The organism is Ruegeria sp. SAZD013, assembly GCF_059612525.1.
In genome coordinates this window covers 735,900-792,659 of the sequence record NZ_JBXWQT010000020.1, presented here as the reverse complement: position 1 = coordinate 792,659, position 56,760 = coordinate 735,900, and the positions used below count along the sequence as shown (strand labels likewise).

Genomic DNA, 56,760 nt, shown 5'->3' with positions numbered 1-56,760 from the left:
CGGGAATACGGCCGCCACAATCCTCGCAATACCCGTACTCCCCCTCGTCCAGCCGCATAAGCGCGGCCTGAAGGCGGCGGGTTTCAACATTGCGATTCACCTGTTGCGCCTTTGCCATCGCCTGGTTTTGCAGCGCATCCATGCGGCTGAGCCGACCAACGGCCTGCTGATCCAGCTCAACAACGGCCTGAGCCTGCTGGCCTGATGCGGACAATTGATCCAGTTCGGCCAGACGCTCGCGAATTCGTGTTTCAAAATATGTGCGCTCGGACTCATTCATTTTCGTTGTATCGCGGATCACGGGTTTGCGTTTGGCCTTTTTGCCACTAAATGGCATTCTAGGCGCAGCAAAGGATCAAAAGCTATGTTTGAAAAACGCAGCCCTGTGACACCGGTCGATCCGGTCTGGAACCGTATCACATCCGAGGCCCAAGCAGCCGTCGAGACGGAGCCGCTTATGGGCGGGCTTGTACACGCCTGTATTCTGCATCACCGCAACCTTGAGCGTGCGCTGTCCTATCGGATCGCGGCCAAGCTGTGTTCGAACGAAATGTCGATGATGGTTCTGCGTGAGATCGTGGACGAGGCCTATGCAAACGATCCCGGATTGCTGGAAGCCGCCCGCGCCGATCTGATGGCGGTTTATGAGCGTGATCCGGCCTGCCATCGGTTGTTGCAGCCGATCCTGTATTTCAAGGGTTATCAGGCCATGCAGGCCTATCGCGTGGCGCATTGGCTGTGGCGCAAGGGGCGTTTTGATCTGGCCTATTTCTTCCAGATGCGATCGTCGGAGATATTCGGCATCGATATTCACCCGGCCGCGAGGATCGGCAAGGGGATCATGATCGACCACGCCCATTCCATCGTCATCGGTGAAACCGCCGTGGTCGGAGACAACGTTTCGATGCTGCATTCGGTGACGCTGGGCGGAACCGGCAAGGAGGAGGAAGACCGCCATCCCAAAATCGGAGATGGTGTTCTGATCGGGGCCGGGGCAAAGGTTCTGGGTAACATCAAGGTCGGCCATTGCAGCCGTATCGCCGCCGGTTCGGTGGTGTTGCAGGACGTTCCGCCGTGCAAGACCGTTGCCGGTATCCCGGCCAAGATCGTGGGCGAGGCCGGATGCGATCAGCCGTCGATCTCGATGGATCACATGCTGGGCAAAGATCAGTAGGTTGATTTGAAATAACAAAAAAGGCCGCCTCGATATTCGAGGCGGCCTTTTTTTTCGCGAGGTCGGTATGGCTTACGCCAGCATGACCATCGGGTTTTCCAGATTGTCGACAATGGCCTTGAGCAGCTCGGCCCCCAGCGCGCCGTCGATGACCCGGTGATCAACGGACATGGTGACAGACATCACCGTTGCCACGGTCAGCTCGCCATCATCCCCGACAACCGGTTTCTTGACGCCGGTGCCGACGGCCAGAATACCGGCATGGGGAGGGTTCACGATGGCGTCGAAATTGTCGATGCCGAACATGCCCAGGTTCGAGATGGCAAAGGTGCCGCCCTGATATTCATGCGGAGCCAGCTTGCGTTCGCGTGCGCGGGCGGCAAGGTCTTTCATCTCGGTCGAAAGGGCTGACAGGGATTTCATGTCAGCATCTTGCAGGACCGGCGTGAACAACCCGCCTTCGATTGCGACGGCAACTGCCACGTCTGACGGTTTCAGTTGCAGCACCCGGTCACCTGCCCAGACGGCATTACAAGCCGGAACCTGCTGCAACGCGTTGGCGACAGCCTTGATGATGAAGTCATTGACGCTTAGCTTGACGCCGCGGCCTTCCAACTGCTTGTTCAACTGACCACGGAATTTTAGCAGCGCATCGAGCTTGATATCGCGGCGCAGGTAGAAATGCGGGATGGTCTGTTTGGCCTCGCCCAGACGTGCGGCAATGGTTTTGCGCATACCGTCGAGCTTGATTTCCTCGTACGGGCGGCCTTCGTACATCCGCGCGACCATATCCGCCGATGGACCAGACGGAGCTGCTGGGGCAGCTGCGGGCGCGGCGGCGGCGGGAGCAGTGGCAGGAGCTGCTGCCGGAGCGGTGGCAGTTGCGCCTTCAACATCAACCTTGACGATGCGACCATGCGGGCCGGAACCGGCAATCTGCGTCAGGTCGAGACCTTTTTGCGCAGCAATCCGGCGGGCCAGAGGCGAGGCAAAAATCCGACCACCATCAGCCTTGGCCGGAGCGGCCGGGGCAGGGGCGGCCGCCTCGGGTGCCGCTGGCGCGGCAGCCTCGTTGCCCGCGACGGCTGCGGGGGCAGCCGCCGTGGCTGCAGCCGGGGCCGTGCCAATGTCATCGGCGCTTTCGCCATCTTCCAGCAGAACCGCGATGGCGGTGTTGACCTTGACCCCTTCGGTCCCCTCGGGGATCAGGATCTTGCCGATGGTGCCTTCGTCAACGGCCTCGAACTCCATCGTGGCCTTGTCGGTTTCGATCTCGGCCAGCAGGTCACCGGAGGAGACGGTGTCGCCTTCCTTGACCAGCCATTTGGCGAGCGTGCCTTCCTCCATCGTCGGGGACAGGGCGGGCATCAGAATTTCTGTAGGCATCTGTCTGTCGCTCCTTACCGGTAGGTCACTTGTTTGACGGCGGCGATCACCTCATCGGTGGTGATCAGGGCCAGCTTTTCGAGATTGGCGGCATAGGGCATCGGAACGTCCTTGCCGGTGCAGTTGATGACCGGTGCGTCGAGGTAATCAAACGCCTCCTGCATCACGACCGAACTGATGTAGCTGCCGACGGACCCCTGCGGCCAGCCTTCTTCCACTGTCACCAGACGGTTGGTCTTCATCACCGAGTTGATGATGGCGCCAGTGTCCATCGGGCGGATGGTGCGCAGGTCGATCACTTCGGCGCTGATGCCGTCTTCGGCCAGCTTGTCGGCAGCTTCCAGCGCGTATTGCATGCCGATGCCAAAGCTGACGATGGTCACGTCCGAGCCCTCGCGCCAGATGCGGGCCTTGCCCAGCGGAATGGTCAGGTCATCCACCTGCGGCACTTCGAAAGAGCGGCCGTAGAGGATTTCGTTTTCCAGGAACACAACCGGGTTGGGATCGCGGATGGCCGATTTCAGCAGACCTTTGGCATCAGCGGCTGAATAGGGCATGACGACCTTCAGACCGGGGATCTGCATGTACCACGCGGCATAGTCCTGGCTGTGCTGTGCGGCCACGCGGGCCGCGGCCCCGTTGGGCCCCCGGAACACGATGGGGCAACCCATCTGACCACCGGACATATAGAGCGTTTTGGCCGCAGAGTTGATGATCTGGTCAATCGCCTGCATGGCGAAGTTGAAGGTCATGAATTCGACAATCGGTTTCAGACCGCCAAAGGCCGAACCCACCGCGATACCGGCAAACCCGTGTTCGGTGATCGGGGTGTCGATCACGCGTTTGGAGCCAAATTCATCCAGCAGACCTTGCGAGATTTTATAGGCCCCCTGATATTCAGCGACTTCCTCGCCCATCAGATAGACGTTTTCATTGCCGCGCATTTCCTCGGCCATTGCATCACGCAAGGCTTCGCGCACGGTTTCGGATTTCATTTCAGCATCCGCGGGCCAGTCGGGTGACAGGTCCACCGCTGGAGCCGCGGGGGCTGCTGCGGCAGGAGCCGGGGCCGGGGCTGCTGCGGGGGTGGCCTCGGGCGCCGCTGCCGCTGCGGGGGCTGCTGCGGGCAGGGCAGAGGCGTCTTCGCCTTCTTCGACCAGCACCGCGATGGGGGTGTTCACCTTGACCCCTTCGGTGCCCTCGGCGATCAGGATCTTGCCGACGATGCCTTCATCGACGGCTTCGAACTCCATCGTTGCCTTGTCGGTTTCAATCTCGGCCATGATGTCGCCCGAGGATACGGTGTCGCCTTCCTTGACCAGCCATTTGGCCAGCGTGCCCTCTTCCATCGTGGGGGAAAGGGCGGGCATGAGAATTTCGGTTGCCATGTCTTATTCGTCCTCTCAGGCGTAAATGTCAGTCCAGAGCTCTTCGACCGAAGGCTCGGGGCTTTCTTTCGAGAATTCGGCGGCCTGATTGACGATCTCCTTGATTTCTTTGTCGATCGCTTTCAGGTCATCCTCGGTCGCGTGCTTGCCGGTCAGCAGCAACTCGCGCACATGTTCGATCGGGTCGCTTTGTTCGCGGACCTTCTGAACCTCTTCGCGGGTCCGGTACTTGGCCGGGTCGGACATCGAGTGGCCGCGATAGCGGTAGGTCTTGATTTCCAGGATATAGGGGCCTTTGCCCGCGCGGCAGTGCGCGACAGCCTTTTCGCCTGCTTCCTTGACCGCCAGCACATCCATGCCGTTGACGATCTCGCCCGGAATGCCGAACGCTTCGCCGCGATGGAAGATGTCCTTGGTCGAGGTCGAACGGGACTGAGCGGTGCCCATGGCGTATTGGTTGTTCTCGATCACGAAAATCACCGGCAAGCCCCAGATGGCCGCCATGTTGAAGGTCTCATACACCTGACCCTGGTTCGCGGCACCGTCCCCGAAATAGGTGAAGGTAACGCGGCCGTTTTCCTTGTACTTGTCAGCAAAAGCCAGCCCCGCGCCCAGCGGAACCTGCGCGCCGACGATACCATGCCCGCCGTAGAAATGCTTTTCTTTCGAGAACATGTGCATCGAGCCGCCCTTGCCCTTGGACAGGCCACCGATGCGCCCGGTCAGTTCGGCCATCACGCCGCCCGGATCCATGCCACAGGCCAGCATGTGACCGTGGTCGCGATACGAGGTGATGCGCTTGTCGCCTTCCTCTGCAGCGGCCTCAAGCCCGACAACAACGGCCTCTTGTCCGATATAAAGGTGGCAGAACCCGCCGATCAGGCCCATGCCATAAAGCTGACCGGCCTTTTCCTCGAATCGGCGGATCAGCAGCATCTCGCGGTAGTATGTCTGGAGTTCTTCCGCAGAAACATTTGGTTTCTTTGTGGTTTTTCGCGCAGCCATCGTGGCGATCTCCCCCTTTCGGACAGATAGTTTAGCGTTAAACTATCTCATAAAGCATTTGAGGCTTTCTGGCGAGGGGAAATGTGACGCAGCGTTCGGCACGGCGCATCCTGGCCGAAACGCCGGGCCTGAGTTGCCTTTTCTGAAAAGGGTCGTTGATCAGCGGATCACAATTTCGTCCGACCGGATCATGCCCAGAACCGAGCGCGCCTGCTGATCCAGCAGGTCCAGATCCAGATAGGTGTCGGACAGACGCCGTGTCAGGTTTTCCATCTCGGCGATTTCGACATTCAGTTTTTCCAGACTGCGTGACAGAGCGTCCCGTTCCGCCGCAATTTCGACCCGCCGAAACAGGCCGTAATCCCCCTGAACGGCGGCGAAGGTGAAATACACACCCAGCATGAAAGCCACCGAGAAGAAGAGAACTGCACCCAAACCGGGCCGATGGGAACGGGACACTCTGTTTACCGCCGTATGAAAACTTGCCTCAATAACGGGCTCTTTCCGAGCCTCTGATCGCACTATGTCACAGGCGATTCGGGTTGTGAATCCCCTGATTCGGTTTTTTCATCAGTATTTCGTTTGCGTCCCGGTTAAAGCTCAGCGCCAGGACTGAAGCTGCTGATTTCTTGCAAGCGTCTGCTCTTTCATACAGGTCCAGTAGAACATGGGCGCAGCGCTGCCGCCGCCGGACAGTTCCTTGTCGCAAGTGGCGTCCCGTGTCTTTAGCCACGCACGTTGTTCCGCCAGAAGGGCATCGCCGTTGCCATGTGCATCAGCGACCGGCTTAATTTGTTTCCACAACCGGTTGAGGTCGCGGTCAACGGCCTCCCATTGCTCCTTGGCACAGAAATTTGCGTCAAGCTGTGTCTGGCCACCGCAGCTGGATTGTGCCGTTGCAGGCCACGGCATCGCGAGAAGGACGAGCAGGTATAATGACCTCATGGTATTATCCCCCATTCAAATAGGGGATAATACCATGAACCCTGACAAGCGGCCAAATGCGATCAGTGCTGCCTATTGTTCCAGCGCAGCGACACCGGGCAGGGTTTTGCCTTCCATCCATTCAAGGAATGCACCACCTGCGGTCGAGATATAGGTGAAATCCTTGGCCGCACCCGACGCGTTCAGCGCCGCAACCGTGTCACCGCCACCCGCGACCGAAATCAGCTGACCCGAACGGCTGAGGGCTGCGGCTTTCAGGGCCGCGGCATTGGTGGCCGCGTCGAACGGCTCCAGCTCGAACGCGCCCAGCGGGCCGTTCCAGATCAGGGTTTGGCTTTTGTCGAAAATCGCGGTAATCGCTGCGACGCTTTCAGGGCCCGCGTCCAGGATCATGCCATCCGCAGGGCATTGATCGGCGGGCAGAACCTTGTGGGGTGCGTTGGCCTCGAATTTTTCAGCCACCATAACATCACGCGGCAAGACGATCTGGCAGCCCGAGCTTTCGGCCTTGGCCAGAATTTCGGCGGCGGTGTCCTTCATTGCGGTTTCAGCCAGAGATTTGCCAACGCTGATGCCTTGGGCGACAAGGAATGTGTTCGCCATACCACCACCGATCACCAGATAATCGACCTTGTCGATCAGGTTACCCAGCAGTTCCAGCTTGGTCGAGACCTTGGCGCCGCCAACAACCGCCGTTACCGGGCGCTTGGGTGCTCCCAGCGCGCTTTGCAGCGCCTGCAACTCGGCCTGCATCAGACGGCCCGCACAGGCCGGCAGCAGACGGGCGATAGCCTCGGTCGAGCTGTGGGCGCGGTGCGCGGCTGAAAACGCATCGTTGCAATAGACATCGCCCAGCTTGGCCATCCCAGCGGCCAGATCGGCGTCATTCTTGGTTTCGGCTGCGTGAAAGCGCGTGTTTTCGAGCAACAGGACCTGGCCGGGTTGCAAGGCACTGGCGGCCAGTTCCGCCTCGGCCCCGACGCAATCGGCAGCAAACAGAACCTTTGCGCCAAAAGCGCTTTCCAAAGTCGGGACCAGTTGTTTCAGTGACAGGCTTTCACGCCGTTCGCCACCGGGACGGCCAAAATGGGCCAGAAGGATCGGTTTGCCGCCAGCGGCCAGAATATCGCGTACCGAAGGGACGATCCTTTGGATACGGGTGGCGTCGGTCACAACACCGTCAACCACGGGCACGTTGATATCCACACGCACCAGCACGCGTTTGCCGTTCAGGTCCATATCGTCCAGTGTTTTCCAGCCCATTGTGCGATCCTTGTCATTGGCAACCGATTTAGGCGGTTCTTTTCCTGCATTTTGCCCTCAGGTCAATGCGTCACTTGGCATTCGCACGCGTGCGTCATAGGTATTTGCGCAAGATAAACGACAGGAGGGCCTCATGGCCGAGATCAAAGACCCCGAAAACACAATCATCATCGAGCTGAAAGGCGGCAATGTCGTCATCGAGCTGCTGCCAGATGTAGCGCCTCTGCACAGTGCGCGGATGAAGGAACTGGCCCGTGGCGGTGAATATGACAACGTGGCGTTTCACCGTGTGATCGACGGTTTCATGGCGCAAACCGGCGACGTGCAGCATGGCGATATGGAAGACGGGTTCAACCTGCGCATGGCGGGCACCGGCGGTTCGTCGCTGCCGAATGTTCCGGCAGAATTTTCCAAGCTGCCCCATGATCGCGGCACGCTGGGCGCGGCGCGCTCTCAGAACCCGGATTCGGCCAACTCGCAGTTCTTCATCAACTTCAAGGACAATCACTTCCTGAATGGTCAGTACACGGTCTATGGCCGGGTTATCGACGGGATGGAGCATGTGGACGCCATCGTACGCGGCGAGCCGCCTGCGAGCCCGGACCGCATGATCAGCGTCAAGGTGGCCGCAGATGCATAAACTGGCTGCGGCTTTTGCCTTGCTGGCAAGCCCGGCGCTGGCCAGCGGTTTGCAGATTGAGGTCGAAGGGGAAGGGGCCAATGGCACAATCTCGATCGACCTGTTCGAAGATGTGGCACCCCAGCATGTGGAACAGATCACCGCTCTGGCTGCTGACGGTCAGTACGATGGCGTCGTGTTTCACCGCGTGATCGATGGCTTCATGGCGCAGACCGGCGACGTGCAATACGGCAACTCGGGCGCGGACGGCTTCGACATGCGTTATGCCGGGCGCGGCGGGTCTGATCGCGCGGACCTGCCGGCCGAGTTCTCGGACGTGAGTTTTGACAGGGGTGTGGTCGGCATGGCCCGGTCCAGCGATCCGGATTCGGCCAACTCGCAGTTCTTCATCATGTTCGCCCCCGGCCCATTTCTGGACGGCCAGTATACCGTGGTTGGTCAGGTGACCGACGGTATGGATGTGGTCGACGCGATCAAGCGGGGCGAAGGTCAGAATGGTGCGATCATCGGTGCACCGGATATGATGAAAAAAGTCACCGTTACCGAATAAGATGATTTAGCCCGGCTCAAGCGCCGGGCTTTTTCTTTGGCCTATTGGTCGATGAAATCACGGATGGCACGGGTATAGTCAACGGGATCCTGAAAAGATGCGAAGTGACTGACATCTTCCAGAACAAGCAATTTGGCTTCGGGGATCGCGTCAGCAATTGCTTGTGAATGCGCCATCAGAATGGCCTCGTCATGTGCGCTTTGAACCACGAGTGTCGGGACGGTGATCGATGACAGCGCCCCGAGCCCACCGGGTTTTTCGGTGCCCCACATGGCGGCAACCCCACCAAGAAATGCCTCGAACCCGTCAGGAGTGGGGGACATGGCCGCATAATCTTGGGCCATCATGCCCACGTAAGTGCCAAACACCTCGTTGGTTTCCACCGAAGGATCGATCCCGTCCAGCGTGACATTGCCTGCATGGGCAAAGTGACTGGCCAGCCGATCCGGGTTGGTGGTCGAGATTGAATACCCGATAATTGCCCCATCGGACCAGCCGACCAGATGCACCTGATCGACCCCCAGATGATCCAGAAGCGCCAGATAATCCTGCGACAACAACGCGTAAGAATAAGGGCTGCCATCGTTTGTGGATCGTCCATGCCCGCGCGTATCCGCCACAATCACCCTGTGGTCCTGCGACAGGTCGGCAACCTGCGCAGCCCAGACATCGGCATGGGCAAGCCCGCCGTGGATCATCAGAACCGGGGTGCCGCCCGCATCGCCATACGTGGCGTAATACATGTCGATGCCGTTGATCTCTGCCGTGCCCGCTTCGGTGGCGGCGGGCATCTGGGGGGCTTGCGGGATGCTCAGCCATTTGTCTTCGGCCCAGCCTGCCGTCGCAGCGCAGCTTAGGAAAAGTGCTATGGAAAATGTCTTCATGGTATCCTCCCGTTGAATTAAAGGCTGTGACCAAGCCAGGTTGGGCGGAAGGATACCGTGTTTTTCAGAAAACGGGATAACTACCTTTCCCGCGCGGATCAGTCATCCGAGGACATTGCTTTCCATATCAAAGCGCCGATTGCGCCGCCAATCAGGGGGGCCACCCAGAACAGCCAGAGCTGAGCCAGAGCCGGGCCGTCGGCAAACAGGGCAACGCCGGTTGAGCGCGCCGGGTTGACGGAGGTATTCGTCACCGGGATTGAGATCAGGTGGATCAGGGTCAGCGCCAGACCGATGGCAATCGGAGCGAACCCGGCGGGTGCCTTTTCAGACGTCGCGCCCAGAATGATCAGAATGAAGAAAGCCGTCATCACGACTTCGATGATCAAAGCCGACATCAACGAATATCCCTGCGGCGAGGCCTCACCATACCCGTTTGACGCGAACCCTCCGACACCTGCGAAATCGGGTGCCCCGCTGACAATCAGGTACAGAACCACTGCGGCAGCGATTGCGCCAACGACCTGTGCGACCCAGTAGGGCAGAAGGTCTTTGGCCGGAAACCGTCCGCCAATCATCAGCCCCAAACTGACGGCCGGGTTGAAATGCCCGCCCGAGATTGGGCCAACTGTGTAAGCCATCGTCAAAACGGTAAGGCCAAAGGCAAAGGAAACACCAAGCCAACCGATGCCCACATCAGCTACGCCTGCCGCCAGAACGGCACTGCCGCAGCCCCCCAGAACCAACCAGAACGTGCCGAAGAACTCGGCAAGTAGTTTCGATGACATAGAAAATCCTCCGCCCAATAATGAGGTTAACCGTAATTCAAGAATTAGCTTATGTTAAATTGTTGCGAACGGGGAATTTTTTTTCGAAGCTTCCTCAATCGGGTCAGAACGGACCGCTGTGCCATTGAGCGGGATCAAGATGAAAAAGCTTTGACAGCTGTTCATAGATTGCCGGGTCAGAGGATCTCAGCGCATGTGGTCGTTCAAAGAACACCTCGACCGAAACGGCAAAGAATTCTTCGTGCCCTTCCGCGCCGTAGGGATCGATCACTGTGGGTTTCCCATTTTCCACGGCGTGAACATGTGTCTTGTAACCGTTCAGAAAGGCGGTTTCCCACTCGCCAAAGCTTTGGCCATTGCTGAGCACGGGAACACCATTGGTTGCGCCCGAGAGGTCATCAAGCTGGTGCGCGAACTCGTGAAAGACGACGTTCCGGCCATCGTGATCATTCAGGGCACCGCGCTGGCTGTGGGCCCAGGACAGGATCACGGGGCCACGGTTCCAGCTTTCCCCGCTGCGGATGATTTCCTGTTCGGTGACGACATAGCCACTGTGGCGGCGCTGTTTTGATTTGAAGGCACCGGGGTAAACCAGAATGGTCGTCAGGTTGTCAAACCACTGGTCCGTATTCACCACGAGCAGACAGGCTTGCGCGGCAATCGACAACTGCATGTCTTCGGTGACGTCCAGCCCGTCGCAGCCGACGAAATCGACCTGATCAAGAAACAGGTTGATCTTTCCTTCCAGCGCCCCGCGCAAGTCTTTGGGCAGCTTCTGGATAATCGGCACCTGAGCGTTCACAATATCGCGCTGGTGCTGGGACAGCGACTTGGCCAGCAAGGTCAGGCGGGTTTGTCGTTTCGACCAGAAGTGAAAGGCCGCAGCGCCAGCGATCAGCGCGACAACCGTCAGAAAAAGCAACATGGATCGACTGTAGCGCGATCAGAAAGGGACGAAAACGGGAATCCCGGATCATCCGGACACTCAAAAGAAATGACGCCACGGGTTTCCCCACGGCGCCCTGACATGAAGTGCAGTCTGCTTACTGTTTGACTTCTGCCGCCGGGTTCGATCCGGCTTTGGCGCTGCGGCCGGGGTTCAGGGGATCGTCCTGACGCTGAACCGAGCCTTCGAAATGCGCGCCGCTTTCAATGGCGATGGTCTTGTGGATGATGTCGCCTTCGACACGGGCGGTCGAGGTCAGGCGAACCTTGAGGCCACGTACGCGGCCAACGATGCGACCGTTGATCACAACGTCATCTGCGGTGACTTCGCCCTTGATCGTTGCCGATTCACCAATGGTCAGCAAATGGGCGCGGATGTCGCCTTCGACAGTGCCTTCCACCTGAATGTCACCGCTGGTCTTGATGTTGCCGGTGATGTGCAGATCCGAGGACAGAACCGAGGCCGGCGGCTTGGGTTTGGGTGCCATTGCAGGTTTCGCGTCAGCCGGAGCAGGAGCCGCTGGGGTCGCCGGAGCGGCAGGTTTGGCCGCCTCAGGTGCTTTGGGTGCGGGCTCGTTGATTTTGCTTTTAGAAAACATTTTTCGCAGCCTTGATGTAAGTCATTGGGTTTACGGGATTTCCGTTCACGCGCACCTCGTAGTGCAGATGCGTGCCGGTGGACCGTCCGGTGTTACCCATATCAGCAATATGATCCCCGCGCGAGACCCTTTGGCCGACCTTTACGTTGATCTTGGTGTTATGAGCATAAAGTGTCTCAATTCCGAACGCGTGCTTGATTTTCACAAGGCGTCCGAAGCCTGATTGCCAACCGGCATGCGTGACCACGCCATCAGCGGTCGCAAAGATATCGGTGCCCGTTGCTGCGGCAAAATCCGTGCCGTTGTGCATCCGGCTACCGCCGGTTTTTGGGTCGCGGCGGCGACCATATCCGCTGGTAAAGCGAAACGCGCTTTTGACCGGGCTGGCGAAGGGGGCCTTTTCCGCTGCAATTCGGTACAGGTTCAGCTGATCCATCTGGCGCAGCAACGTGTTCGCGCGCACTTCTTCGGGCGAAAGCTCTTCTTCTTCGCCGCGTGTGCTAAGGGATAAAGGGGTCAGCGGACCGCCCATACCGCTATATCCGCGCCGGACCTCTTCGATGATGCGATCTGTCGGCATTCCGGCCTCTCGGAACATCTTGTCCAGAGGTTCGACCGAAATGACCATCGCCTCTTCCAGCTGGCGGAAAATCTCGTCGCTGCGTTCCTGCATCAGACGGATTTCCAGTTCCAGATCGTCCCGCTGTTCCAGCGCGTCCAGGGCGTTGGTGGCGATCAGGTCGCGCTCTTTGGCGGTCCGCGCCAAAGCGTCGGTCATAAAGGCCATCTGTACCGGGGCGCTGGAAACCGCGGCATACATATCGGAGCCGCTGGTGTCCTGTTTCAATTGGGCCAGCTCTGAGCGCGCCTCTTCGCGCTGTTTCATCGTGGTGCGCAATGTCGTCTGAATGACATCGATACCTGTCTCAAGCTCGCGGCGACGGTTTTCCGAGGCCAGCAGTTCCGACTGCATCGCGGAAATCTGGTCCAGCGCGGCATTGAACCGGTCCTGAGCTGCCAGCGCCTCATGCGCACGGGCATCGCGTTCTGCCGACAAAGTGTTCAGGCGTTCCTGATAGATGGCCTGATCGCGCTTTGCCTGTTCCCGGAAATTCCCGGCCCCGATGCTGTCCATAAGCAGTATGGCTGTTGCAACCGCTGTCCACCCGACCATGACGGCAACGCCGGCCACTGCGACGACCTGAGTTTCCGAACTGAGCCGGATAAATTTTGTGTCTGTGTCGGATTTCAGAAAGACCCGGCGTTCCGGGAAATGTCTCTCAAGCAGTGAGTGCAGTTTTATTGCCAGACGTGTTCGCACGCGTCCCACCTTTCATCCCCAAGATCGGAACCGGTCGTGAGTGCCTGCCGTCCCTTGGGCCGATTGCATAAAGCGGCAGCGGCGTTCGGGCAAGTTTGTTGACCAATCAGGTGCAAATGGCGCTGAAATCCCGCAAAGATCGGCGAGATTTTGCCGAAAATAACGCAAAAGTGTCAGTTCGAGAGGTCTCCGGGCGCAGGCAGGTCTTCGGTCAGGGGCCAGTAGAAATCGGGTGGCAACCCGGCCTCGGCCCGTTTTTCTTCGTTGAAGGGGGGCTTGAGAACACCGTGGAAGTACCGCCGGACCAGCGCGTGAAACACATCCTTTGGGTCGGCGTTTTCCCGGCCACACAGGAAGTGGAACCATTTTGAGCCGTAAGCGACGTGGCCGACCTCTTCAGCATAGATCACTTCGAGCGCGGCGATGGCCTGTTCGGCCTTGGCCTTGCGGAATATCTCGATCATGCCGGGCGTCACGTCCAGCCCGCGCGCCTCAAGCACCATGGGTACAACGGCCAGCCGCCCCATCAGATCTTCGGCAGTATCCTCGGCAGCGCGCCACATGCCAGCATGGGCGGGCAGGGCGCCGTAGTGGCTGCCCATCTGTTCCAGACAATCGCAAACCATCTCGAAATGGCGCGATTCCTCTTCGGCGCATTTCACCCAGTCATCGTAGAACCCGATGGGCATGGGTACATGGCCAAAACGCGCGATGATGTCCCAGTGCAGATCGACGGCGTTCAGCTCGATATGGGCAACCGCGTGCAGCAGGGCAATGCGCCCGGCTTCGGTACCCGGTTTCCGTTTGGGTACCTCACGCGGGGACAACAGCTCGGGCTTGTCCGGGCGCGCGGGGGATAGGGGCGGTGATGCGGTGCCGATCTCGATCGGCTCACCCTCGGCCGTGCGGGAGGTAAACCACGCGGCGGCATGGGCTTTGGACAGGGCGGTTTTGGCCCGCCCGTCCGCTGTTGTCAGAACCTCTGTCGCCATCTGTGTCAGTGTTTTGGGCACCGGGTTGCTCCGCCTTTGGCATGTCAGCGCGGGTGATAGACCGGATGGCGCGGCAGGTCGAGGGGGGCTTAGAGCGCCTTCACCGCTTCCAGCACCTCATCCACATGGTCGGGCACCTTGACCTTGCGCCAGACCTTGGCAATGCGTCCCTCGCTATCAATGACAAAGGTCGATCGCTCGATCCCCATCGATTTCCGGCCATACATGTTCTTTTCAACCCATACGCCATAGTCCTCGCAGACGGTCGAGCCTTCGTCCGACAAGAGCGGAGTGGTCAGCCCGTGTTTGGCGACAAACTTGTCATGCTTGGCGACGCTGTCCCGCGAAATGCCGAAAACGTGAGCCCCTGCCTCGGTAAACGCCTGAAGCTGCTCTGAGAAACCGATGGATTCCTTGGTGCAGCCCGGCGTATCATCACGGGGATAGAAGAACAAAACCACGGTGCCACCGCGCAACGCCGAAAGCGTCACCTCGCCACCGCCGTCGCGCGGCAAAGTGAAGTCGGGGGCGATGTCTGAAACGTCGGGCATTGGAAACTCCGCTAAAGGTTTTTAAAGGCTGCCCTTCATCATAGGGCAACGCGTGCGGGTTGGAAGGCGTGGATAGCAAATTGAAGCAGCACGAAGACGACGAAGCAAAACCGGGCAAGCCCGTGCGCCGTCGGTCGCGCCGCCGCACCGCTGGTCTGTGGGCTATGCGTGGGGCCATCGTGCTGGTGCTTCTGGCGATGTTTACCGGTTTCATGGTCGTGGGACAGAGAATGCACGCGCCGGTCTGGCTGCGCGATAGGGTCGAAGCCCGGCTGGAACGGGCGCTGGGCGGGCTGCAAATCCGGTTTGGAGACGTCAGTTTCATCATTCACGAAGGCTGGCGACCCCGTCTGCGGCTGACCGATGTTGCCATCAGTGACGCGGCGGGCCAGCAGATTGCGCAGGTATCCGATATGCGCGCCAGCCTGGCCATGCGCCCCTTGCTGCGCGGTCAGGTCCGGCCCAAGCGCATCATTCTGAGTGGCGCGCAGATCGCCATGACCCGCGATCAGGACGGGGCGCTGACCCTGACCGTGGGATCGGGCAGCGCGCCGGTTCAGGAAGCGCCGGACCTTGCACAGCTGATCGAGACCTCGGACGAGGTCTTTCAATCTCCGATACTGTCGGCGCTGACCTCGGTCGAACTTGATGCGATTACGCTGGATTACCGCGACCTGCGGCAGGGGCGGTCGTGGGTTCTGGACGGTGGGCATATTCAGGCGAACCGCAGTGATAACGAAGTGCGGCTTGCAACCGGGTTTTCGGTTCTGTCGGGGCGTGACTATGTCAGCAGTATCGAGGCCAACTATACCAGCGTACTGGGCACGCCTGCCGCCAGCTTTGGCATCTCGGTCACCGATCTTCCGGCCGAGGATATAGCAGGCCAAAGCCCGGCCCTTGCCTGGTTGCAGGTTCTGCGCGCACCGATTTCAGGGGCTTTGCGGGGCAGTGTCGATGAAAACGGGGCAACAGGAACCGTGTTCGCAACCCTCAATCTGGGGGCCGGGGCGGTGCAGCCCAACCCGGAAACACGCCCTGTCCCGTTCGAATCTGCCCGTACATATTTCACCTATGACCCGAACGCCCAGATGCTGGACTTCAATGAGGTGTCGGTGGTGTCGGCCTGGGGCACAGTTCAGGCCGATGGAAAGGCGTTTCTGCAAGGGGCTGAAGATGGTGTGCTGGACAGTCTGGAGACACAGTTGCGCTTGTCCGGGATCAATGTGAACCCGGCGAACCTGTTCCCGGAGCCGATTCAGCTGTCGCGCGCCAGCCTGGATTTCAAGATGGCGTTCAACCCGTTCCAGTTGCGCCTTGGCCAGATGACCATCGAGGATCCGGGCCACACCGTGCGCGCCTTTGGTGTTTTGCACGGACGTGCAGATGGCTGGGCTGTGGCGCTGGATGCCCATCTGGATCAGATGAGCTCGGACAATGTTCTGAGCTACTGGCCGGAGCGTCTGGCACCCAAGCCACGGGAATGGGTGACGGAAAATCTCTATCGGGGGGTTTTGTCGGACATGGATTTTGCCCTGCGTCTGGAACCCGGTTCCAAACCGGATCTGTATCTTGATTTTGGGTTCGAGCAGGCCAAAGTTCGCTTTGCCAAGACGCTGCCGCCGATCGAAGATGCACAGGGTCAGGCCAGTCTGATCGACAGCCGGTTTACGGTCACCGCGCAGCAGGGGATGGTGGTCGCCGATGACGGGGGGAGTGTGGATGCGGCGGGGACGTCCTTCATCATACCTGACACGGATATCAAGAAATCCGCACCCGGCATCGCCCGTATTCAGGCAAAGGGCAGCGTGACTTCTGCGTTGTCGCTGCTGGACCGGCCGCCGCTGGAATTGCTGAGCAAGGCGGGGTTGCCCGTTGAAGTTGCCAAAGGCACGGTTGCATTGACCGGAACGCTGTCCTTGCCGTTGATAAAAGAGCTGAAGTTTCAGGATACCGAATTTCACTTCAACGGAACGCTGGCCAATCTGTCCAGTGACCGTCTGGTGCCGGGATTTTCCATAAGTGCCCCGATGCTGGATATTTCCGGCAATCAGTCGGGCGTCCAGATTCAGGGACTGGGTCAGTTCGGCGATGTTCCGCTTGAGGCGCTTTGGCAGCAGCCCATTGACGGCGAAACCGAACAGCGCAGCACCTTCACCGGCCAGATCGAACTGTCCCCGCGTCTGATGGATGAGATCAAGGCTGGCCTGCCGCCGGGGATGCTGACGGGCAAAGGGGTTGCTGATATTACGCTGGGTCTGGGCGCTGGGGCGCCTCCGAAACTGTCTGTTGTTTCGGACCTTCAGGGCGTGGCGCTTTCCATCCCTGAACTCGGTTGGCGCAAAGACGTAAACACCACAGGATCACTGACTGCGGACGCGACGTTGGGCGCGCAGCTGAAAGTGGACGACCTGCGGATCAATGCAGCGGGACTGCGCACAAACGCATCCATTTCCTTTCACGAAAACGGTGAATATGACCGTGTCCAGTTCAGCTCGTTCGATCTGGGGGACTGGCTTGCGGTTCCGGCGGAACTGATCGGGCGGGGAGCCGCTGTCCCGGATATCCGCGTCCTTGGCGGTGTGCTGAACATGGGGTCTGCAAACTTCGGCGAAAGCGGCGGATCGGGCGGCGGCGGTGCCCCGGGGCCGAAACTGGACGTGGCACTGGACCGTCTTCAGGTTACCGAAACTGTTGCACTGACAGGTTTCCGGGGGGCGTTCCAGACAACCGGCGGCGTAAATGGCACCTTCACAGCGCGGGTGAACGGCGGTGCGGCTGTTGCCGGTCAAGTGACCCCACGGGGAAATCGAAGCGCCGTTGACCTGACGTCGAAAGACGCGGGGGCCGTTTTGCGATCGGCCGGGGTTCTGACACAGGCGCGTGGCGGTGATCTGGACCTCAAGCTTGAACCGGTGGCTGAGCCCGGCAGTTACGACGTCATCCTGAAAATCGTTAATACCCGGATCACCGATGCCCCGGCCATGGCCGCGATCCTGAACGCGATCAGCCTTGTTGGTCTGCTGGACGAGATGGCCGGGCAGGGGATCTTCTTTTCGGCGATTGACAGCCGCATGAGGATATCGCCCACCGACATCAAAGTGCTGAGTGGCAGCGCTGTTGGCCCGTCAATGGGGCTTTCGTTTGATGGAACAATCGACACCGTGAACAGCCTGCTGAACCTGCGGGGGGCGATTTCACCGATTTACCTTCTCAATGCCGTTGGCAGCGTGTTTACCCGCAAGGGCGAAGGTGTCATCGGATTCAACTACACGCTGACCGGGCCGATATCCTCGCCCAAAGTCGCGGTGAACCCTCTGTCCGGTCTGGCGCCCTTGTTTTTGCGTGATCTGTTGCGTCAGCCTGCGCCAAAGGTCTCGGACGGCCCCAATGCTGCGCCGGTGGAACCTGACGAGCCGAAACCGACATTTGGCTCTCCTCCCAGTGACCGCTGACGGGATATGGCCGAATCTTTTGCGGGGTTGTAAGGCGCGGTCATGAAGCTCAGCGATTTTGATTTCGACCTGCCCGACGACCTGATTGCCACGCGGCCTGCCAGCCCGCGATCCTCTGCGCGCCTTCTTGTGGTGCGGGGGGGTGCCACAGTGGACAGCCACGTGTTCGACCTGCCCGATTTCCTGCGGCCGGGCGACCGGCTGGTGCTGAACGACACGCGCGTTATCCCGGCGCGCCTGAACGGGCGGCGCCACAGAAGCAGCGCGCAAGGCCCGGTTTCCGCCGGGGTCGAGGCCACTCTGCTGGACCCGCAGGCCGATGGCACCTGGTCTGCGCTGATCAAGCCATTGAAGAAAGTGAAGCCGGGGGAAGAGATCGTGTTTTCGGCCGATCTGAGCGCGACGCTGGATCGGGTGGAAGACGGGCAGGCCTACTTGCGCTTCAATCTCAGTGGTCAGGATTTCGACAAGGCGCTGGATCAGGCCGGTGCGATGCCGCTGCCGCCCTATATCGCCGCCAAACGTCCGGCGGACGAGCAGGACAAGACGGATTATCAGACCATCTGGGCCCGCAGGTCCGGTGCAGTGGCAGCCCCGACCGCCTCGTTGCATTTTGACGATGCCCTGATGCAGGCTTTGTCGAAACGGGGTGTCGCCGTCACACATGTGACCCTGCATGTTGGCGCCGGAACCTTCCTGCCGGTCAAGGTCGAGGATGTGACAACCCACAAGATGCACGCCGAATGGGGGCAGGTCAGCGCCGAGGCTGTTGCCGAGATACAGGCGACAAAAGCTGCGGGCGGGCGTGTCATCCCGGTGGGCACCACCGCCTTGCGCCTGATCGAAAGTGCTGCGCGTTCGGGCACGATCGAACCGTGGGAAGGTGACACCGATATCTTCATCTATCCCGGTTTCCGGTTTCACGTGACCGATGCGCTGATGACAAATTTTCATCTGCCGAAATCCACGTTGTTGATGCTGGTTTCGGCGTTGATGGGTCAGGACCGGATGCGCGAGGTTTACGCCCATGCCATCGCGCAGAAATACCGGTTCTTTTCTTATGGCGATGCGTCGCTTTTGATCCCCGGATAGGCGCGCATACGGCATCACCGACAGGGAATGTCGTAGACAAGCGCGATGGAAGCGGTCTTTGATCGCAGAACAAAACTCAAACCAGCTTGGCACCTATCGGAGGCCCAAATGATTCAGGTTCTGTCCAGCGCATGGGCATTGTTGCTCGGCATGGGGTTGCTGATGGTCGGAAACGGCCTTCAGGGCACGATCCTGGGTGTTCGCGGACAACTCGAGGGGTTTTCGACCCTTGAGATGTCTTTTGTAATGTCAGCATATTTTGTTGGTTTTCTGGGTGGTTCACGGCTTGCGCCCGAGATGATCCGGCGTGTTGGTCATGTGCGGGTCTTCGCGGCGCTGGCGTCTTTCATTTCTGCCGTGATGATCATGTATCCGATGCTGGCAGACCCGATTGCCTGGGTTCTGGGACGCGTAGTGATCGGGTTCTGTTTTTCGGGCGTTTACGTCACTGCGGAAAGCTGGCTCAACAACGCAGCCAATAATGAAAACCGCGGTCAGGCCCTGTCGCTTTACATGATCGTTCAGATGTTGGGTATCATCGGCGCGCAGGGCCTTTTCCTGTTGGGCGACCCTGCCGGATACGAAACATTCGTGATCGCCTCGATCCTTGTTTCGGTATCTTTCGCACCGATTTTGCTGTCAATTTCGCCAACGCCGGCATTCGATACTACCAAGCCGATGACGTTGCGGGAATTGATGAAAAGCTCTCCGCTGGGGTGTGTCGGCATGTTCCTGCTAGGCGGCGTGTTCTCGGCGCAATTCGGGATGTCTGCGGTTTACGGGGCCCAGGCCGGTCTGTCCTTGGTTGAGATCTCGGCATTTGTGGCGGCGTTCTATGTTGGGGCAATTGTCCTGCAATACCCGCTGGGCTGGTTTTCCGACCGGATGGACAGGCGTTTCCTGATCCTGTTGGTCGCGGCAACCGGAGCAGTTGGCGCCGTCAGTGGTATGCTTTATGGCTTTTCCTTCGAAATCCTCCTGGCGTCTGCTTTTGTGATCGGAGGAATGACCAACCCTTTGTATTCATTGCTGATTGCGCACACCAACGATTTTCTGGAATACGAGGATATGGCCGCGGCATCCGGTGGTCTGATCTTCATCAACGGCCTTGGGGCAATTACCGGACCCGTTATCACAGGCTGGCTGATGGGTGACGCAGTCTTTGGCCCGCCGGGCTTTTTCCTGATCATTGCCGTGTTGCTTGTCGCATTGGCCGCCTATTCGGTCTACCGGATGACCCAGCGTGCAGCAGTTCCTGTTGATGAAACCGGCACCATGTCGACGCTTTATCCCACTGCATCGCCCGTTGCATTCGAGGTTGCACAGGAAGTTGCCATAGAGGCGGCAGAAGCAGAGTTCGAAGAAGGTGCGCGCGAAACCGCTTGAGACACGAAATTATGTCGGTTGTGTTGCAATATGTTACTGTAACAGTTCTGTAAAAGGGACTTAAATGACGTTACGTCTGGGGCGCGGGCAATTGACGGAGTTTGAGGCAATGGTAACGCCTGAAGAAGTATTGAGTTTTTGGTTAGATGAAGTTGGCCCTAAGGGCTGGTATATTGAAAATGAGGCGCTGGACGCAGACATTCGGGCGCGGTTTCAGTCAACTTGGGAAGCAGCGGCAGCGGGTCGGTTTTCGCTCTGGCTGACTTATCCCAGCGGGGCGCTGGCCTATATCATCCTGACAGATCAGTTCCCGCGTAACATGTTCCGAGGTGAGGCGCGTGCCTTCTCGACCGATCGTGCGGCATTGGCGGCGGCGAAATGCGCAGTCGACAAAGGCTGGGACAAGAAGATCGACGAACCAGCCAGACAGTTCTTTTACCTGCCGATGATGCACTCGGAAAACCTGTGCGATCAGGAACGCTGTGTGCGTCTGATCTGCCAAAACATGAGCAGCGACGCAAGCAACCTGCTGCACGCCAGAGCGCATCGCGAGGTGATCCGCAAGTTCGGTCGTTTCCCGTATCGGAACGCGGCGCTGTCCCGCAGCTCGACTCCGCATGAAACTGCCTATGTCGATATGGGCGGGTACGGCACGACCGTGCGCGAACTACAAGCTACGGGCTGAACGCGAAGCCGCAACCGCTCTTTGGTCACGGCTGCGCTTTATGACTCAGGTGTGCATCCCCGCAATGCCAAAACGCGTTCCGCTGCGATATCGGCGCCGGTTTGGATCGCCTGCGCAATCAGCATTTCTGGCGTGTCAGCCAGTTCCGAAATCCGCTCCTGAACCGTTTGCAGCTTCTGTTCTGCTGCATTCAGGCGCCCCAGCGTTGCCCGGAGGTTTTGCGCGGCTTGGCTGTCTGCAAACGTGTCTTGCTGTGAAAGCGCCGCCAAATCAGTCCGCAACGCCGCAAGCTCGTCCCGAATGCCCTTCGCCTCATCCCGGATGGGGGCCAAGGCCTGAACCGTTTGCGAGACTTCAGCAGTGATGTTTTCGGCTTTGGACGCCAGTTTCCAGCCCAGAAACAGGCACAGCGCAACAAGTATCAATGTGGCATTGAGCAGGGCAAGCAGCAGATCTTTCAGAGTTTTGGCCATGGTCAGCCCCTTGAATGGGTTGAGAAAAGAATAGGTCCGACCGGTGTCGGCGTTTCTTTTCTAGCCATTGCATGGCCCGGGGTATAGGCTGAAATCCGCAAGTTCAGGCATCGCTTACCCTGCGTCCTATTTGTCGCGGGAACGGTGTGTTGATGCGTTCCGAATAATAGTTTAATGGTAAACTAAATTTTCAACTCCTGCGCCGAGAGGAACACATGGCTGCACAATCCTATGATCTGATCGTAATCGGGGCTGGCCCCGGCGGCTATGTCGCTGCAATCCGCGCAGCCCAGCTGGGCCTGAAAACCGCAGTGGTCGAGCGCGAGCATTTGGGGGGGATCTGCCTGAACTGGGGCTGTATTCCGACCAAGGCGCTGTTGCGGTCGTCCGAAGTGTTCCATCTGATGGAGCGCGCCAAGGATTTCGGTCTGAAAGCCGAAAAGATCGGATATGATCTGGACGCGGTGGTCAAACGATCCCGTGGCGTGGCCGCGCAGCTGTCAGGAGGCATTGGCCATCTGCTGAAGAAGAACAAGGTTGCCGTTGTAATGGGGCAGGCCACGATCCCTGCAAAGGGCAAGGTCAGCGTCAAGACCGACAAAGGCACCGAGGAACTGACCGCCAAGAACATCATTCTCGCAACCGGGGCACGGGCGCGGGAACTGCCGGGCCTTGAAGCTGACGGCGATCTGGTCTGGACGTACAAGCACGCACTGCAACCGCCGCGGATGCCGAAAAAACTGCTCGTCATCGGGTCTGGTGCGATCGGCATCGAGTTTGCCAGCTTCTACAATACGCTGGGCGCAGACACCACAGTTGTCGAGGTGATGGACCGGGTGTTGCCGGTCGAAGACGCCGAAATCAGCGCATTGGCCAAGAAGGCGTTCACCAAACAGGGCATGACCATCATGGAAAAAGCCATGGTCAAGCAGCTGGACCGTGGCAAGGGGAAAGTGACCGCGCATATCGAGGTAAAGGGCAAGGTCGAGAAACAAGAGTTCGACACAGTGATCTCGGCTGTCGGGATCGTTGGCAATATCGAAAACCTTGGTCTGGAAGCTCTGGGCGTCAAGATCGACCGGACACATGTGGTTACGGACGAGTATTGCCGCACCGGCGTTGAGGGCCTTTATGCGATCGGTGACATCGCAGGCGCGCCCTGGCTTGCACATAAAGCAAGCCACGAGGGTGTCATGGTCGCGGACCTCATCGCGGGTCAACATGCGCACCCGGTCAAACCCGAAAGCATCGCGGGATGCACCTATTGCCAGCCTCAGGTTGCCTCGGTTGGATATACCGAAGCAAAGGCCAAAGAGCTGGGTTACGACATCAAAGTCGGCCGCTTTCCCTTTATCGGCAATGGCAAGGCCATCGCCTTGGGTGAACCGGACGGGCTGATCAAAACCGTATTCGATGCGAAAACAGGCGAGTTGCTGGGGGCCCACATGATCGGTGCCGAAGTCACCGAACTGATTCAGGGATATGTGGTCGGTCGCCAGTTGGAGACAACGGAAGAAGACCTGATGAACACCGTCTTCCCGCACCCGACACTGTCAGAGATGATGCACGAAAGCGTGCTGGATGCCTATGGTCGCGTGATCCATATGTAAGATCGGCGTAGTTCCCCGTCAGGGTTGGGGGCTCTGCCCCCGCCGCGCGTGCCGCGCGCCTCCCTCGGGATATTTTAGGCCAGATGAAGCAGGGATCCTTTATTCATCTGGCTGCAAATATCCCGGAGCGCGAGGCAGAGCCTCGCATAAGACCTATTTGTTCAAAGCATCCAGAATGCGCGCCCATGACCGGATGCCCTTGTGGAAGCTTTTCACGTCATATTTCTCGTTCGGCGAATGGATGGCATCATCTTCGTTTGCATAGCCAACCAGCATCGAGTCGAGCCCCAGAACGGTGTTGAAATAGCCGACAACAGGGATTGATCCCCCCATTCCAGTGAACACTGCCTCGCGGTCCCATTCATCCGACAATGCGCCGCGCGCGGCTTCGAATTCGGGGCGGGTGATATTCATGACCGAAGCGGGAGACCCTTCCATATCGTTATCCCAGACCACTTTGGCGTCCGGGGATAGCTGATCCTCGACATGTTTGCGGATTTTGGCGCGCAGCGCGTCCGGGTCCATGTCACCAACAAGACGGCAGGTGATTTTGCAATGGGCCTTGGACGGAATAACGGTTTTGGAGCCCGCACCGTTATAACCACCCCACAGCCCGTTCACTTCGAGCGTTGGTCGTGCCCATTGTTGCTCCAAGGTGGAGTACCCCTTTTCGCCATGCGGTTGGGTGTAGCCGACCGAAGTCAGATAATCCGCTTCGTCGAAGCCGCAATTCTGCCATTGGCGCAACTGGTCTTCGGGTACTTCATGCACACCTTCGTAGAACCCGTCGACCGCGACCCGCCCGGTTTCGTCGTCATAAAAAGAGGTCACGATTTTCGACAGTTCGCGCAGCGGGTTCAGGCCCGGGCCGCCATAGTGGCCGGAATGCAGGTCGATGCGCGGTCCCACGATGGTAAATTCGTCCTTCAGCATGCCCCTCAACTGCGCCGCAATCGACGGAACGCCGCGTGACACCATGGATGTATCGCAGACCAGCGCCAGATCCGCTTTGAGTTCGGCGGCATTTTCCTTGAGGAAGGGAACCAGTGAGGGCGAGCCTGACTCTTCTTCGCCCTCGAAAAAGAAAGTTATACGGCACGGCAAGGATCCGTGCACGGCCTTCCAGGCGCGGCAGGCTTCGACAAAAGTCATCAACTGACCCTTGTCGTCTGACGCTCCGCGTCCGCGGATGACCGGTCCGGTTTCGGTGTCCTCAATGGCGGGATCGAATGGATCCCGGTTCCACAGGTTCAACGGATCGACCGGCTGCACATCGTAGTGGCCATAAAACAGGAAATGCGGCGCAGTCGCGTCCTCACCCACGTGGCCAACAACCATCGGGTGGCCCGGTGTTTCCCGTTTCTCTGCCGCAATCCCGATGCTGTTCAGATCGGCGACCAGCCAGTCCGCGGCGCGGCTAACCTCGGCCTTGTATGCGGGGTCAGTCGAGATCGACGGGATGCGCAGCAGTTCCATCAGGCGGTCGATCGAGGTTTGCAGATCTTCGTCAATCCGGTTCAACACGGCGTCTAGCGACATGGGGGGCTCCTGCCTGTTTTTTGTTCCCGCGAACCCTAGCAGCGTTGTCGGCGCCGTCCAGAGTTGTTGACACGAATTGCGGCCCGGCGGTGTAAGCTTTGGGTAGGGAGGCGGGACCTGCGTCGTTTCCACGCGTTCGATGGCCGTAACTTTACTTGTCGGATGGGGTGCAAACTTATATTTGATGCAAATCAAAGTTGGGTTCACCTTTTCGGCTGTAACCAGCTGAATAAGGGAACACAAAGCCACCGAAACAGGGTAAGCTGTGGGAGGTGGCGAAAATATCGCCCAATGGGAAACCGGATACGGGCGTTCAAGGAGGGTCCTTTGGACTATACTGCTCAGCTCGATTCAGCGATTGCCAGGCTGCATGATGAAGGTCGTTACCGGACCTTCATCGATATCGAACGTCGCAATGGGTATTTTCCCCATGCGGTGCGCACACGTCCGGACGGGTCACAGCAGAACATCACCGTATGGTGCGGCAACGATTATCTGGGCATGGGGCAAAACCCGGTCGTTCTGAATGCAATGCACGAAGCTGTTGATGCAGCCGGTGCAGGTTCAGGCGGTACGCGCAATATCTCGGGCACCACGGTTTATCATAAAAGGCTTGAGGCTGAACTGGCCGATCTTCACGGCAAGGAAGCCGCGCTGCTTTTTACCAGCGCCTATATCGCCAATGACGCAACGCTCAGCACGCTGCCCAAACTGTTCCCGGGCCTGATCATCTACTCTGACGCGCTGAACCATGCCTCGATGATCGAAGGCGTGCGCCGGAATGGCGGGGCCAAGCGCATCTTCCGGCACAACGATGTGGCGCATCTGCGCGAGCTGCTTGAAGCGGACGATCCGGCCGCACCCAAGTTGATCGTATTCGAGTCGGTTTATTCTATGGACGGCGATTTTGGTCCGATCGAAGAGATCTGCGATCTGGCAGATGAGTTCGGCGCACTGACTTATATCGACGAAGTGCACGCGGTAGGCATGTATGGCTCGCGCGGCGGCGGTGTGACCGAGCGCGATAACCTTGCCCACCGGATCGACATCATCAATGGCACGCTGGCAAAAGCCTATGGCGTGATGGGCGGCTATATCGCGGCCAGCGCCAAGATGTGCGACGCCGTGCGGTCATATGCGCCGGGCTTTATCTTTACCACGTCCCTGCCACCTGCGGTTGCGGCCGGGGCTGCTGCATCGGTTGCCTACCTGAAAACTGCACCTGAACTGCGTGAGCAGCATCAGACGCAGGCCAAAATCCTCAAGCTGCGGTTGAAGGGGATGGGGTTACCGCTGATCGACCACGGAAGCCATATCGTGCCCGTGATCGTTGGAAACCCGGTCCATACCAAGAAGCTCAGCGATATGCTGTTGGATGATTACGGCATTTATGTGCAACCGATCAATTTCCCGACCGTTCCGCGCGGAACCGAGCGTCTGCGCTTTACCCCTTCTCCGGTGCATGGGCCTGACGAAATGAACCGTCTGGTACAGGCGATGGACGAACTTTGGTCACATTGTGCGCTAAATCGCGCCGAACTTGCCGGTTAACCTCACGCCAAAGTGTGCAACGTATTTGCCGCGTGTTAAGCTTACGCTAACAAAATCGGCGGACGAATCGTTTTGGGGATGATTCGCCGCTAACGCGAAACGCGCGACAGGCAGAATGGGGCAGCAGGAATGATTGGGCGCAGATCACAGCGCGAATCTGATGAGGATGTAGATGTCAGACCGAAAGGGTTTGACGACTACGAGGTACGCCTTGGTGACAAGATGCGCGGCGAACGCGCAACCATGGGCAAATCCCTGTTGGATGTTCAGCGCGAGCTGAGGATCAAAGCCAACTACATTGCTGCCATCGAAAACGCAGATCCTGATGCCTTTGACACGCCCGGCTTTATCGCCGGGTATGTGCGTTCTTACGCGCGTTATCTGGGGATGAACCCGGATGAAACCTTCTCGACTTTCTGCGCGGAAAGCGGTTTTTCGGTCGCGCATGGCATGTCGGCCGAGGCTTCGGTGGTGCGAAAGCCGACCGGCGCGCTTCCGGCGCGTGGGCCAATGGGGCGCGATCCCTTCATCTCGCCCAATACGCCGTATATTCCGGGCAAGGAATCTCTGGTCAGTCAGATTGAACCGCGCGCCATCGGATCGTCGCTGGTGCTTTTGGCGGTTATTGGTGGCATCGGCTATGGCGGGTGGGCGGTTCTGAACAAGATCCAGCAGGTACAGGTCAGCCCGGTTGAACAAGCGCCTGTGGTGCTTTCCGACCTTGATCCGCTGGATGCCGTGCGCGACGGCGTTGTCGATGATGCGGTTGCTGCGGCGAACACCGAGGCACTGGACCGCCTCTATCGTCCGCAGGCCTTGGATGTTCCGGTTCTGGTTGCCCGCGATGCGCCGATTTCGACCCTTGATCCACGCGATGTCGGAACCTTCCGCCCGCCAAGCCTGCCGCAGTTCGAAGTCGCCGAAGTGCACACGGTTGAACGACCATCCTTGCCGCAGGTCGTGGAACAGATTGATACCATGCTGAAAATCGTTGCTGTCGATCCTTCTTGGATGCGGGTGACGGCGGCGGATGGCAGTGTTATTTTCGAAGGGACCCTTGGAACGGTCGAGCAAGGCAGTGTCTTTGAGGTTCCGCTAACGGAAGAACCACCGCTGTTGCGGGCAGGGGCGTCGGGATCGGTTTATTTCTCAATGAACGGCGAGCACTATGGCCCGGCAGGGGCACCCGGCACGGTTGCCAAAGGGGTGATCCTTTCGAAAGACGCGGTGTCTGAAGTTTATGCCGTTGCCGATCTTGAGGCGGAACAGAACAGCGCTCTCAAGCAATTGGTGGCTGAACTGCAAACCGAGGCGACAGAAGCGCCCGCCGAGTGATCTTGCCATTGCGGTAACCCCTTTGCCGGACTATCTACAGTCGCAACTCAGGCAGACGCGGATCCGTCCTTATGTCCCTTAATCACGTGCGCCCCTGGCGTGACATATATCGTCGTAAATCCCGTCAAATCATGGTCGGTAACGTTCCCGTCGGGGGGGATGCCCCGATCGCCGTTCAGACCATGACCAACACCCTGACCACCGATGTGGCGGCAACGGTGGCGCAAGTTCAGGCCGCAGCCGAGGCTGGCGCGGATATCGTGCGCGTTTCAGTCCCAGATGAGGCGTCGGCTAAGGCATTGAAAGAGATCGTGCGCGAAAGCCCGGTGCCCATCGTTGCGGACATCCATTTTCACTATCGCCGTGGTATCGAGGCGGCCGAGGCAGGCGCTGCCTGTCTGCGCATCAATCCCGGCAACATCGGCGATGAACGCCGGGTGAAAGAAGTCATTCAGGCCGCGCGCGACCACAATTGCTCGATCCGGATCGGCGTGAATGCGGGCAGTCTGGAAAAGCACCTGCTTGAGAAATATGGCGAGCCGTGCCCCGAAGCGATGGTCGAAAGCGGGTTGGAACATATCCGCATCCTTCAGGACAATGATTTTCATGAGTTCAAAATCAGTGTGAAGGCCAGCGACGTTTTCCTGTCCGCCGCCGCATATCAGGGCATAGCCGAAGCCACTGATGCGCCCATCCATCTGGGTATCACCGAGGCGGGCGGACTGGTGTCCGGCACCATCAAATCTGCCATCGGGTTGGGCAACCTGCTGTGGATGGGGATCGGCGACACGATCCGCGTCAGCCTGTCTGCCGATCCGGTGGAAGAGGTGAAGGTTGGCTTTGAAATCCTCAAATCCCTTGGTCTGCGCCACCGTGGCGTCAACATCATCTCATGCCCGTCCTGCGCGCGGCAGGGGTTTGACGTTATCAAGACCGTCGAGGCGCTGGAACGTCGTCTGGAACACATCAAGACACCGATGAGCCTGTCAATCATCGGCTGCGTGGTCAACGGACCGGGCGAGGCGCTGATGACCGATGTCGGGTTTACCGGTGGCGGGGCAGGATCCGGGATGGTCTATCTGGCGGGCAAGGCCAGCCATAAGATGTCCAACGATCAGATGATCGACCACATCGTGGAGCAGGTCGAAAAGAAAGCCGCGGAACTGGACGCGGCTGCGGAAGCGGCGGAGTAGTGTGGGGTCGGCTGTGTCGGTAAGGCAGACATAGCGACCTTACTCATCCCTTGCCCTGATGCCTGAGCTGTTGCAAACTTGTTTCGTGACCGAACGATGCCTGTTTCGCCGCCGGTTCAGTCGGTAAACAGAACAGCGCGGACCCATGCTTTGGGAGGAGTGTGTCATGACATCCAAGACCGCAGGCCCTACGCCACCTGAGAACCTGACGCCACACCAGCAGGCCATGCCCAAGGTCAATCGGGTTACTTCGGATGATATAAAGGCGTCGCTAAAAGCTGGGTTCTCCGATTTTCTGGCGCGCCCCTTCATGAGCGGTTTCTTCGGGTTTTTCTATGCGGCTTTCGGCATCCTGATGGTCTGGAGCTTGGTCTGGCTTGGCAAGATCTGGATGATCATCCCAGCGATTGTCGGGTTTCCTCTGGTCGCGCCTTTCGCCGCTGCAGGACTTTATGAGATGTCCCGGCGGTTACAGAAGGGAGAGAAATTTGGCTGGTATGAAATCCTCACAGTCATGGCCGATCAACGCAAGCGCGAAATGGGCTGGATGGCCTTTGTTACGCTGTTCATTTTCTGGGTTTGGGTTTACCAGGTCCGGCTTTGGCTTGCGATCATCCTGCAGAATTCATCCTTTTCGGATTTTGACGGATTCTTGAACATCATCTTGTTCACCCCGCAGGGCTGGACATTCCTAGCAATCGGCACCTGTGTCGGGGCGTTTCTGTCGGCTGTCTTGTTTTCGGTCACTGTCGTCGCCATGCCCATGCTTCTGGACCGGGAAACAAATTTCGTTTCAGCCATGTTGACGTCTTTACGCGTCGTCTCGGAAAGCCCTGTGGTCATGCTCGGCTGGGCAGCGATCATCTCGGTCACAATGTTATTGTCGATGGTTCCGGCGTTTATGGGCTTGATCTTTACCTTGCCGATCCTTGGCCATACCACGTGGCATCTCTATCAACGGGCCGTGGAACCGGTAGACGGCTGAGGTCAGCGATCAGTCCGCCTTTTTGTCTGGGGGCAGCTGTGCCGCCCCCAATACCTATCAACCCTGTTCTGCGCGAACGCCATCTGCAATCTGCTGCATCTGATCGGCAGGCAGATAGCCGCGCAGCAACTCGGTTCCCAACACGAATGAGGGCGTGCCCGAAATCTGCATCCGTTGCGCCAGGGCGCGGGTGCGGCTGATCTCATCCGTGACGCTGTCGCTGTCCATCGCGGCGATGATCGCGTCACTGTCCAGACCCAGCCCGTCAGAGATGCGGCGAAGAGTTACTTCTGAGGGTTCGCCGCTGAATTCCATCAGCGCATCGTGAACCTGTTTATAGGCGTCATTGCCCGCCACTTGCTTGGTTGCCACCGCAAAGCGAGAGGACAAAACAGATGCGTCGCCCAGAATTGGCAGTTCTTTGATCACAAAGCGGATATTGCCATCGCTGGCCAGCAGGTTTGCCACTTCGGGCACCGCGCGGCGGCAATAGCCGCAGCGGTAATCCATAAACTCGACCAGTGTGATATCGCCATCCGGGTTGCCCCCAACCCAGCTAAAGCCATCGTCGAACAGTTCGGCCGCATTGGCGGCAACCAGTTCCTTGTCTGCGGCCGCTTCGGCCACTGCGTTTCGCTGTTCGAGGATATTGATTGCCTCGATAATGACTTCGGGGTTTTCCAGCAGGTATTCGCGTACCTGAGCGCCAAACTCTGCCTTTTCGGCATCATTCATCGCGTTCAGGTCCAGCGCCTGCGCTGAGGTCGCCGCCATGGAAAGCCCCAGAAGGGCAGGTGCAGCATGTCTGAGGATCATTTCCGTTTCCTTTTATCTTTCTTGAGTCGTTCTGAGGCAATCAACACGTCTTGTGCCCTTTGCCAACCCGGAGAGCCTTCCGGCAATTGCGCCACGGCCCGTTTCGCGTGAATTCCGGCATCCTCCATCCGACCCTGCAGGGCATAGCGCTCTGCCGTCACGGTCGAAGCCATGCCGTTATTTCCGACCTGCGCGTAAGCCACACCCAGGTCCTGCATCAGGCGTGCATTACGAAAGTCGCGCGCACGCGCCTGTTCCAGTGCATTCAATGCCTGTTTTGTTTCCCCTTGCGCCAACAGTGCGCGCCCATAGCCCGCAAGGATCAACGCATTGTTAGGTGCCATTTCAACAGCGCTTGCGTAGGCTTTAACAGCCTCGCTTACCCTTCTGTTTTCCAACAGGATTTGCCCTTTCAGGTCGTAATAGAACGGGTCATCAGGACGCTCGGCAAGCGCCGAGTCTATCGCGGCACGAGCGCGGGACAGATCGCGATTCTGATGATAGGCCGAAGCCTCTCGCATCAGGCGGATGTCGCGGTAGGGTTCTTCGCCGGCGCGCCGCAAGGTCCAACTGGGCGACCGCAGAAAGGCCGACAGCTTGCCTTTAACCCGCGCAAACCAGTAATCCGCATTGGGGTTTGGAACGGCTCGGTCGCCAAACTCATCCAGGAAAGCCTCGGCGGCGCGCAGACGATCACGGCTTGTCGGGTGTGATCGCATATAGGGGTCCTGGTTGGCGACACTCAGCAGTTCCTGACCGGCGAACTTTCGGTGCAACTCCACCATCCCGCTGGGTGAGATTTCGGCCCATCGCAGGTAACTTGCGGCGCTGCGGTCGGCGGATGCCTCTTCCGCGCGGGTGTGACCCAGAAAACCGCGGATTGCCGCGCCTTGGGTGCCAGCAGCGATCCCGATGGCGGCCTCGCCCCCACCCGCCGCTGCAGCCAGCAGGGCCAAAGCCGTGCCGAGGCTGGCGTTGCGCTGCGCGGCTTTCAGGTTCTCAGCCCGTCGCGCCAGATGACCATTCGAGATATGGGCGGCCTCGTGGGCGATGACAGCCTGCAACATCTCAGGGCTTTCGACGGTCAGAATCAGCCCGTAGTTCACATAAATCGCGTTGTAGTCGATGACGAATGCGTTGAACGTGTTGTCGTTTACGACCAGAATCTGAACCCGGTTCGTGTTCAGCCCCGCAGCCCGCAACACCGGAAAGGCCAGTTCACGCAGGCCATGTTCGATATCAGGGTCGCGGATTAGGCTCTGCGCGTGCGATTGCATCGCTGCCGCCAGCCAGACGACAACGGCAACCATCAGGGCCGGGATTGACGCCAACCGGGATACGCGCTCAAAAGCCATGACTGCAACATGGGAGATGGGCATGAGAAACTCAACCCGGTCCGGGGTCGATCCCTTCATCGTGATGGATGTGATGGAGGCGGCACGCAAGGCCGAAGAGGCGGGTCGCCACGTGATCCACATGGAAGTCGGCCAACCCGGAACCGGCGCGCCAAAGGGCGCGACCGAGGCTTTGGCCGCGGCGATGGAGCAAGGCCCGCTGGGCTATACGGTTGCCCTGGGTCTGCCCGCCCTGAGGCAGCGGATCGCCCGGCTTTACGGGGATTGGCACAATGTCGATCTGAACCCAGAGCGGGTGGTGATCACACCTGGCTCGTCCGGCGGATTCCTGCTGACCTTTACCGCATTGTTCGACAGCGGTGACCGTGTCGGTATCGGGGCGCCCGGCTATCCGTCCTATCGCCAGATCCTGAAGGCGCTGGGGCTGGTCCCGGTCGACCTGCCGACCGCGCCGGAAAACAGGTTGCAGCCCGTGGCGGCGGATATTCAGGGGATGGACCTGAAAGGGCTGATGGTTGCCTCGCCCGCAAATCCGACCGGTACGATGCTGGACCGTGCCGCCATGAGCACCCTGATCCAGGCGGCGCACGGGCAGGGCGCGTCGTTCATCAGTGATGAGATTTACCACGGGCTGGAATACGAAGCCAAGGCCGTGACGGCGCTGGAGCTGACTGATGAATGCTATGTGATCAACTCGTTCTCGAAATACTTTTCGATGACCGGATGGCGCGTTGGCTGGATGGTGGTGCCTGAGGATCAGGTGCGCGTGGTCGAACGGATTGCTCAGAACATGTTCATCTGCGCCCCTCATGCCAGCCAGGTCGCAGCGCTGGCTGCGATGGATTGCGACGACGAATTACAAGCCAATCTGGATGTGTACCGCCGCAATCGCGCGCTGATGCTGGACGGGCTGCCCAAGGCCGGGTTTTCGAACATAGCGCCGCCCGACGGGGCGTTTTATGTTTATGCAGATGTATCCGACCTGACCGACGACAGCCGCACATTTGCGGCCGAGATTCTGGAACTGGCCGGTGTGGCCGTGACGCCAGGGCTGGATTTCGACCCGCAGCGCGGCCATACCACATTGCGTTTTTCCTATGCGCGCGCGACGGATGACATTCAGGAAGGGCTTGAGCGTTTGCGCCTTTTTATGGCGCGGCGCGGCGCTGTCAGGGAACCGGCCTGAGCCGTTCACAAGCGGCCGCTTGTGGTATAGGGTGCCCGGCAAACGATCTCGGGAAAACTTGAGGCCATGAGCAGGATCTTCTTTAGCATTGCGCTGTGTTGGGCGTTGGCTGGTGGTGCCATTGCGCAGGATTTCAGCGCGTTGGCGCGTGTCCAGCCTGACCAGAGCCGTATTACGGATGTCGGGCGTACCGGTGTTCGGGTGGACATCGCCCTCAGTCAGGGCGTTCCCTACAGGATTTTCACCTTGCAGGATCCCTACCGTATGGTTCTGGACTTCAACGAAGTGGATTGGGTCGGGCTGATCCGCGAAGATTTCCTGCAATCCGATCGCATCAGCGGCGTGCAGTTTGGCGCATATGTTCCGGGTTGGTCACGTCTGGTGCTGGAACTGGGGGCGCCGATGGCAGTGACGAAAGCAGAAATGTCGGTGGCAGAGGATTCAGGTGCTGCATTGCTGTCGCTCGACCTCAAGGGGACGGATTTCGATGCCTTCAACGCCTCGGCAGGTGCGCCGCGAAACCCGGGCTGGGACTTGCCGGAACCGGCGGATGTGCCTCAAGCCGCGGTGCGCGGTGCCGACCGACCCTTGCGTGTCATGCTGGATCCGGGCCACGGAGGCATTGACCCGGGGGCCGAGACTGACGCGATTGATGAAAAAACCCTGATGCTGACTTTCGCACGTGAGCTGCGCGAAATCCTTCTAAGATCAGGCGGGTACGAGGTGGTTCTGACGCGGGTCGACGATCAGTTCGTCTCGCTGGAGCGCCGAATTGCGCTGGCGCACCGGGCCGGTGCGGACCTGTTCATTTCGCTGCACGCTGATTCCCTGTCCGAAGGGCGGGCGCATGGCGCTGTGGTTTATACCCTGTCCAACGATGCCTCGGATGTGGCCAGTGCGAAGCTGGCGGAACGGCACGACCGCGGGGATTTGATTTCCGGTATCGATCTGAACGGGGCGGATGATCAGGTCACCGATGTTCTGCTGGACATGGCCCGTCAGGAAACGATGCCACGCACAAGCGCGCTGGCCAAGGCCATCGCAAACGGCCTGGCACAACAAGGCGGGCCGATGAACGGCAAACCCTTGCGTACCGCATCTTTTTCAGTACTCAAGGCGGCGGACATCCCGTCGGTTCTGGTCGAGCTTGGATTTCTGTCCAGTCCCAGAGACCTGAAGAACCTCAAAGATCCTGATTGGCGTGCAAGAATGGCGCTGGGAATTCATCGGGGGCTTGAGGATTGGCGCCAGCAGGATGTGATCCGCAAATCCCTTATTGGTCAGTGACCTTGCGGCGCAAAACGGCTAGAATACGCTCGGTGTTTTGACCCTTGGGCGGCGCATCACTATATATGCAGCACCGCGAAAAAAAGGCAGTAACGTGATCCGGTTCATTCTTTCGATTTTCGGGGCGATTTTCAGCCTCGTGACATTGGGTATTTTCATGGCCGCGCTGGTGATCGGCGCGGTGTTCTGGATGTATGGGCGCGACCTGCCCAGCCACGAGTCACTGGCACAGTACAAACCACCCACGATCAGCCGGATCTATTCGGGTGAAGGCAAGCTGATTGATGAATTCGCGCAGGAACGCCGCCTGTTTACGCCATCCGAGGAAATCCCGGATCTGGTGAAGCAGGCGTTTATTTCGGCGGAAGACAAGAATTTCTACAACCATCAGGGCTATGACCCGCGCGGCATCATTGCCGCCGGGGTCGAGGCAGTGCGGACCAAGGGCGAAACCGTACGCGGTGCATCAACCATCACGCAGCAGGTCATGAAGAACTTTCTGCTGTCCGGTGACCGCCGGGCCGAGCGTAAGATCAAGGAAATCATTCTTGCGACTCGGCTTGAGGATACATTGGACAAGGAACAGATCCTCGAACTTTATATGAACGAGATCTTTCTGGGCCAGAACTCGTACGGTGTGACTGCCGCTGCGCAGACCTATTTCAACAAGACTCTCCAGGAACTGGCCCCGCATGAGGCCGCCATGCTGGCTGCCATGCCCAAAGCGCCGTCAGATTACCACCCCGTTTGGGAAAAAGAACGCCTTCTGGCCCGGCGCAACTACGTGTTACGTGAGATGCGGCAGAACGGTTACATTGATCAGGCGACCTATGAGGCCGAGGTCGAGCTGCCTCTGCGCTCGGTCCAGAACGGAGATTTTGAAAGCTTCCGTACGGCCCTGCCGCCCCGCGACTATTTCACCGACGAAATCCGCCGCCAGCTGAGCGAAGATTTTGGTGAGGGCGAGTTCTTTACCGGGGGCTTCACCGTGCGTGCATCGGTGGACGAGGAAATGCAGGTTGAGGCCGCACGGGCCTTGCGCGAGGCGCTCGAGAAATACGACCGGTCCCGTGGCAAATGGCGCGGAACAGGTGACGTGATCCCGGAAGAAAAACTGGCGAATGAGGCGCAATGGCGCGAGGCGCTGGCGACCATGGAAATTCCGCGCGACGTTATTCTGCCAACCCGTTGGTATCCCGCCGTGGTTCTGGGCGTGACCGACCAGCAACTGACCGTTGGTGTCGAAGAAGGTCCTGCCGATGGGATTATCCCGCGCGCGGACATCAAGTGGATGCAGGGTGATTTTGCGGCCAACTTCAAGCGTGGTGATGTCATTTTTGTCGTTGCGGGTGAAGATGGGCAATGGTCGGCGCGCCAGGTGCCCGAGGTACAAGGCGGCTTTGTCGCGATGGATGTGAACTCGGGTCGTGTTCTGGCGATGCAGGGCGGGTTCTCGTATCAGGATACCGTGTTCAACCGGGCCACACAGGCACAACGCCAGCCGGGATCGTCGTTCAAGCCGTTTGTCTATGCTGCCGCGCTGGACAGCGGATACAGCCCCGCGACCATCGTTGTCGATGCGCCAATCGAAGTGAACACGCCGCAGGGTCTGTGGCGCCCCAAGAACTCCTCCAACAAGTTCTACGGCCCTACACCTTTGCGAACAGGGATCGAACAGTCGCGGAACCTGATGACCATCCGTCTGGCGCAGGAAGTTACAATGCCCGTTGTTGCCGGCTATGCGGAACGGTTCGGTGTCTATGACCGGATGGGCGCGTTTTTGGCCAATTCGCTGGGGGCCGAGGAAACCACGCTTTACAAGATGGTCGCGGCCTATGCGATGTTCGCCAATGGCGGCCAACGTGTGGAACCGACTCTAGTCGACCGCATTCAGGACCGGTTCGGAAAAACCATCTATCGCCACGATGACCGTCAGTGTCTGGACTGTAACTCGACCTGGCTGGAACCAGATGAATCGCCGACCCTTGTCACGGATCGCGCGCAGGTCATGGATGCGATCACCGCCTATCAGCTGACATCGATGATGAAGGGCGTGGTGGATCGCGGGACAGCATCCGGCGTAGTGAATCTGCCGGTGCCAACAGCAGGCAAAACCGGAACCACCAACGACTCCAAGGATGCGTGGTTCATCGGCTTTACGTCGAACATCGTGGCGGGTTGCTACATCGGCTATGATCGACCGCGTCCGATGGGACGTGGGGCCTATGGTGGCACGTTGTGCGGCCCAGTTTTCCAGAGCTTCATGGAAAAAGCGGTCGAGAAATACGGCGGTGGTCCGTTTGAAGTGCCCGAAGGCGGCCATTTCATCAAGATCGACCGTTTCAGCGGGGCCCGCCTGCCAGATGATGCCACCGGTGATTATGTCGTGGCCGAATTCTTCCGCGACGGTGTCGATGGATTCATCGACCGTGTCTATGATGGTGGTTTTGCCATCGGATCGGATCTGCCATTGTTTGAAGAAGTGCAGCGCGCGGGGGTTCAGGTTCAGACGTCAACGGGCGAGACCGTGACCGTTGGACCGAAAGCTTCCCAAGGGGACCTGAGCACCGGCGGGCTTTACTGACCGGCCGCTTTCAGAAACAGGTTTAGTAGATCAGCTTCTGCGTCACCGCAGATCGGGCCGTCAGATCGCCAGTAGATGGACAATGCGCATTTCGCGGCAGCCCATTGAGCCAGCCGTATTCGTGGTACACTCATTGCTTTGGAATACTCCGACAGACAGGTTTCGATTTGCAGGGGCTGGCGCACAAGATCCGGCATTCCCTTAGGGTGTCGCAACGCGTTGGCCAGTTCAAAAGCGGGATCGCCTAGATAACCTTTTGCATCGATGATCCGGGGTCCTGATGGTGTCATAATGACATTGTCTGGGTGAAAGTCCCCGTGAAGAGGTACGGGTAATGGTTGGCTGTCTAACAGGTCTTCACTTAGTGCAATCGCTGACTTCACCGCGTTACGCAGTTGGGCAGGGCACTCGGCCGCAAAGGTGCATTCAGCCAAAGGGGCGAACACCTTTTGCAAGGGTTTCATGCCAGTGGCGCTGACCGGGCCCCCTGCGTGCAAACGTGCTGCTGTTTCTGCAAGTGTCTTGACGGCGTCTTCGGGCCTGCCCGCGCGGGCGATATCCCCCAGAGATGGTCCATCCAACCACTCCATCAGCACGGCGCTCCGTGCCTCTTCCAAAATCCGAACAGCGCCCCTGTCGCGCCACCCGACCAACAAGCTGGTGCCCGGTTTTTCGTTCCCGCGATCTTGCCTGCGATAAAGCTTCAAGGCAGCCGGGCCGCAATTGGATTGTACTTTCCACACTCTTGCATGGCCGGTGTCCGCAACCAGTTCAGGCAAGTGCAAATCCCATCTGCCCAGAAACTCTTCGACTGTGTTTTGCATTCAGGTCAAGCCTGTCTTGTGGTGTCTCGCACCTCTTGCTATCACGCAGGCCTGATTGAGCAAGTTGGGACAAGACCATGCGCGCCGAAACCCAGAACATCGTGGCGGATATCAATAAGTCGCTGGAGCTGCTGGCGCAGCGTATGGACTATGAAACCGCGCCGCATCGCCTTGAGGAATTCAACGCGCGCGTCGAAGACCCCAACCTTTGGGATAACCCTGAAAACGCGCAGAAACTGATGCGCGAGCGGCAGATGCTGGTCGATGCAATCGAGACGTATGAATCCATCAAGACCGATCTCAGCGACAATATCGAACTGATTGAGTTGGGCGAGATGGAGGAAGACCAAGAAGTCGTTCAGGATGCCGAAGCGGCGATCAAGACGCTGAAAGCCAGAGCCGCCAAAAAAGAGCTTGAGGCGCTGCTGGACGGTGAGGCTGACAGCAATGATACTTTCCTCGAAATCAACTCGGGCGCGGGGGGAACCGAAAGCTGCGACTGGGCGTCGATGCTGGCGCGCATGTATGTGCGCTGGGCAGAGAAAAAGGGTTACACGGTCGAGCTGCAATCCGAGACACCGGGCGAAGAAGCTGGGATCAAATCCGCAGCCTACAAGATTTCTGGTCACAACGCCTATGGCTGGCTGAAATCGGAAAGCGGCGTGCATCGGCTGGTGCGGATTTCGCCCTATGACTCGGCGGCCAAGCGCCACACGTCGTTCAGCTCGGTCTGGGTCTATCCGGTGGTCGACGACAATATCGAGATCGAGGTGAACCCGGCCGATATCCGCATCGACACCTACCGGTCTTCGGGGGCTGGTGGCCAGCACGTGAACACCACCGACTCGGCCGTCCGGATTACACACATCCCGACCGGGATTGTTGTGACCAGCTCGGAAAAGTCGCAGCACCAGAACCGCGATATTGCCATGAAGGCCCTGAAGTCGCGTCTGTACCAGCAGGAACTGGATCGCCGCAACGCGGATATCAACGCCGCGCACGAGGCCAAGGGCGACGCAGGCTGGGGCAACCAGATCCGGTCTTACGTGTTGCAGCCCTATCAGATGGTAAAGGACCTGCGAACCAATCACGAAACCTCGGATACCAAAGGCGTTCTGGACGGCGATCTGGACGGATTCATGGCGGCAACCTTGGCCCTGAACGTGGCAGGCAAAAGCCGATCCGAGGCGCAGGGCGACAGCTAAGGTGACACGCCAGCGTTCCCTTCTGGACCTGCTGAAAGGGCACTGGCAGCTTATCCTGATCACCGGTCTGGTCTTTGCGCTCTGGAATACGCCGGTTGTTGTTCCGCTTAAGATTCTGGTCGTTTTTCTGCATGAGCTGTCTCATGCCGGGACAATCCTACTGACTGGCGGCTCGGTCGAGAGTTTCACGATTTCACCCCAGCAAGGCGGAATGGTGATCGGCCGGGGCGGCAGCAGATTTCTCAGCCTGTCCGCCGGGTATCTCGGCTCGCTTGTGTTTGGCATTGCGCTTTTGATCATCGCCTTGCGGACAAATGCTGACCGTGCTGTTCTGGCTGTTTTCGGCGCAATCATGTGTCTGATCGCACTGCTGTACATACGCGATGCTTTCGCCTTACTGTTTTGCGCAGGGGTCGGGACGGCAATGATTGCGACAGCGTGGTTTATGAGCCACGAGGTCAGTGATCTGGTGCTGCGCGTCATCGGGCTGACCAGCATGATCTACGTGCCGTTTGATATCTTTGATGACACCATCCGACGATCCGGTGCGCGCTCGGACGCGTTCCTGCTGGCCGAGGAATTCGGCGGCACCGCGATGCTGTGGGGTGGCGTCTGGCTGGTGTTGAGTGGTGGCGCCATTGCCCTTTGTCTACGGTATTGGCTGGGCCGGAACAGCAACCTGCCATTGCACGGCAAAGCGTTGTGATGCCGTTGTATGTTAAGCAAGAAAAGATACATCTAAACAGTGGGTTTAAATGAGGTGAGCCGCTCGCTAGGCTGTTGAAGAACAACAACAGACTGGCGTGTTATGGACCTGACCCGGATATCTGCAACAGAGCTTCTGAACCAACTGGCTACCCGGCAGGTTTCGGCCATGGAAGTCATGCAGGCCACGCTGGATCGCATTGCCAAGGTCAACGGTGGGGTGAACGCCATAGTGGCGCTGCGGGACAAGGGCGAGCTGATGGCCGAAGCACAGGCCCGCGACAGCGGCCCCGTCGCTGGCCCGCTGCACGGCTTGCCAATTGCCGTCAAGGATTTGGTCAATGTAGCAGGTATTGTCTCTTCGCATGGATCGCCTGTTTTCAGGGATGTCGTCCCTGACAGGGATGATCTGATTGCCGCTAGGATGCGGGCCGCAGGCGCCATCCTGATCGGCAAGACCAACACGCCGGAGTTCGGGCTGGGCTCGCACACGTTCAACCCGGTCTATGGTGCGACGCGCAACCCGTATGATGCCAGTTTCACCTGCGGTGGCTCATCCGGTGGAGCAGCAGTGGCTTTGGCGACGGGTATGGTGGCATTGGCCGACGGGTCCGACATGATGGGCAGCCTGCGCAACCCGGCGGCGTGGAACAACATCTATGGCTTTCGCCCAAGCTGGGGCAGGGTGCCGTCTGATCCTGTGGGTGACAGTTTCCTGCATCAACTGTCCACGCTGGGGCCGATGGCGCGAAGCCCCGAGGATCTGGGTCTCCTGCTCGATGTGATCTCGGGGCCTGATCCACGCCTGCCGCTGGCCAGAGATTGTACGCCGGTGTCACCGGTGGTCGCAGCAGATCTGAGCGGGCTGCGCATTGGCTGGCTGGGCGATTGGGGCGGGGCCTTTCCAACAGAGGTCGGAATTCTTGAGCTGTGCCGGGATGCGTTGAAGGTGTTCGAAATGCTCGGCGCGCGCGTTGAACATGTCGCCCCGCCTTTTGATGCCGAACGGTTATGGACCAGTTGGATCACCCTGCGGTCCTGGAGCGTTGCCGCAGGGCTTGAACCCTTGGCTGAACGACGGGACCACCTGAAAGACACAGCACAGTGGGAGCTGGATCGGGGTCTGACGATGAGTGCCATGGATGTGCATCACGCCAGTGTTATCCGGTCAGACTGGTTCCGGCGCGCGGCTGAACTGTTCGAGCAGTTTGATGCCCTTGTCCTGCCATCCGCACAGGTTTGGCCGTTTGGGATTGAAACACCATACCCCACACGGATCGCGGACTGCGCAATGGATACATATCATCGCTGGATGCATGTCACGGTACCGGTCAGCCTGATCGGCTTGCCTTGTCTGGCTGCGCCTGCCGGATTTGGTGTGCAGGGCCTGCCCATGGGCTTTCAACTGTTTGGACCAAGAGGGTCGGATCAGAAATTACTGTCGGTCGGGGCGGCCTATCACGCCGAAACCGACTGGCCCAACAAGAGGCCGGCGATGTCATAACGCCGATCAGGGAGGAGACTTAATGGAAAAGCCATTTGGCGTTCCGGACATGCGTCCGGTAGATACTGCCATGCTACGCGCCGCGTTGGGGCGCGCCTGGGCCGACTTTCGGCGTGCGCCGCAGTTCGGGTTGATCTTTGCCGGGTTCTACGTGCTTGCGGGATGGGCGATGGCATGGGTCACCATCCAGACCGGTACAACCTTCTGGCTGGTTCTGGCAGCCATTGGCTTTCCGTTGATCGGCCCGTTTGCCGCTGTTGGCCTTTACGAGGTGTCGCACCGGCTGGAACAGGGTGAACCGCTGGATCTTGGCGCAATCTTTGGTGTCGTGCTGCAACAAAGCCGTAGGCAATTGCCGTCGATCTGCGCCATCATCGTCGTGGTGTTTCTGTTCTGGTTTTTTCTGGGGCACATGATCTTTGCCCTGTTCCTTGGGCTGGCCACGATGACAAACGTGTCATCCTCGCTTGAGGTCTTTCTGACGGCGAATGGCCTGACAATGCTGGCTGTGGGCACGGTGGTCGGGGCGGTTTTCGCAACCGTTCTGTATATGATCACCGTTTTGTCGATCCCACTGCTGCTGGATCGCGAGTTGGATTTTGTCACGGCAATGATTGCAAGCTTTACCTATGTGTCCGGGAACTTTCCGGTGATGCTTGCCTGGGGGGTGATCATCGCTGTTTTGACGTTTCTGGCCATGGTGCCCTGGTTTTTGGGCCTTCTGGTGGTCCTGCCACTGTTGGGCCACGCCAGTTGGCACCTGTATAGGCAAATCACCCAAGTCGAAGGCGAGGGCACATCGTCCTGAGAAAACCGGTCAGGGATACTGTGCCGGATTGTTGGTCGACAACCGTGCAGCGGCGAAAATCGCCGTTGCATCGTGCCCGAGATATTTTAGAACCACGGGTTCCGGTGTCGAAGGGTTGGCCGGGCTTATGACCGTGCCGCGCCACTGAACTGCTGTTCCCGTCGGATCGGGTGCAATCATATAAACACGACTGTTCTGACCCGCTCGCTGAGAGGTCAGCATATAGACGGAACTGCCGGTGCAGGCGACGATCCCCTGTATTTCGCGCGCCTGTGGTGTTGCTTCGGGCATCGCGGCGCGCGACACATATCCGCGTATCAACGTGCATTGGGCCAGTGGTCGGGCGTGCAGCAAGGTCATACGGTGCGAGGCCGAGACGCTTTCGATCACGGCATAAAACCCCGGAGAAAACGCAGTTCTGGCGATCATGTCCACACCTGATCCCAGGAACTCGGTCAAGGCCGCCGCTGCGGGGTGGTCCTCGATCTTTTCAATTTCGTCCAGAGGCTTCAGGAGAATGCGCGCATCCACGTCGAAAAACCGGCAGATGCGATCCAGAACATCCGGCCGTGGAACACTTTCGCCCGAAAGATACCTGTTGAATTGCGTCCGATTCACGCCAAGCTTGCGGCACAGTGCTGAGACTGACCGATACCTTCGTGCCAGTTGCCGCAGGTTCGCACCAAACATCGCGCGAAGTTCAGACGGGCTGCGAATGTCGTCGGTCATGGATGCCCACGCCTTGCTGAGTTTCCCGAAAAACCATCGCAACACCGGGCCAGACCCTGGCGCGCATTCAAAAATCGTACAGATTGACCCCAAGCAACGTATCCCCACGTCGCGTTGCGGCATCGAGGCTAATGCCATTAAGTGCAATGGCAATAGGCTTTATGTGAAAATACCTGATCCTTATTCGGAAAAGCCGGCCCTATGGCAAATTTAGCGCATAGAAGGGCGCGTGGGTTGGTTTTAAAAATGCCCACCAACCTCAAATAGTGTTTCCGCCTTGGGTGCAAGAAAAGTCCCAAGGCGGGTACGTTGTTCAGTCGCCGCGCAGTAGGGCCGCCACGCCGGTGCGGGCGATTTCCATCAGGCCCAGCGGGCGCATCAGGTCAGCAAAAGCGTCGATCTTGTCCGGCGCGCCGGTGATCTCGAAGATGAAAGAGTTCAGAGTGCTGTCGACCACATTGGCGCGGAAGATGTCAGCCAGGCGCAGCGCCTCGACGCGTTTGTCGCCTTCTCCCACGACTTTTATGATGGCCAGTTCGCGTTCAACCGACGGGCCTTCGACCGTCAGGTCATGCACGTCATGGACAGTCACGATCCGGCCCAGCTGCGCCTTGATCTGCTCGATCACCTGCGGCGTGCCGGTGGTGACAATGGTGATGCGGCTCAGGTGTCCTGTGTGATCCACCTCGGCCACGGTAAGGCTTTCGATGTTATATCCACGCCCCGAGAACAGCCCAATCACGCGGGCCAGGACACCGGGTTCGTTTTCGACCAGCACGGCAATGGTGTGGCGTTCCTGCACGTCCGAAAAAGTAGGCCGTAGGTTATAGGCCGAATGGCGGTTGGAGCCTTTTTTGATATGTAGGGCAGACATTTATGTCCCTTTCATCATCCTGTGTTTGCCGGGCGCAATGGTCGCCCGGCGGTAATCCTCGGACGGTATCAGACCAGAACCGAACCTTTGCTGTCGATCACGCCCTGCGTTTCGGCCTCACCCAGAAGCATCTCGTTATGCGCTTTGCCGGACGGGATCATCGGGAAGCAATTCTCGTGCTTTTCAACCAGACAGTCGAAGATTACCGGACCGTCGTAGTTGATCATTTCCATGATTGCGTCGTCCAGATCGGCGGGGTCGGAACACTGGATGCCTTTGGCGCCGAACGCTTCAGCGAGTTTTACGAAATCGGGCAGGGCTTCGGACCAGGAATGCGAATACCGCTCGCCATGCAGTAGCTCTTGCCACTGGCGGACCATGCCGAGGCGTTCGTTGTTCAGGATGAACTGCTTGACCGGAAGACGGTACTGAACGGCCGTTCCCATCTCCTGCATGTTCATCAGCCACGAGGCTTCACCGGCGACGTTGATCACTAGCGCGTCCGGATGTGCCATCTGCACACCGATCGAAGCGGGGAAGCCGTAGCCCATAGTGCCCAACCCGCCTGAGGTCATCCAGCGGTTGGGGTCTTCGAACCCAAGATACTGTGCTGCCCACATCTGGTGCTGGCCGACCTCGGTGGTGATATAGCGGTCATACTTTTTCGTCAGTTCTTCAAGCCGTTGCAGCGCATATTGCGGTTTGATCGACTTTTCGCTGTTGGTGTAGGACAGACAGTTGATCTTACGCCACTCAGAGATCTGTGCCTGCCATTTCTTGACAGCCGCTGCATCGGTCTTGCGCCCGCGTGACTTCCACACCTTCAGAATGTCTTCCAGAACATGCGCCACGTCGCCGACAATTGGAATATCCACACGGATGACCTTGTTGATCGAAGACGGATCAATGTCGATATGGGCTTTCTTCGACTTTGGAGAGAACGCGTCAATGCGCCCGGTGATCCGGTCGTCGAACCGTGCACCGATGTTGATCATCAGGTCACAGCCGTGCATCGCAAGGTTCGCCTCGTAGAGGCCGTGCATCCCCAGCATACCCAACCAGTTTTCGCCTGAGGCGGGGTAAGCGCCCAGACCCATCAGGGTTGAGGTGATCGGGAAGCCCGTGGAATCCACCAGTTCGCGCAACAACTGGCTGGCTGCGGGGCCAGAGTTGATGACACCACCGCCCGTATAGAAAACCGGCTTCTTGGCTTTCTCAATGGCTGCAACAAGCTCGTTGATTTCCTCCAGATCGCCTTTCAGCACCGGCTGGTAATGCGAGGTCGAAGGTTTCGGACTGTTGTATTCACCCGTGGCAAACTGCACATCCTTGGGAATGTCGATCAGAACCGGGCCGGGACGACCCGATTTGGCCACATGGAAAGCCTCGTGCAGCGTCTCGGCCAGCGAATTCGTGTCCTTTACCAGCCAGTTATGTTTGGTGCAGGGGCGCGTGATGCCAACGGTGTCGGCCTCCTGAAAGGCATCCGATCCGATCATGAAGGTCGGGACTTGTCCGGTCAGAACCACAATCGGGATCGAATCCAGCAACGCATCGGTCAGGCCGGTAACTGCGTTTGTGGCACCGGGACCAGAGGTTACAAGCGCAACACCTGGCTTGCCGGTCGACCGCGCATAGCCTTCGGCGGCGTGGATTGCACCCTGTTCGTGACGCACCAGAATGTGACGAATGTCGTTTTGCAGAAAGATCTCGTCATAGATCGGTAGGACGGCGCCACCGGGGTATCCGAATACCGTGTCCACGCCCTGATCCTTAAGGGCCTGAACTACCATCTTTGCGCCGGTCATCTCACGTGTCATCTGCTTTGCTCCGTTCGCGACATGTGTCTTGCGTTTGACAAAAAAAAGCCCCCGAAATTTCGGAGGCGCATGGGTTCGATTATGGTTTACCGTTACCGGCCCATGCGCGTGGTTCCTACGATTACGACTAGCGTTCTCATCGCCAGAGGCTCCTTTTTGCTTGGAGGGGACATTATGTTCGGGGGGGAGAAGCGTCAACAGGCAAATCCACCAATTTTCTATCTCAATGGCGGTATTTTTCGAAATTTTGTTGCGCAGATTGCCGCACGCCGGGAATTTCCGGGAAAAGGGCGGGCATTTTCGTGAGGGCGGGACAGGTATGAAGGTCTGAATGCGTCAGGTCGATGTCTGAAACTGGCATGATCCGGTGATTTGTCTGCGTCACGCTGACCTTGTGTTCGCAAACGAGGGAGGCGGAGCATGTTACAGGACCTGGTAGATCTGGGACGATATCCGATTGATCGCCCGGATTCGCCAGCTTACAGGCGATTGATCGGGGATTTGCGGCGCGAGTTGGAACAGGACGGCTGTGCGGTTCTGCCGGGTTTCGCACATGCGCAAGGGATCGAGCTGTTGGTGCAGGAGGCCGACGAGGTGGCACCCAATGCACACCGGTCTTTCAATCGCACAAATGCCTATTTCACCAAAGACGACCCACGGTTCGACGCCGCCCATCCGATCAGACGGTTCTATGACCGGTCGAACGCGTTTGTTCCTGCTGACAATTTTGCGCATTCCGGTCCTTTGCGCAGGATTTACGAGTTTAGCGGATTTCTTCCCTTCATTCGGGATGCGCTGGATGAGCCTGAGGACCGCTTCTTTCGTTACGATGACCCTCTGGCAGATGTGATCATCAATGTCGTGGAAGAGGGGCAGGGCTTTCCCTGGCATTTCGACACCAACAACTACACCGTGACACTGGCGATCCAGAATGGCGAGCAGGGCGGTGCATTCGAATACGCACCCAATCTGCGCACAGCCGAGGATGAGAATTTCGATCAGGTCGCGTCGGTTCTGGACGGAAACAATGAGCGCGTTCATCGGTTGGAGCTGCGACCTGGGGACTTGCAGATATTCAAAGGCCGCTACTCCCTGCACAGGGTCGCCCCGGTCAAGGGCACGCGGCGGCGGTATGTGGGTATCTTTTCATTTGTCGAGGCCGAAGGCATGTGTGGTGGGATCGAACGGACGCAGCAGCTCTATGGACGCGTGTTGCCACACCATTATGAGCGTGCGGGTTTGCGAAAAGATCAGTTGCTGGATTGAAGGGGCACTACCGGAGGTCAAGGCTCCCGCCCGTCGTCAACGCGCCTGTGGCGCGTCTTCTCTGGTTGGGCCGGGTAGCGCGCTGCGCGCTGCGGCCGCGCATCGATCAGAAGCCGACCCCGGTGCCTTGCAGCATGCCATGTTCCAGCGCGTAGCGGGTCAGCCCGGCGGTCGAGGATATTCCCAGTTTGCGCTTGATGTTCTTGCGATGCGTTTCAACCGTTCGCACCGAGATATCCAGCTTTTGCGCAACTTCTTTGTTTGATTTGCCCTGCGCCAGTTCCAGCAGAATTGTTTGCTCGCGCCCAGTCAGCGCCTCGCGTGCGTTGTCGCCTTTGGGTTTCAGGGACCCACTTGCGCCTGTGCACAGATACTGCTCACCCCGCATGACCGCATCGATGGCCTGCTTGATCTCTTCGGTTGGGACATCTTTGAGAACATAGCCTTTTGCGCCGTGGCTGAGCGCGGTCGAAATATACTCGGGGCTGTCGTGCATCGACAGGATCAGGATGCGCGTATCGGGCAGACGTTCCAGAATGATCTCCGTGGCGCTGAGACCGCCGAGGCCAGGCATGTTCAGGTCCATCAGGATGACATCGGGGGCGAGGCCAACCGCCTGATCCACCGCGGCCTGACCGCTGCCGAGAGTTCCAACCACTTCGATATCGTCGTAGCTTTCAAGGATCGACTGAATGCCCTCGGCCACCATGGGATGATCGTCGACAATAAGAACTCGGATGTTTTTGGCGCTCATGTACCGGCCTTTCGGTTCGGAGTTGCGTCTTCCTGCGGAGGCAACAGGTGGCTCAGCGGCAGGCTGGCCTCGATTACCGTACCGCCGCGCGGTCCGCGTGATGACAGAATACGCAGCGATCCGTCAAGTTGCTCAATTCGCTCCTGCATGTTGCGCAGACCGATGCCGGTGGTTGGGGTTCCGGATTCTGCGCGCAACCCACGGCCATTGTCGGTGATCCGCATGGTTGCGCCTTTCTTGTGGCCGCGCAGGTCAATCGTCACATAAGAGGCATCCGCGTGGCGTTCGATATTTGTCAGCGCCTCTTGTGCGATGCGGTAGAGTGCGATCTTGCTGTCCTGATCCAGCCGGTTGCGGAATACGACGGTGGAAAACTCGGTCTCGATCCCGGTTCGTTCGCGAAAATCGTCGGTCAGAGCCTTCAACGCAGGTCCAAGGCCAAGGTCATCCAGCACGCCGGGGCGCAGGTCGCGGCTGATGCGGCGCACCTCGGTGATAGCGGTGCGAAGATGGTCAATGCCTTTGTCCAGCGGATCGCGCGCGCCTGCATCATCGCCGCGCAACAGCCGGCGGCGCGCATTGTCCAGCGCATAGCGCACACCCACAAGGATCTGGCTTATGCCATCATGCAGTTCGCGGGCAACCCGGCCGCGTTCCTCTTCCTGCGCGTCGAAGACACGCTGCGTCAGTTCTTTCAACTTGGCATCCGCCAACCGTCTCTCGCGAATGTTCAGCAACATGCCCGAAGCAAAAACAATCAGAACCGCAGCAACAACAATGGCGCCGATATACATGAAGGTGCGCTGCACGCGGGTCTCAACCTCGGCCCTTGCGTTGGCGACTGTGGCGACAATGTCGTCAATGAAGACCCCGGTACCCACGACCCAGCGCCAGTCCTGCAACCCGACGACATAGGCGATCATCTGCGCCTCATCCCCGGTCGAGGGTTTTTCCCACATGAAGCTGTGCCACCCGGCTCCCTGACGGGCGAGGCGAATGAACTCGTCAACGATAGGTGTGCCATCGCTGTCGGTCAGACCTTCCCAGTTGCGGTTGATGAATTGTGTCTGACGGGGGCTGACCAGATTGTTGCCATCATAATCGTAAACGAAAAAGAACCCGTCCTGCCCATAGATCATTGCCGAAAGTATCTGCGAGACAAGGTTCTTCGACACCTCATCGTCCGGTTCAGCGCGGCCATAGATATAGGCAAAACCATTGCGCGCCTGCGTCACGTAGTTGCGCAGTTCTTCTTTCTTGGCCTCGATCAGGCTGCGCTCCAGGGCTTCGATCTCGCGCTCAGCGGTCGCACGCGCCTCATATGCGACAAGCACAGCGATTGCTGCCACGGCCACAACCAGCGGGATTGCGGCCACCAGCGACAGTTTCTGCGCATAGGTCAGCGAAATCAGATGTCGGATTCTTTGCATGGACGAATCGATACGCAAGCGGCGGCAAAAATGCAAAAAGATTGGCGTTGGTCGGTGAAATTCCGGTATTTGGGCCGTATTTGTTGGAGTTTTCATTCGGAAATTTCACCGCATCCCCCAAAGAAATCGATTCTCTACGCAGTAGTAGGTATTCCCTTTCGCTTCGCTCACATTAGGCTGACGCGCACTGAATGCGACAGGTCCGGTTCTGCCGGATCGTGACTATGAAGGGGAGGAACACTCATATGGATCGTCGTTCATTTCTGAAAAAATCCGCGCTGGGCGGTTCGGCAGCCGCAGCAACCGCTCTGGCGGCTCCGGCCTATGCACAGGGACAGCGCACACTGACCATGGTGACCTCGTGGGGTCGTGGTCTGGCTGGCGTGTTTGACAGCGCGCAGCGTTGTGCCGACAGCATCAACGCCATGTCGGATGGCAGCCTGAATGTTGAGATCAAGGCGGCAGGCGAACTGGTTGGCGCGTTCGAGGTGTTTGACGCGGTGTCGTCCGGTCAGGCCGACATGTATCACGCCGCTGACTATTACTTTGTCGGTCAGCACCCGGGCTATGCGTTCTTTACGGCAGTGCCTTTCGGCATGACCGCACAGGAACTGGTGAACTGGTACTATCATGACGGCGGTATGGAGCTGCATGATGAGCTGGGCGAAATCTTTGGCCTGAAGTCCTTCCTAGCCGGTAACACCGGTGCGCAGGCGGGCGGCTGGTTCTCGAAAGAGATCAACAGCCCCGAAGACTTCAATGGTCTGAAGTTCCGTATGCCCGGTCTGGGCGGTAAAGCTCTGGGCAAACTGGGCGCGTCCGTTCAGAACATCCCCGGTTCCGAAGTGTATCAGGCGCTGTCGTCCGGCGCGATTGACGGAACCGAGTGGATCGGACCCTGGGCCGACGAAAAGGCAGGCTTCCAGGAAATCACCAAGACCTACTACACCGCGGGCTTCCACGAGCCGGGCGCAGGTCTGTCGCTGGCAACCAACCGCGACGTGTTCAATGAACTGACCCCGGCCCAGCAGAAGATCATCGAGATCGCTGCCGCCGAAGCGCACCAGTGGAACCTGGCGCAGTTCCTGGCCAACAACGGTGCCGCCCTGCAGCGCCTGCAGGCCGGTGGCGTCAAGGTTTTGGAATTCCCCGACAGTGTCTGGGATGCGTTCGGCAAGGCCAGCCAAGAGGTTCTGGACGAGAACATGGGCGACGAGCTGTTCAAGAAGATCTACGACAGCGCAATGCCGTCGATGGCGGCTTCGTCGGCATGGAACAACCTGTCGTCGGGTGTCTACACCGCACAGCGTGACCGTGTTCGCGGCTAAATCTTCCTGATCAAAGGAAAAACGGTTTCCCCGTGCCTTGCGGGGAAACCTTTCCCGTTGCGCGAAAGGACTTGGGCAAGCCACAATAGGCCTGCGCGCAACTGAGACGACCTGGGGACAACATGCAGGACGAAAACGGTATCTCGTTCTTCGGCGCCCTGTGGAATGGACTGGTTTGGTTCATTCAGAACATTGCCGAAGCCTTCTATAATTTCGGATATGCGATCACGCATCCGCAGCTCTGGCTGGACTGGTCTGACAAGGCGTCGATCATGCGCTTTGTCTATTACGGCGGTTCGGTCGAATTCTTCTTTGTGGTGTTCACCTTCTTTCTGGTTCTGACAGCCGTCGGGTTGTATTACAGAAACTTCATGTGGGCCATCGTGCGTGGCCTGGAAGGGTTTGCAAACACCACCGGGCGGTTCTTTGCCTGGGCGGGTCTGCTGATGGTAATCCAGCAGATTGTCATCGTATTCATGCAACGGGTCTTTACCCGTCCCGATATGTCCTTCGGTCTGGGAATACCGTTCCAGATGGATATCAGCTGGTTCGCGGAAGAGCTGAAACTGTATAACGCCATGGTCGTCTGTCTGTGCTGTACATACACATTTGTGCAGGGCGGGCATGTGCGCGTTGATCTGATCTATGCCGGTATCAGCCACCGCGCCAAGCGCGTGGTCGATATGTGCGGTGCGTTACTGTTCATGATGCCAATGGCGGTGCTGACCTGGATGTACGGCTGGTTCTTCCTGTGGCGTCACCTGATCGTGCCGAACCCTTCGGCCAGTGACGCGCTGGACCGTCTGGTAGCCAAGTCCCGTGCCTTGCGCTGGAACGTGGAAACCATCGGGTTCAGCCCCAACGGGTTCAATGCCTACTTCCTGTTCAAGATCCTTCTGGTGGCGTTTGCGGCCATGGTGTTCCTGCACGCCATCGCGTTTTTGTACCGGTCGTATCTGGAATACGTGGAAGGGCCGGACAGCATCGGAAAATACCTCGACAAGGACAGCCTTGGTGAGGGCGAAGAAGCCTATGAAGGCGCGCATTAAGGGCGGAGACAAAGACAATGCTATTCGGACTTGATGGCGTCGAGATAGGCCTCATTATCGTATTCTTTTGCCTTTTCGGGGGCATTCTTTCCGGCTTTCCGGTGGCTTTTGCCATCGGCGGGGCGGGGATCATATCCTTTGGCATCATCGCCGCGCTGGACAGTGCGGGGTTGCTGATCCACCAGGCGATTGATGTTGGATCGCAAAGTTATCGGGACCTTGTGAATTCCGGGATCAAGCCGGACACCATATCGGTGTTCCGATACCCGGATTTGCCAAGGCTCGCCGAACCGGTTTTTGCCTCGGGCTGGGAAACCGCGCTGGACCGCAACGTTTCGTTCATCGTGAACCGCATGAACGAGCGCGTACTGGCCGGACAATCCATCGAGACCCTTCTGGCCGTGCTCATGTTTGTTCTGATGGGCATCACGCTGGAACGTTCGAAGATTGCCAATGATCTGCTGACGACGATGGCACGTGTTTTTGGCCCGCTTCCGGGTGGTCTGGCCGTGTCAATTGTGGTTGTGGGGGCGTTTCTGGCGGCTTCGACCGGTATCGTTGGCGCGACCGTTGTGACGATGGGCCTGCTGGCGCTTCCAACCATGTTGCGCAACAACTATTCACCGGAACTGGCGACCGGTGTGATCGCGGCATCGGGCACCTTGGGGCAGATCATTCCGCCGTCGATCGTGATCGTCCTACTGGGCACATTGGCAGGAGATCTTTATTCGACAGCCCAGGAAACCAGGGCTGTTGAGGCCGGTTGCACCGACGCGCTGACCTATCTGGGTGAGCCTGCGGTTGTCTCGGTCGGGACATTGTTCCAGGCTGCGCTGTTGCCAGGGATCATGCTGGCGCTGCTCTATGCGCTCTATGCCTTTGGTTATGCATTGCTGAATCCACACAAAGCGCCCGCTGTGGCTGTGTCCGGTGGTTCCGGGGAACCCATTACGCGGTCAGAAGGCCTGACATGGTTGCTGGGTGCGCCTGTAGCCCTGATCGTCGGCGCGGTCCTTTTGGGCAATGTCGGTGTGATCGGAAGCCAGAACATCTCGGTCTCGGCCTTCTCGGATATCGGCGAGGGTGCGTCGCTGCGGACCAACGTATCGGAAGAATGCAAGGCGTCAATGATCGACCTGCATGGGCAGGCTGCATGGGATCAGGCGGTTTCCGAGCAGGAAGCCATTGATGCCGCGGGCGGCACAACCCAAGCGCATCGCCTGACAGAAGAGGAACTGGCTGCTGAACAGCAAAAAAGGATTGCCGATGCGGCACCGATCGGCACCGGAGTGGCGGTTACCCTCGTCCTGCTGGGTCTGACCCTGGTTCTGGGCCGAGGGATCGCACCGTCGCGGTCACCGCAGCCGCTGATACTTGGCGCAATCGGGCTGCTGCTGATGGCGTTGGTCGATATCCTGATAATATCGCCTACCACATCCTCTGGCGTGACTTTCGTGCTGCTCGCCCTGCCGTTCGCGCTGGCCATGTATGGTTGCAAAGAGGCTGCGGCCCGCTGTGCCACAAACGATCTGATCCGCGTGGTCTTCCCGCCGCTTGTTCTGATCATCGCGGTGCTGGGCTCGATCCTGGGAGGTGTCACCAATCCGACACCGGCGGCTGCGCTGGGCGCGGGTGGCGCGATCATGCTGGCCGCCTATCGCAAGCTGCAGGATCAGGGCCGTTCGGGCAAAGTGGTCATCTGGTCGACCTTCGCCGTTGTCATTGCACTGCTGATGGGGGTCAACTTTGACCTGCGTATCAATCAAGGCAGTGTGACGGTGGAAACCTGGATCGCCTTCATCATTGCTTATGCGGCCTACCTTTACGCCCTGTTCGGGCTGCTGTACGGATGCTGGGTGCTCTATTCCAGCGGTGTTTTGACCCCGGTGGTGCGTGAGACAGCCAAAGTGACCTCGATGGTGTTCACCATCCTCATCGGATCGCAGTTGCTGAACCTCGTGGTGATTTCATTCGGAGGGGAGCATTATATCCAGCAATTCCTGAAGAGCTTTGACAACGAGTTCACGGTTTTCCTGATCGTGATGCTGGTGCTGTTCATTCTGGGGTTCGTGCTGGATTTCCTCGAGATCATCTACATCGTGATCCCCATCGTGGGCCCGGTGATCTATGGCGGCTCGTTCGATCCGAAATGGGTCACGATCATGGTGGCGGTGAACCTTCAGACGTCGTTCCTGACGCCACCTTTCGGGTTTGCGTTGTTCTACCTTCGGGGGGTTGCGCCGAAAGAGGTCACAACTGGTCATATCTATCGCGGGATCGTTCCGTTTGTTCTGATCCAGGTTATGGGGATCGCGATCTTGTGGTTCTTCCCGACGATTGTCACGATCGTTCCGGACCTGATGCCAAACTGATCCGATCCGGAAGAGAATATTGCAAAGGGGGCCGATTGGCCCCCTTTTCTGTTTGTTTCGGGCAAGGGGCCAGCCCCTTGTTGGCCTGCGGCCAATTCATCCCCGGGATATTTATAGCCAGATGAAGATGCGGATCAGGTGAACTGGATCAGGTCCCAGCGATTGCCGAAGGGATCACGCCAGACAGCGACGATGCCATAGGGTTCGTGGCGTGGGTCTTCTTCGAAGTGGACATCCCCAGCGCGCATATCTGCGTGGTCACGATAAAAGTCATCGGTTTGCAGGAAGAACCCAACGCGCCCGCCGGTCTGGTTGCCTATGGCGGCGGTTTGTTCAGGTCCGTCAGCCTTTGCCAATAGAAGGCATCCGCTGTCCGAACCTGGAGGCGCGATGAGAACCCAGCGCTTGCCATGGCCGAGGTCGATGTCCTTGATGAGTTGGAAGCTGAGTGTCTTTGTATAAAACAAGATGGCGTCGTCGTAATCCGGCACAACAAGGGTGACGGCATGCAGGCTTTGTTTCATCGCGCGGTCAGCCTTTGGTCGGATGCCGGTCAGGGAGCTGGATATTGGCGACCTGTTCGGCGATTGGCGGCGCCGACAAGGGGTGATGCGATGTGCCGGAATAAGCATCCGGATCACTGATCTTTTGCCACCCCCCCTGAATATACGCCTCAAGCCCAGAAAACTTGGCTTTGTAGCCCATCTTGGGACTGCCGGGGACCCAGTACCCCAGATAGATATAGGGCAGGCCCGCCTCACGTGCGATGTCGATATGGTTGAGGATCATGTAGGTGCCGAGTGAGTTCTGCGGCTGTTCCGGGTCGTAGAAGGAATAGACCATGCTTAGCCCGTCATCGAGCACATCGGTCAGGCTGACGGCGATCAACTCGCCCGTTTCAGGATCGGCATATTCCACAACGCGGCTGCGGATCGGTGTTTCCTCGATCATCGCGGCGAATTCGAAAACGTCCATGTCAGCCATGCCACCATCGGCGTGACGGGTGTCAAGATAGCGGCGAAACAGCTCGTATTGCTCATCCGTGGCCCATGGCGAGGTTGCGCGGCGTTCCAGATACCCGTTCCGCTTTGCCGTGCGTTTCTGGCTTTTGGTCGGACGGAAGGCTGAAACATCGATCCGGGCCGACAGGCAGGCTGCGCAATCCGTGCACGAAGGCCGGTAGAGTACATTCTGAGACCGGCGAAATCCTTGTTGAGACAGGGAATTGTTCAGCTGTTCAGCCCCTTCGCCTTGCAGGGCGGTGAACAGTTTACGTTCCATCCTGCCGCCAAGATAAGGGCAGGGCTGCGGTGCCGTGACATAGAATTGTGGCGCAATTGGCAGCGTATGTCGCATGAAATCCCCATCCAGCCTCGGGAGGGATGATAGCAACCGTTCCCGAGACCGCCAAGTGTTTCACGCAACCTTGCGTCAGGCCCGTTGATTGATCATGACGGTGCCCAGAAAACTGTCGGTCAGACCCTGGCCACGGGCGCTGGTCATCATCATGATGACCGAGATGATCTGGACCACGGGAAAGGCCATGCTGACGAAATAACCAGCTGTGTGGGCAAGCGCCTTGCCCAGATCCATTCGTTCTCCGAACGCATCGCGCAGCTCGATCCCCATAAAGCGCATTCCCAGCGTGGCTGAGCCGTTGGCGATTGTCACTACCCGGTAGACGAAGCTAACAACCGCGTAGATCAGGGCCAGAAAAAACAGACCCAGAAAGGCGGTTAAAAGGATTGCCACCGTGCAAAGCAGCGAAATGAAGGCGATATCGAACAGCCAGGCAACGAAGCGTTTGGTTGTCACCGAACGATAGAAATCAGGTTGGGTGTCCGGGTCGGGCAGATGGTTCATTCGATAGGTCCGAAAAACTGGGGTAGGGGTACCCTGTCCCGAAACACCGGGGCAGGGCAAGGTCAATCAGGCGGGCTCGCCCTTGCCGTCTTCGTCATGGCTTTCGCGGGCGCGTTCATCCATGAATTGATCGAATTCGGCTTTGTCCTTGGCGTCACGCAGGCGGCGCAAGAAGGCTTCGAAATCCTGTTGTTCGCGTTCCAGGCGGGCCAGGGTATCTGCTTTGTAGGCGTCAAAGGCGCTGTTGCCTGAGGGCTTCATTGCACTCATGTGGCTGTGCCAGGATTTGCGGCGGTTGCAGGATTTGCTGAACATGCGTTTGCTCCAGATCATATAGGCCAGCAGGGCAAGGCCAACGGGCCAGAAGAAGATGAAACCAAGAACCATGGCGGCGATCCAGGCCCCTTTGCCTTTGTCATCCAGCCAAGCTTCGGTTCGGTAAAGCCATCCCGGATTCGCGGGGACGGCGGGGTCGGACAATGCGGTCATTTGAGCTCTCCAGGGTTGATGTAAACTCTATTCACATTGCATAGATGGGGTACCGTTTGGACGGGTGCAAGGGGTAATGTGAAAAAGATTTACATTATGCAATCCGGTTGACGTTTCAGGATCTGGCTCGCAGGGTCCGGGTATGGATAAGACGGACAACAAAGCTGCCCCTGCACTAAAGGACATTCTTGAACTGGAAACGCAGGTCTGGGTGGCGCTGGTTGATGGTGATGCAAGCGCCGACCGCGCCTTGCTGAGCGCGGATTTTCTGGGCGTTTATCCCACAGGATTTGCCAATCGGGACGATCACGTCGGGCAATTTGCAGATGCGCCAACGATGGCCGAGTTTGATCTGAGTGACGCTCGGTTACGCGTTCTGACCCCGGATATCGTCTTGCTGTCCTACCGTGCCGATTACCTGCGCCCGGGTGCAGATCGGCGCGAGGCGATGCTGATTTCATCTTTGTGGGAACGAAGAAACGACGTTTGGGTCAACAGCTTCAGTCAGGACACGCCGGTTCAGGAAACCTGATCAGAATGCCCCATTGACGATTACGTCCCGCAATGCGCAGGGTGCGCGCATGACTGACGCTCTTGCCATTACCCGCCTTCCGCGTGCGTTTGATCCGTCCCTGGGCGATGAAGCCCGCGCTCTGATACCTGATCTGTCGCAGGAGATGGGAGAGCTGGTGGCGGGGGCGGCCGGGTCCAGCCCATATCTTAAAGGCCTGATAGAGCATGAAAGGGAATGGTTGCCTGATGCCTTAGTGCGCCCGGACC

At 58.5% G+C, this 56,760-nt stretch carries 53 protein-coding genes (2 of these 53 running past the window's edge); 25 read left to right on the top strand and 28 right to left on the bottom strand.

Annotation, left to right across the window (positions count from 1 at the left end):
• Window positions 1–280, bottom strand: partial view of a TraR/DksA family transcriptional regulator gene (locus tag AC2FLU_RS10135; protein ID WP_496714777.1) — the 5' portion only. 59 nt of this gene lie to the left of the window's left edge; 280 of the gene's 339 nt are visible here — the first part of the coding sequence; the start codon lies at window positions 278–280; its stop codon lies off the left edge, out of view.
• A gap of 84 nt (window positions 281–364) precedes the next feature.
• On the opposite strand from AC2FLU_RS10135, the gene cysE reads away from it, so the two are divergent.
• A complete protein-coding gene (cysE, locus tag AC2FLU_RS10130; protein ID WP_496714778.1) occupies window positions 365–1,174 on the top strand; it encodes a serine O-acetyltransferase in 810 nt (269 codons plus the stop codon).
• 72 nt (window positions 1,175–1,246) lie between these two features.
• On the opposite strand, the gene AC2FLU_RS10125 is transcribed toward cysE, so the two are convergent.
• From AC2FLU_RS10125 to AC2FLU_RS10100, 6 genes are all read right to left on the bottom strand, one after another.
• Window positions 1,247–2,560 carry a pyruvate dehydrogenase complex dihydrolipoamide acetyltransferase gene (locus AC2FLU_RS10125; protein WP_480553773.1) on the bottom strand — a complete coding sequence of 438 codons (1,314 nt, stop codon included), beginning with the start codon at window positions 2,558–2,560 and terminating at the stop codon, window positions 1,247–1,249.
• A 14-nt stretch (window positions 2,561–2,574) separates the two neighbouring features.
• Entirely contained in the window at window positions 2,575–3,948 is a 1,374-nt protein-coding gene (locus AC2FLU_RS10120; protein ID WP_496811962.1) for a pyruvate dehydrogenase complex E1 component subunit beta, read from the bottom strand.
• Window positions 3,949–3,963: 15 nt separating this feature from the next.
• Window positions 3,964–4,953: a pyruvate dehydrogenase (acetyl-transferring) E1 component subunit alpha gene (gene pdhA, locus AC2FLU_RS10115; protein ID WP_209503593.1), complete on the bottom strand. Its 990-nt coding sequence runs from the start codon at window positions 4,951–4,953 to the stop codon at window positions 3,964–3,966.
• A gap of 159 nt (window positions 4,954–5,112) precedes the next feature.
• Window positions 5,113–5,412, bottom strand: coding sequence for an FtsB family cell division protein (locus AC2FLU_RS10110; RefSeq protein WP_209503595.1), 300 nt, complete (start codon window positions 5,410–5,412; stop codon window positions 5,113–5,115).
• Between the two features lie 141 nt (window positions 5,413–5,553).
• Complete coding sequence (locus tag AC2FLU_RS10105) at window positions 5,554–5,898, bottom strand: lysozyme inhibitor LprI family protein (protein ID WP_480492988.1); 345 nt, start codon at window positions 5,896–5,898, stop codon at window positions 5,554–5,556.
• Between the two features lie 72 nt (window positions 5,899–5,970).
• On the bottom strand, window positions 5,971–7,161 hold the full coding sequence (locus AC2FLU_RS10100; protein ID WP_496808712.1) for a phosphoglycerate kinase: 1,191 nt from the start codon (window positions 7,159–7,161) through the stop codon (window positions 5,971–5,973).
• Between the two features lie 133 nt (window positions 7,162–7,294).
• Between AC2FLU_RS10100 and AC2FLU_RS10095 the strand changes: the two genes are divergently transcribed.
• A complete protein-coding gene (locus AC2FLU_RS10095) occupies window positions 7,295–7,801 on the top strand; it encodes a peptidylprolyl isomerase (protein ID WP_209503601.1) in 507 nt (168 codons plus the stop codon).
• The gene (locus AC2FLU_RS10090) at window positions 7,794–8,351 is read left to right on the top strand and encodes a peptidylprolyl isomerase (RefSeq protein WP_480504760.1); all 558 of its coding nucleotides are present in this window, start codon (window positions 7,794–7,796) and stop codon (window positions 8,349–8,351) included. Before AC2FLU_RS10095 ends, AC2FLU_RS10090 begins: the two co-directional genes overlap by 8 nt.
• A 41-nt stretch (window positions 8,352–8,392) precedes the next feature.
• Here AC2FLU_RS10090 and AC2FLU_RS10085 read toward each other — a convergent pair whose 3' ends face one another.
• From AC2FLU_RS10085 to AC2FLU_RS10055, 7 genes are all read right to left on the bottom strand, one after another.
• Window positions 8,393–9,235 carry an alpha/beta fold hydrolase gene (locus AC2FLU_RS10085; protein WP_496808713.1) on the bottom strand — a complete coding sequence of 281 codons (843 nt, stop codon included), beginning with the start codon at window positions 9,233–9,235 and terminating at the stop codon, window positions 8,393–8,395.
• Window positions 9,236–9,333: 98 nt separating this feature from the next.
• Entirely contained in the window at window positions 9,334–10,023 is a 690-nt protein-coding gene (gene aqpZ, locus AC2FLU_RS10080) for an aquaporin Z (RefSeq protein WP_496808714.1), read from the bottom strand.
• A gap of 103 nt (window positions 10,024–10,126) precedes the next feature.
• Window positions 10,127–10,948 (bottom strand): M90 family metallopeptidase, encoded by an 822-nt coding sequence (locus AC2FLU_RS10075; RefSeq protein ID WP_496808715.1) that lies wholly within the window; start codon window positions 10,946–10,948, stop codon window positions 10,127–10,129.
• Window positions 10,949–11,066: 118 nt separating this feature from the next.
• A complete protein-coding gene (locus AC2FLU_RS10070) occupies window positions 11,067–11,567 on the bottom strand; it encodes a bactofilin family protein (RefSeq protein WP_209596778.1) in 501 nt (166 codons plus the stop codon).
• Window positions 11,557–12,888 (bottom strand): DUF5930 domain-containing protein, encoded by a 1,332-nt coding sequence (locus AC2FLU_RS10065; RefSeq protein ID WP_480517432.1) that lies wholly within the window; start codon window positions 12,886–12,888, stop codon window positions 11,557–11,559. The genes AC2FLU_RS10070 and AC2FLU_RS10065 overlap by 11 nt, the downstream gene beginning before the upstream one ends.
• Window positions 12,889–13,061: 173 nt before the next feature.
• Window positions 13,062–13,880 carry a ferritin-like domain-containing protein gene (locus tag AC2FLU_RS10060; RefSeq protein ID WP_480517766.1) on the bottom strand — a complete coding sequence of 273 codons (819 nt, stop codon included), beginning with the start codon at window positions 13,878–13,880 and terminating at the stop codon, window positions 13,062–13,064.
• Between the two features lie 89 nt (window positions 13,881–13,969).
• A complete protein-coding gene (locus AC2FLU_RS10055) occupies window positions 13,970–14,431 on the bottom strand; it encodes a peroxiredoxin (protein ID WP_480492993.1) in 462 nt (153 codons plus the stop codon).
• Between the two features lie 80 nt (window positions 14,432–14,511).
• Between AC2FLU_RS10055 and AC2FLU_RS10050 the strand changes: the two genes are divergently transcribed.
• From AC2FLU_RS10050 to AC2FLU_RS10035, 4 genes are all read left to right on the top strand, one after another.
• Window positions 14,512–17,883 carry a YhdP family protein gene (locus tag AC2FLU_RS10050; RefSeq protein WP_496811961.1) on the top strand — a complete coding sequence of 1,124 codons (3,372 nt, stop codon included), beginning with the start codon at window positions 14,512–14,514 and terminating at the stop codon, window positions 17,881–17,883.
• Between the two features lie 42 nt (window positions 17,884–17,925).
• On the top strand, window positions 17,926–18,975 hold the full coding sequence (gene queA / locus AC2FLU_RS10045; RefSeq protein ID WP_496714784.1) for a tRNA preQ1(34) S-adenosylmethionine ribosyltransferase-isomerase QueA: 1,050 nt from the start codon (window positions 17,926–17,928) through the stop codon (window positions 18,973–18,975).
• Between the two features lie 108 nt (window positions 18,976–19,083).
• Window positions 19,084–20,361 (top strand): MFS transporter, encoded by a 1,278-nt coding sequence (locus tag AC2FLU_RS10040; RefSeq protein WP_480485322.1) that lies wholly within the window; start codon window positions 19,084–19,086, stop codon window positions 20,359–20,361.
• A gap of 109 nt (window positions 20,362–20,470) precedes the next feature.
• Entirely contained in the window at window positions 20,471–21,046 is a 576-nt protein-coding gene (locus AC2FLU_RS10035) for a DUF924 family protein (protein WP_480476775.1), read from the top strand.
• Window positions 21,047–21,084: 38 nt separating this feature from the next.
• Here AC2FLU_RS10035 and AC2FLU_RS10030 read toward each other — a convergent pair whose 3' ends face one another.
• The gene (locus AC2FLU_RS10030; protein WP_480517426.1) at window positions 21,085–21,519 is read right to left on the bottom strand and encodes a hypothetical protein; all 435 of its coding nucleotides are present in this window, start codon (window positions 21,517–21,519) and stop codon (window positions 21,085–21,087) included.
• A 215-nt stretch (window positions 21,520–21,734) separates the two neighbouring features.
• Between AC2FLU_RS10030 and lpdA the strand changes: the two genes are divergently transcribed.
• Window positions 21,735–23,129, top strand: a complete 1,395-nt coding sequence (gene lpdA, locus AC2FLU_RS10025) for a dihydrolipoyl dehydrogenase (RefSeq protein ID WP_480517424.1) — start codon at window positions 21,735–21,737, stop codon at window positions 23,127–23,129.
• Window positions 23,130–23,282: 153 nt separating this feature from the next.
• On the opposite strand, the gene AC2FLU_RS10020 is transcribed toward lpdA, so the two are convergent.
• Window positions 23,283–24,668: a M20/M25/M40 family metallo-hydrolase gene (locus AC2FLU_RS10020; RefSeq protein ID WP_496811960.1), complete on the bottom strand. Its 1,386-nt coding sequence runs from the start codon at window positions 24,666–24,668 to the stop codon at window positions 23,283–23,285.
• Window positions 24,669–24,995: 327 nt separating this feature from the next.
• Between AC2FLU_RS10020 and hemA the strand changes: the two genes are divergently transcribed.
• From hemA to AC2FLU_RS10000, 4 genes are all read left to right on the top strand, one after another.
• Window positions 24,996–26,219 carry a 5-aminolevulinate synthase gene (gene hemA, locus AC2FLU_RS10015; RefSeq protein WP_480480456.1) on the top strand — a complete coding sequence of 408 codons (1,224 nt, stop codon included), beginning with the start codon at window positions 24,996–24,998 and terminating at the stop codon, window positions 26,217–26,219.
• 129 nt (window positions 26,220–26,348) lie between these two features.
• Window positions 26,349–27,554, top strand: a complete 1,206-nt coding sequence (locus AC2FLU_RS10010) for a helix-turn-helix domain-containing protein (RefSeq protein WP_496714785.1) — start codon at window positions 26,349–26,351, stop codon at window positions 27,552–27,554.
• Window positions 27,555–27,625: 71 nt separating this feature from the next.
• Complete coding sequence (ispG, locus tag AC2FLU_RS10005) at window positions 27,626–28,747, top strand: flavodoxin-dependent (E)-4-hydroxy-3-methylbut-2-enyl-diphosphate synthase (protein ID WP_209503626.1); 1,122 nt, start codon at window positions 27,626–27,628, stop codon at window positions 28,745–28,747.
• Window positions 28,748–28,913: 166 nt separating this feature from the next.
• On the top strand, window positions 28,914–29,732 hold the full coding sequence (locus tag AC2FLU_RS10000; RefSeq protein WP_480473337.1) for a DUF2189 domain-containing protein: 819 nt from the start codon (window positions 28,914–28,916) through the stop codon (window positions 29,730–29,732).
• A 57-nt stretch (window positions 29,733–29,789) separates the two neighbouring features.
• Here the strand turns inward: AC2FLU_RS10000 and AC2FLU_RS09995 are convergent, their stop codons facing one another.
• On the bottom strand, window positions 29,790–30,548 hold the full coding sequence (locus AC2FLU_RS09995) for a DsbA family protein (RefSeq protein WP_480553759.1): 759 nt from the start codon (window positions 30,546–30,548) through the stop codon (window positions 29,790–29,792).
• The gene (locus tag AC2FLU_RS09990) at window positions 30,545–31,927 is read right to left on the bottom strand and encodes a M48 family metalloprotease (protein ID WP_480553758.1); all 1,383 of its coding nucleotides are present in this window, start codon (window positions 31,925–31,927) and stop codon (window positions 30,545–30,547) included. Before AC2FLU_RS09990 ends, AC2FLU_RS09995 begins: the two co-directional genes overlap by 4 nt.
• On the opposite strand from AC2FLU_RS09990, the gene AC2FLU_RS09985 reads away from it, so the two are divergent.
• The 3 genes from AC2FLU_RS09985 to AC2FLU_RS09975 all read left to right on the top strand — a co-directional run bounded on the left by AC2FLU_RS09985 (window position 31,926) and on the right by AC2FLU_RS09975 (window position 36,960).
• Window positions 31,926–33,089: a pyridoxal phosphate-dependent aminotransferase gene (locus AC2FLU_RS09985; protein WP_496811959.1), complete on the top strand. Its 1,164-nt coding sequence runs from the start codon at window positions 31,926–31,928 to the stop codon at window positions 33,087–33,089. The two genes, AC2FLU_RS09990 and AC2FLU_RS09985, sit on opposite strands and share 2 nt — an antisense overlap.
• Window positions 33,090–33,155: 66 nt before the next feature.
• Entirely contained in the window at window positions 33,156–34,376 is a 1,221-nt protein-coding gene (locus tag AC2FLU_RS09980; protein WP_496808718.1) for an N-acetylmuramoyl-L-alanine amidase, read from the top strand.
• A gap of 94 nt (window positions 34,377–34,470) precedes the next feature.
• On the top strand, window positions 34,471–36,960 hold the full coding sequence (locus AC2FLU_RS09975; protein ID WP_496808719.1) for a penicillin-binding protein 1A: 2,490 nt from the start codon (window positions 34,471–34,473) through the stop codon (window positions 36,958–36,960).
• Here AC2FLU_RS09975 and AC2FLU_RS09970 read toward each other — a convergent pair.
• On the bottom strand, window positions 36,954–37,784 hold the full coding sequence (locus tag AC2FLU_RS09970; RefSeq protein ID WP_480553754.1) for an aminoglycoside phosphotransferase family protein: 831 nt from the start codon (window positions 37,782–37,784) through the stop codon (window positions 36,954–36,956). The two genes, AC2FLU_RS09975 and AC2FLU_RS09970, sit on opposite strands and share 7 nt — an antisense overlap.
• A 77-nt stretch (window positions 37,785–37,861) precedes the next feature.
• On the opposite strand from AC2FLU_RS09970, the gene prfB reads away from it, so the two are divergent.
• From prfB to AC2FLU_RS09950, 4 genes are all read left to right on the top strand, one after another.
• The gene (gene prfB, locus AC2FLU_RS09965) at window positions 37,862–38,989 is read left to right on the top strand and encodes a peptide chain release factor 2 (protein WP_496808720.1); all 1,128 of its coding nucleotides are present in this window, start codon (window positions 37,862–37,864) and stop codon (window positions 38,987–38,989) included.
• 1 nt (window position 38,990) lies between these two features.
• Window positions 38,991–39,695 (top strand): M50 family metallopeptidase, encoded by a 705-nt coding sequence (locus AC2FLU_RS09960; protein WP_496714788.1) that lies wholly within the window; start codon window positions 38,991–38,993, stop codon window positions 39,693–39,695.
• Between the two features lie 102 nt (window positions 39,696–39,797).
• On the top strand, window positions 39,798–41,198 hold the full coding sequence (locus tag AC2FLU_RS09955) for an amidase (RefSeq protein ID WP_496714789.1): 1,401 nt from the start codon (window positions 39,798–39,800) through the stop codon (window positions 41,196–41,198).
• A gap of 22 nt (window positions 41,199–41,220) precedes the next feature.
• A complete protein-coding gene (locus tag AC2FLU_RS09950) occupies window positions 41,221–42,006 on the top strand; it encodes a DUF2189 domain-containing protein (RefSeq protein WP_480553751.1) in 786 nt (261 codons plus the stop codon).
• Between the two features lie 9 nt (window positions 42,007–42,015).
• Here the strand turns inward: AC2FLU_RS09950 and AC2FLU_RS09945 are convergent, their stop codons facing one another.
• The 3 genes from AC2FLU_RS09945 to AC2FLU_RS09935 form a co-directional block, all read right to left on the bottom strand.
• Window positions 42,016–42,735, bottom strand: coding sequence for a helix-turn-helix domain-containing protein (locus tag AC2FLU_RS09945; RefSeq protein ID WP_480553750.1), 720 nt, complete (start codon window positions 42,733–42,735; stop codon window positions 42,016–42,018).
• A 313-nt stretch (window positions 42,736–43,048) separates the two neighbouring features.
• Window positions 43,049–43,609 carry an acetolactate synthase small subunit gene (gene ilvN / locus AC2FLU_RS09940; protein ID WP_209503637.1) on the bottom strand — a complete coding sequence of 187 codons (561 nt, stop codon included), beginning with the start codon at window positions 43,607–43,609 and terminating at the stop codon, window positions 43,049–43,051.
• 68 nt (window positions 43,610–43,677) lie between these two features.
• Window positions 43,678–45,429, bottom strand: coding sequence for an acetolactate synthase 3 large subunit (locus AC2FLU_RS09935; protein ID WP_480473311.1), 1,752 nt, complete (start codon window positions 45,427–45,429; stop codon window positions 43,678–43,680).
• Window positions 45,430–45,849: 420 nt separating this feature from the next.
• Between AC2FLU_RS09935 and AC2FLU_RS09930 the strand changes: the two genes are divergently transcribed.
• Entirely contained in the window at window positions 45,850–46,695 is an 846-nt protein-coding gene (locus tag AC2FLU_RS09930) for a HalD/BesD family halogenase (protein WP_480493005.1), read from the top strand.
• Window positions 46,696–46,801: 106 nt separating this feature from the next.
• Here AC2FLU_RS09930 and AC2FLU_RS09925 read toward each other — a convergent pair whose 3' ends face one another.
• Window positions 46,802–47,449 carry a response regulator transcription factor gene (locus AC2FLU_RS09925; RefSeq protein ID WP_267363844.1) on the bottom strand — a complete coding sequence of 216 codons (648 nt, stop codon included), beginning with the start codon at window positions 47,447–47,449 and terminating at the stop codon, window positions 46,802–46,804.
• Window positions 47,446–48,879, bottom strand: coding sequence for a cache domain-containing protein (locus AC2FLU_RS09920; protein ID WP_496808721.1), 1,434 nt, complete (start codon window positions 48,877–48,879; stop codon window positions 47,446–47,448). The genes AC2FLU_RS09925 and AC2FLU_RS09920 overlap by 4 nt, the downstream gene beginning before the upstream one ends.
• 245 nt (window positions 48,880–49,124) lie before the next feature.
• On the opposite strand from AC2FLU_RS09920, the gene AC2FLU_RS09915 reads away from it, so the two are divergent.
• The 3 genes from AC2FLU_RS09915 to AC2FLU_RS09905 all read left to right on the top strand — a co-directional run bounded on the left by AC2FLU_RS09915 (window position 49,125) and on the right by AC2FLU_RS09905 (window position 53,628).
• Window positions 49,125–50,207, top strand: coding sequence for a TRAP transporter substrate-binding protein (locus AC2FLU_RS09915; RefSeq protein WP_480473301.1), 1,083 nt, complete (start codon window positions 49,125–49,127; stop codon window positions 50,205–50,207).
• Window positions 50,208–50,329: 122 nt separating this feature from the next.
• Window positions 50,330–51,256: a TRAP transporter small permease subunit gene (locus tag AC2FLU_RS09910; RefSeq protein ID WP_480553749.1), complete on the top strand. Its 927-nt coding sequence runs from the start codon at window positions 50,330–50,332 to the stop codon at window positions 51,254–51,256.
• A gap of 17 nt (window positions 51,257–51,273) precedes the next feature.
• Window positions 51,274–53,628, top strand: a complete 2,355-nt coding sequence (locus AC2FLU_RS09905; protein WP_480493007.1) for a TRAP transporter large permease — start codon at window positions 51,274–51,276, stop codon at window positions 53,626–53,628.
• A 134-nt stretch (window positions 53,629–53,762) separates the two neighbouring features.
• Here AC2FLU_RS09905 and AC2FLU_RS09900 read toward each other — a convergent pair whose 3' ends face one another.
• From AC2FLU_RS09900 to AC2FLU_RS09885, 4 genes are all read right to left on the bottom strand, one after another.
• Window positions 53,763–54,152 (bottom strand): VOC family protein, encoded by a 390-nt coding sequence (locus tag AC2FLU_RS09900; RefSeq protein ID WP_480624503.1) that lies wholly within the window; start codon window positions 54,150–54,152, stop codon window positions 53,763–53,765.
• A gap of 7 nt (window positions 54,153–54,159) precedes the next feature.
• On the bottom strand, window positions 54,160–54,984 hold the full coding sequence (locus AC2FLU_RS09895; RefSeq protein WP_496714790.1) for an arginyltransferase: 825 nt from the start codon (window positions 54,982–54,984) through the stop codon (window positions 54,160–54,162).
• A gap of 75 nt (window positions 54,985–55,059) precedes the next feature.
• Entirely contained in the window at window positions 55,060–55,491 is a 432-nt protein-coding gene (locus AC2FLU_RS09890) for an RDD family protein (RefSeq protein ID WP_480473291.1), read from the bottom strand.
• Window positions 55,492–55,557: 66 nt separating this feature from the next.
• The gene (locus tag AC2FLU_RS09885; protein WP_480473289.1) at window positions 55,558–55,980 is read right to left on the bottom strand and encodes a DUF2852 domain-containing protein; all 423 of its coding nucleotides are present in this window, start codon (window positions 55,978–55,980) and stop codon (window positions 55,558–55,560) included.
• Window positions 55,981–56,122: 142 nt separating this feature from the next.
• Here AC2FLU_RS09885 and AC2FLU_RS09880 point away from each other — a divergent pair, with 142 nt between their 5' ends.
• Complete coding sequence (locus tag AC2FLU_RS09880) at window positions 56,123–56,512, top strand: DUF4440 domain-containing protein (RefSeq protein WP_496714791.1); 390 nt, start codon at window positions 56,123–56,125, stop codon at window positions 56,510–56,512.
• 49 nt (window positions 56,513–56,561) lie between these two features.
• Window positions 56,562–56,760, top strand: the 5' end (the start) of a protein-coding gene (gene glnE / locus AC2FLU_RS09875; RefSeq protein WP_496714792.1) for a bifunctional [glutamate--ammonia ligase]-adenylyl-L-tyrosine phosphorylase/[glutamate--ammonia-ligase] adenylyltransferase. It continues 2,597 nt past the right edge of the window; 199 of the gene's 2,796 nt are visible here — the first part of the coding sequence; it begins with the start codon at window positions 56,562–56,564; its stop codon lies beyond the right edge, outside the window.

Excerpts from the sequence above, each read along its gene's own strand:
- cysE (WP_496714778.1), top strand. The coding sequence starts at position 365 with ATGTTTGAAAAACGCAGCCCTGTGACACCGGTCGATCCGGTCTGGAAC.
- AC2FLU_RS10125 (WP_480553773.1), bottom strand. The coding sequence starts at position 2,560 with ATGCCTACAGAAATTCTGATGCCCGCCCTGTCCCCGACGATGGAGGAA.
- AC2FLU_RS10120 (WP_496811962.1), bottom strand. The coding sequence starts at position 3,948 with ATGGCAACCGAAATTCTCATGCCCGCCCTTTCCCCCACGATGGAAGAG.
- pdhA (WP_209503593.1), bottom strand. The coding sequence starts at position 4,953 with ATGGCTGCGCGAAAAACCACAAAGAAACCAAATGTTTCTGCGGAAGAA.
- AC2FLU_RS10105 (WP_480492988.1), bottom strand. The coding sequence starts at position 5,898 with ATGAGGTCATTATACCTGCTCGTCCTTCTCGCGATGCCGTGGCCTGCA.
- AC2FLU_RS10100 (WP_496808712.1), bottom strand. The coding sequence starts at position 7,161 with ATGGGCTGGAAAACACTGGACGATATGGACCTGAACGGCAAACGCGTG.
- AC2FLU_RS10095 (WP_209503601.1), top strand. The coding sequence starts at position 7,295 with ATGGCCGAGATCAAAGACCCCGAAAACACAATCATCATCGAGCTGAAA.
- AC2FLU_RS10090 (WP_480504760.1), top strand. The coding sequence starts at position 7,794 with ATGCATAAACTGGCTGCGGCTTTTGCCTTGCTGGCAAGCCCGGCGCTG.
- AC2FLU_RS10085 (WP_496808713.1), bottom strand. The coding sequence starts at position 9,235 with ATGAAGACATTTTCCATAGCACTTTTCCTAAGCTGCGCTGCGACGGCA.
- aqpZ (WP_496808714.1), bottom strand. The coding sequence starts at position 10,023 with ATGTCATCGAAACTACTTGCCGAGTTCTTCGGCACGTTCTGGTTGGTT.
- AC2FLU_RS10075 (WP_496808715.1), bottom strand. The coding sequence starts at position 10,948 with ATGTTGCTTTTTCTGACGGTTGTCGCGCTGATCGCTGGCGCTGCGGCC.
- AC2FLU_RS10070 (WP_209596778.1), bottom strand. The coding sequence starts at position 11,567 with ATGTTTTCTAAAAGCAAAATCAACGAGCCCGCACCCAAAGCACCTGAG.
- AC2FLU_RS10060 (WP_480517766.1), bottom strand. The coding sequence starts at position 13,880 with ATGGCGACAGAGGTTCTGACAACAGCGGACGGGCGGGCCAAAACCGCC.
- AC2FLU_RS10055 (WP_480492993.1), bottom strand. The coding sequence starts at position 14,431 with ATGCCCGACGTTTCAGACATCGCCCCCGACTTCACTTTGCCGCGCGAC.
- queA (WP_496714784.1), top strand. The coding sequence starts at position 17,926 with ATGAAGCTCAGCGATTTTGATTTCGACCTGCCCGACGACCTGATTGCC.
- AC2FLU_RS10040 (WP_480485322.1), top strand. The coding sequence starts at position 19,084 with ATGATTCAGGTTCTGTCCAGCGCATGGGCATTGTTGCTCGGCATGGGG.
- AC2FLU_RS10035 (WP_480476775.1), top strand. The coding sequence starts at position 20,471 with ATGGTAACGCCTGAAGAAGTATTGAGTTTTTGGTTAGATGAAGTTGGC.
- AC2FLU_RS10030 (WP_480517426.1), bottom strand. The coding sequence starts at position 21,519 with ATGGCCAAAACTCTGAAAGATCTGCTGCTTGCCCTGCTCAATGCCACA.
- lpdA (WP_480517424.1), top strand. The coding sequence starts at position 21,735 with ATGGCTGCACAATCCTATGATCTGATCGTAATCGGGGCTGGCCCCGGC.
- AC2FLU_RS10020 (WP_496811960.1), bottom strand. The coding sequence starts at position 24,668 with ATGTCGCTAGACGCCGTGTTGAACCGGATTGACGAAGATCTGCAAACC.
- AC2FLU_RS10010 (WP_496714785.1), top strand. The coding sequence starts at position 26,349 with ATGATTGGGCGCAGATCACAGCGCGAATCTGATGAGGATGTAGATGTC.
- ispG (WP_209503626.1), top strand. The coding sequence starts at position 27,626 with ATGTCCCTTAATCACGTGCGCCCCTGGCGTGACATATATCGTCGTAAA.
- AC2FLU_RS10000 (WP_480473337.1), top strand. The coding sequence starts at position 28,914 with ATGACATCCAAGACCGCAGGCCCTACGCCACCTGAGAACCTGACGCCA.
- AC2FLU_RS09995 (WP_480553759.1), bottom strand. The coding sequence starts at position 30,548 with ATGATCCTCAGACATGCTGCACCTGCCCTTCTGGGGCTTTCCATGGCG.
- AC2FLU_RS09985 (WP_496811959.1), top strand. The coding sequence starts at position 31,926 with ATGAGAAACTCAACCCGGTCCGGGGTCGATCCCTTCATCGTGATGGAT.
- AC2FLU_RS09990 (WP_480553758.1), bottom strand. The coding sequence starts at position 31,927 with ATGCCCATCTCCCATGTTGCAGTCATGGCTTTTGAGCGCGTATCCCGG.
- AC2FLU_RS09980 (WP_496808718.1), top strand. The coding sequence starts at position 33,156 with ATGAGCAGGATCTTCTTTAGCATTGCGCTGTGTTGGGCGTTGGCTGGT.
- AC2FLU_RS09970 (WP_480553754.1), bottom strand. The coding sequence starts at position 37,784 with ATGCAAAACACAGTCGAAGAGTTTCTGGGCAGATGGGATTTGCACTTG.
- prfB (WP_496808720.1), top strand. The coding sequence starts at position 37,862 with ATGCGCGCCGAAACCCAGAACATCGTGGCGGATATCAATAAGTCGCTG.
- AC2FLU_RS09955 (WP_496714789.1), top strand. The coding sequence starts at position 39,798 with ATGGACCTGACCCGGATATCTGCAACAGAGCTTCTGAACCAACTGGCT.
- AC2FLU_RS09950 (WP_480553751.1), top strand. The coding sequence starts at position 41,221 with ATGGAAAAGCCATTTGGCGTTCCGGACATGCGTCCGGTAGATACTGCC.
- AC2FLU_RS09945 (WP_480553750.1), bottom strand. The coding sequence starts at position 42,735 with ATGACCGACGACATTCGCAGCCCGTCTGAACTTCGCGCGATGTTTGGT.
- ilvN (WP_209503637.1), bottom strand. The coding sequence starts at position 43,609 with ATGTCTGCCCTACATATCAAAAAAGGCTCCAACCGCCATTCGGCCTAT.
- AC2FLU_RS09935 (WP_480473311.1), bottom strand. The coding sequence starts at position 45,429 with ATGACACGTGAGATGACCGGCGCAAAGATGGTAGTTCAGGCCCTTAAG.
- AC2FLU_RS09930 (WP_480493005.1), top strand. The coding sequence starts at position 45,850 with ATGTTACAGGACCTGGTAGATCTGGGACGATATCCGATTGATCGCCCG.
- AC2FLU_RS09925 (WP_267363844.1), bottom strand. The coding sequence starts at position 47,449 with ATGAGCGCCAAAAACATCCGAGTTCTTATTGTCGACGATCATCCCATG.
- AC2FLU_RS09920 (WP_496808721.1), bottom strand. The coding sequence starts at position 48,879 with ATGCAAAGAATCCGACATCTGATTTCGCTGACCTATGCGCAGAAACTG.
- AC2FLU_RS09915 (WP_480473301.1), top strand. The coding sequence starts at position 49,125 with ATGGATCGTCGTTCATTTCTGAAAAAATCCGCGCTGGGCGGTTCGGCA.
- AC2FLU_RS09910 (WP_480553749.1), top strand. The coding sequence starts at position 50,330 with ATGCAGGACGAAAACGGTATCTCGTTCTTCGGCGCCCTGTGGAATGGA.
- AC2FLU_RS09905 (WP_480493007.1), top strand. The coding sequence starts at position 51,274 with ATGCTATTCGGACTTGATGGCGTCGAGATAGGCCTCATTATCGTATTC.
- AC2FLU_RS09900 (WP_480624503.1), bottom strand. The coding sequence starts at position 54,152 with ATGAAACAAAGCCTGCATGCCGTCACCCTTGTTGTGCCGGATTACGAC.
- AC2FLU_RS09895 (WP_496714790.1), bottom strand. The coding sequence starts at position 54,984 with ATGCGACATACGCTGCCAATTGCGCCACAATTCTATGTCACGGCACCG.
- AC2FLU_RS09890 (WP_480473291.1), bottom strand. The coding sequence starts at position 55,491 with ATGAACCATCTGCCCGACCCGGACACCCAACCTGATTTCTATCGTTCG.
- AC2FLU_RS09885 (WP_480473289.1), bottom strand. The coding sequence starts at position 55,980 with ATGACCGCATTGTCCGACCCCGCCGTCCCCGCGAATCCGGGATGGCTT.
- AC2FLU_RS09880 (WP_496714791.1), top strand. The coding sequence starts at position 56,123 with ATGGATAAGACGGACAACAAAGCTGCCCCTGCACTAAAGGACATTCTT.